Here is a 57,671-nt window from a genome sequence, read left to right on the forward strand (position 1 = left end):
AAGAATATGCTTCTCTCTAAAGCTATCGATGTAATCATAGACCATCTTTTTGAACGTGCGTGTAAAATAACCAATCGGATTTTTCATCAAAGTACCGTTATGCTCAAATTTCTGTGTTTTAGAGAACAGGACAGAAGAAGCATTCGCAAGAAGGTTGTGAAATACATCGGTATCCGCTAGTAAATTAAATTTCTTAGCAGCTTTCTTCGCAATGTTTCTGGCATTTTGGAATGATTCATTAATTATTTTAGGGCCAAAAGCAGTTTGTAATTTCATACGCATAGATTGCGGTACACGGTAATCGATGAAATCTTTATCATTTACATGAGATTGAATATCGTCCTCTTTACGTATATGTATATCTTTTATATTTTGTTTTAAAGAAATAGTATTTGTTTTCTTGGTAGGACACTTTTCAGTCATTTCGGTAGGGGTCTTGTCGGACACTTCTTCTACAATTGGTTGAATGATAATCGCATTGGCAGTTTGACGCATATCTTTTTTACGTTTCATTGCCACTTGATTCACTATTCCTAAATCCACAAGTTTTTTCATGAGACGTTGTACAGTTTTATATGAAACTCCTATCATGTTAGCAATTGAATTTTTGCATAGGAAACTTAACCCTGCATATTTGCAGCTGTGGCGTTTTAAAATATCCAATAATGTAAGTAGCTTAGCTTGTACATCGGCACGTGTAACAGACGTTCGAATAACGTCTCTATATGTTCTAACTACTTTGTTTACTTCTTCCACATCAGTAAATGTGGATAAAATGTGATAGGATTCTTTTTGAGCTATGACATCAATACGTTTCTTCATAATAATAGGCTCCTTTGTCTAAACAAAAAAGCAACAGAATGCCAAATGTAAGCAAACTGTTGCTAGGAGCCCTTACGTACGGTAAAATAGTGCGTGAGGGTACAGCAGGTGTTTGCCTAGTTATGGTAGGCGGACGGTATAAGAAATGTTGGACGCACTTCTTATACACGCTGTGCTTTTTGTTCTTGGAATTTTTTTAATAGTACTAAAAGGTGTGTTAGGAATAGCTATACCAGATGCATTTTCTAGTGGGGGATGGCCCCACAATTTGCCCACATACTTATCGTTTTGTATCGGTTGTTATCGGCAACAGTAAAATATGAAAATAAGATGCCAGTTGATTTATAAAGCTTTGTATAAGTTTTTCGGTGGGTATCTTGATGTGGGGTAGAAAAAGTATTTCTATAAGCAAATGGATTGATTTTGGTGGTGGTTGAAATGAATCGAAATTGGGAAGAATTTTTAGCACCTTACCACCAAGCGGTGGCAGAGCTGAAAGTGAAACTAAAAGGAATGCGTACTCAATTTGCAATGTTAACAGAGCATTCTCCAATTGAGTTTGTAACAGGAAGGGTAAAGTCGGTTGCAAGTATTATTGATAAAGCGGAGAAGAGAAATGTACCGCTAGACCGATTGAGAGAAGATATGCAGGATATTGCTGGGCTTAGAATGATGTGTCAATTTGTTGATGAGATTAAGCCTGTTGTAGAATATCTTCGAAAACGAAATGACTTTGAAATCGTGGAAGAACGTGATTATGTCACGCAAAAGAAAGATAGCGGTTATCGTTCTTATCATGTTGTCATTAGTTATCCTGTTCAAACGATTCAGGGTGAACAAAAAGTATTGGTAGAAATCCAAATACGCACGCTAGCAATGAACTTTTGGGCAACAATTGAGCATTCTTTAAATTATAAATATAGTGGACGTTTTCCTGAAGATATTAAAATACGCTTGCAACGTGCAGCTGAAGCGGCGTTTTTATTAGATGAAGAAATGTCTTCTATTCGTCTTGAAATTCAAGAAGCGCAAAAGGCTTTTTCAAGAAAGCAAGAAACGAAAGATTCCGAATCATAAACTAAAGGGTGTTGGGCGATGAAATTTACAATTATGTCAAAGGGAGATCAATCATCAGATACACTGGCAAGCACGATGAAAGAGTACTTGCTAGATTTTGGATTTATAATGGATGAAAAGGAACCCGATATTGTAATTTCTGTTGGGGGAGATGGAACGCTTTTGTATGCGTTTCATCGTTATTATAATCGATTGGATGAAACAGCATTTGTTGGTGTACATACAGGACATTTAGGTTTCTATGCAGATTGGTTACCGACAGAAGTAGAGAAATTAGTAATTGCGATTGCAAAAACACCATTCCAAGTGGTGGAATATCCGCTTTTAGAAGTTATTATTCGCTATGTGAATGGAAGTAAAGAGTCACAGTATTTAGCGATGAATGAGGCGACTGTAAAAAGTGCAGAAGGTACATTAGTAACAGAAGTAGAAATACGCGGAGAATATTTTGAAACATTCCGCGGGGACGGTCTTTGTATTTCTACTCCTTCAGGAAGTACTGCGTATAATAAAGCGCTTGGCGGAGCAATTATTCACCCATCTATTGAAGCGATTCAAATTGCAGAAATGGCGTCCATTAACAATCGTGTGTTTCGTACTGTAGGATCGCCACTCGTATTGCCGAAGCATCATACATGTGTGTTAAAGCCGGCTGCAGGAATGAACTTACAAATTACAGTGGATCATTTAACAATGGTCCATCAAGATGTGAAATCAATCCAGTATCGCGTCGCAAACGAGAAAGTACGATTTGTTCGTTTCCGCCCGTTCCCGTTCTGGAAACGAGTTCGTGACTCGTTTGTTGCAGATAAATAGAAAGGGTTATATATTTGAACAGATTTACATTGAAATGGGATATAGGGCTGGCTGAAGAGGGAACTTTAGTTAGGGAATTTTTGAAAACGAAAGGTATTTCTAAAGCCGCTTTAACGGATATAAAGTTTCACGGCGGGGCAATTGAAGTAAATAGTCAACATGCGAGTGTTCGTCATCAGTTGCGCGCTGGTGAAGAATTAAGTGTCTTTTTTCCAGTCGAGGAAAGAAGTGAAGGGATGATGGCAGAAGATATCCCTTTATGCATTGTATATGAAGATGATGCGGTTCTTATCATTGATAAAGAGGCGAACATGTCAACGATTCCGTCTAGAGAACATCCGACAGGGAGTGTTGCCAATGCGATTTTATCTCATTATGATAAGCAGCATCTTGCAAGTACAGTGCACATTGTAACACGGTTAGATCGTGATACTTCAGGGCTTATGCTTATTGCAAAAAATCGTTTCGTGCATCATCTTTTATCGAAGCAGCATCAACAAAAAGCTGTGAAACGAACGTATGAAGCAATTGTTCACGGAAAGATTGTAGAACGAGAAGGAATGATTGATGCACCAATTGGTCGAAAATCTGATAGCATTATTGAGCGAACGGTTTGTGAAGATGGACAAAGGGCAGTTACTCATTTTAAAGTAATTGATAGTACATATGATAAGACACATGTAGGGCTTGAGCTTGAGACAGGAAGAACGCATCAAATTCGTGTGCATATGGCTCATATAGGACATCCATTACTTGGTGATAGCTTATATGGAGGGAGAAGGGATGAAATGAAACGGCAAGCACTTCATAGTAAATCTTTGACGTTTTATCATCCTATTTTAGAGAAAGAGATGTCTTTCACTATAAAGCTTCCAAGCGATATGCAAGAAGTGTTGCGGCATACTTAAAAAGGGAACAAAATTCTTATATTATAAAGAATTTTGTTCCCTTTTTTCTTAGCGGAATAATATTAAAATTTGGTTTTCGCCCGTACGCTTTATAACGAAAAATCCACTTTCGGCTTTTGTAGCAATGCCATTGTCATTTGGACGACAATATCCATGTGCTTCGCAAGTGCCGTCATCACGTACTAACATTTGTCCAATTAATCCGACAGGAAGCCACTCGGCGCGATCTTTTCTTGCTACATATTTGCAAGCTGGATCCCATTCTGTATTTAAAAGAGGTTGTATTTCTTCTGTTTCCGTCCATACATATTGGCGTTTTCCAAAGTTATCTGTTTTATAGCGTTTTTGCCAACTTAAAGCCCCGCTATTTCCTATAAGTGCAGGGGTTGCACTAGATATTCCTAAAATGAAAGAATCGTGTGAAGTAGCTATCCGAATTTTTTCTTCGCTACTAAATGCAACGAAATAACCGACATCAATAGGTTTATGACCTTCTGTTTCAAACATTTGTGCAAAATCCGTTCCGCTTGCATTGTAAGACGCGCCCTCAATGTACATTTCTCCATTATGGGCGAGCCATTTAGCCCCGATATTATGGTCGGTGTCGTTTACACCATTTGCAATAAACCAAGAATAAGCTTCTTCTGCAGTGCCGAAGCGCCCCATAATATGGCTACCTGCAAAATGAGCTGTTGATGTATGATGACCTTCCGCATGAGAAGAGGATCCGTTAGCGATAGTTGCGGTTCCTTCTGCGTGTGCTGCTTCGCCTAAAGCAATCGTCTGTTTACCCTCCGCATGAGAATAAGCACCGCTTGCTGTCGTTTCACTTCCCTCACTATGCGAACTATGTCCGGTTGCTTTTGAGTTTGATCCTTCTGCATGAGAGAAAGAACCTTTTGCGTGTGTTAATAAGCCTTCCGCATGTGCTGCCATGCCCTCCGCATGAGAGTGAAGCCCCTCCGCATATGCATATCGGCCGCCCCTTTTAACTTTTGTATTTTCAGGTGTAGGTGTCTCAATTATGAGTGGTTTTTCAGTTTGTATATCATTCGATGAAGCCAATGCCTCTTTTATTTTTTTTACTTTGTTTATAATAGCAGCTGGAATTTCTGGTTCCACTTTTTTATTTATTGCTACAGAAATATTTTCTTCGGCCTTTTCTTCTGTTTGGTTAGAATGTAGTACCTGTTCATCTTGATTTGAGAGCTGTTTATTTTTTTGTTTCATCTTTATTTTTTTACGATCGATTATGCGGCTCATCACAGCATTTTCTAAAGAGACATATGTTGGTTTTACTTTGCTTTTTTTTGATGACTCTTGTTCTTCCAGTTCTTCTATCGCTGCAGCCCGAATACTACACCAGTTGTTAATTCCGTACATGGGCAGATATAAAGGGGGAAATTTTCTTTTTTGTTTAGAAGATTTTTTCTTCATTCTGTCACCTCCTGCGACATTATATGTAGGGTAATTAAAAAAAGATGCACTTTATTGCATCTTTTTTTAATTACTTTACCTAGTTTTATATGAAATCTGCCTAAATAATGCTAAGTAAGGTAGTTATGAAATTGGACGGAATTTCTCAGCGACAAAAGGTAACGAAGAAGGGACAGAGATAGTCTCCATTTCAGGATAACGTAATCCGGTTAATTTGCCACCAAATACAGCACCAGTATCAATATTGACTGTCTGATTGACGAATCGAGGTTCTGCTACTGGTGTATGTCCATATACAATCCAAGCTTGCCCCTTGTACTCTTGCGCCCAATCGCGACGGACAGGTGAGCCATCGGCATGCTTTTCTCCTGTAATATCGCCATATAATACAAAGGTTTGTACTTTTTTATCTCGTCTTCCTATGTAATCTTGCCGAATCCCAGCGTGACATACGATTACTCTTTTTTCATCTAGTATGTGGTAGAGCGGTGATTGTTCATAAAGAGTGATAAACTTTTCTTTTATAATGTTTTGCTTATGAGAAGGAAGTGCCTCATATTCAGCAACAGTTGTTTCAAGTCCGTGAGCGACTGTTACATTACGCCCAAGGAAAAATCGATATAGTTTATTACAGTGATTTCCAGGAGCGTAATAAGCTTCTTTTCTATGTATGACAAGTTCCCATACAATTTCAATCATACGTAATGAATGAGGACCACGGTCTGTAATATCGCCAACGAATGCAAGTTTACGTTGGTCAGGGTGAACCGGTAGACCGCTACTCCAGTTATATCCTAGCTTCTCTGTTAAATTTTGAAACTCTTGGAAGCATCCATGAATATCTCCTATAATGTCATATTTCATATTTAAACCTCCATCGTATTTTTCATTAGTATATCTAAAAAAGGATAGAGATAAAAATATAGCGTTTTTGTGTTGTTCATTTAAACATAAAGATTTTCGTTCTTGAGCGAACATTTAAAATGAATCCAATCGCAATCATGTATGTAAGCAGTGAACTTCCTCCGTAACTCATAAGAGGTAATGTTATCCCTGTAATGGGAAGTAATCCGATTGTCATCCCGATATTTTGGAATACTTGGAAAGTAAACATTCCGATTGTACCAGCGCAAATGTAACTACCGAAGGGGTCATTACTTTCTAAAGCAATATGAATCATTCGAAAAATGAGTAAGAAAAAAAGAGAAATAATGACACTTGCGCCTAGAAATCCAAATTGTTCAGCGACATTAGTGAAAATAAAATCTGTATGTGGTTCTGGAAAATATACTTGTCCATTTTCCCACCCTTTTCCTTGCATTTCTCCGGATCCAGTCGCTAAGAATGCTTGTCTTAATTGATAGCCTTGTGCATCATATTTGTAAGGTGCTAACCATCCGTAGAAGCGATTTAATTGATATTCTTTTAAAATGTGTGCTTTAAAGAAATCTGTGTGAGTAAAAAAAATATATATTAATGTAGATCCAGCAACGAAAGTACCTGAAACTAATCCGAAAATAAAACGCCATCGTATGCCAGAAACTAGTATCATTGCTGCAAGCATCGCTGAAATGACCATTGTGTTTCCTAAATCTGGTTCTTTTGCAATAAGTAGTAGTGGTGGCAAGCTTGTCGCAAATATTTTTCCAAGTAATAAAAAATCATCACGCATTGTTCGGGGAAAATATTTCTCATTATGATTTGCTATAATTCTTCCAATGACGATAATTAAAAACAATTTCATAATTTCAGAAGGCTGAAAATTCCCGATGCCTGGGAGCCTGTACCAAGCGGTAGCACCTTTAATTGTAACGGCACCTGGTACTTGAAGTTCTAGTCCAATAAGTAGTACCATTGCAAAGCTATACAAATACCAAGCAATTTTTTGATAACGATCGAAATCGATAATCATAATAACACCAATGGCTATAAATCCAATGAAATACCATTGGATTTGCTTTAGTACAAAATTGACGTTTTGTAAAAATGGCGGTAAAGAGGCTTGCGCACTTGCAATAGCACAACAACTAACAATCCCAATGGCAAATAAAATAAATAGTAATACGTAGTCTATTTGATATTGAGAATTTGGATCTTTCAATGTAGGTATTCCTTTCTAATGCTCTTTATAGTAATGGATTTTATAGTATGAGAAAGAATGTATGAACTATACGAATGATTCGCATATAGCCCATACACTTTTAATTTTGCAGAGTAATTTAATTGTTTAACTCTTTAATAATTATATCCAAACAATGGGAAAGACGTACATGTGCGTCAGGAAAAATATCTAGTTGATGAAGATAGTATTTTAAGGAACTTTTACACCATTGGTAAGCACTAAGTAGAGCTGCTCTATAGTCCGTAGTATTTTGTAAAAAGCCATATTCTTTTGCTGTTATAACGAGGTGTGTGAAATCTTCACAACCTTGAAGGAGCTTATTGTGTATTTGTTGTCCAGCATGGTAGCGAAATTGACTTAAAGGCTCAGAAATGTATATTGCATTTCCTTTAGAAAGTAAAGAAATCCATGAGGCCATATCAACACTACAAGAATATTGTCGCTCTTTAAGAGTACCAAAAGGATCAGTGAGCAATTCTTTTCGGAACAAAGTAGTTGTAGGCTCACCGATAATATTGTGCCCGCCCTTTAACATCCAATTACCTAAAAATATCCCGTTTAATGGAGTGTCTTCACTATATAACCTTTGTGTTGGATGGGAATCACCTATTAGATTTCCATGATCATCAATACGTACTCGATAAGAAGTAACAAGAGCAAGATTTTTATTGGGATCTTGCTCAAAATAGGTCATCATTTTTTGTATTTTATGCTTATAAAACACGTCATCGTCCATTAAAAAATTTATATACTCACCATTTGATTTTTCTATGAGCATAAGGTCATTGTGAAATTGTCCTAGAGTAGGGATATTTCGAATGTATGTTATATTTTTATAATTTGGTAAGTATTGTTCGCGTATTAAAGTTGCTGTTTCATCATTTGTACTATCATCTCCGATAATGATTTCAATATTTGAATAAGTTTGTGCCAATGCACTTTCTAGAGCAATTTTAAAATAATGAGGCCGATTATAAGTGGGAATAAGGATGGAAACGAGAGGTAGATTTTTTTCATTCATCATACATAACTTCCTTTCAGAAGTTTTTTTTTGTAAGAACAATATCTTGGTAACTTGTATATTCATGTCTGCCGCACCATAAACCGTAATGCGGCTTATTGATTATTTCTAGGCCGTACTTATTCAATAGATTGCAAATATCTGTCTCAGGATAAGCAACTGCAAAATTTGGAATATCTTTATTCACAACGTAGCAATTTTCAATTCGATGATAAAAACCTAATGTACTTTGTCCTGCATTTAAATAATAGGACGATTCAGGATTTATTAGAAAGAATGTAATGAAACATCTCCCGTCTTTTTTTAATACACGTACAATTTCAGATACGTAATGTTCTAATTCTTTTGGGAGAAGATGTGTAAATACAGAAGTTAAAAAGATAAAATCGAATGTCCCATCTTCATAGGGAAAACGATATTGAGAGGCATCTTCTGTTCCTTCTGGATTATAGAATTGATTGTATATGTCAACATGTTCAAAGTGAAAATTATTACGCATAGTTGAAATGTTATTTTGACACCAAATAATTCCATCTTTAAACAAATCAAATCCATAATACGCTCCATCATCATTTAAGTAATTCAATAATGGTACAGCCATTCGGCCGACGCCGCAGCCTACATCTAATACTTTTTCATTTGATTTTAAAGCGCCAATTTGAATAAAATGCTTTAGGAACTCTTTTCCAACTTTTTTGAAGTCGCCACCTACATACTGGACGAGTTCAGGAGGGGGGAGTAAAGTCATTTCTTTGTTAAGTTCGCTCATGAGTATACCCCTTTCTTGTATGAGAAGATGCAGTAAATCTATTAATAAAATTTTCAATTTGTAGTGAGAGAACACAGGAAAACCATTGTTATATGTAAGGAGATTCCGAAAAAGAATACTTAATTGGATTAGAAGTGAGAGAAGGATGAGTAGAAATGGAATCTCCTATAGATTAAATCTTTTTTTATTCTTTTCTCCAATAAACGCCAAATACATCAATTTTAGTAATAGGGGCTTTTAAATTCCGTTGATTTCTAAAGTCTGTCACAGCCTCAGCGCATGGCGGTAGCCCGTAGTCATCGATAATTATATAGCCACCTTTAGAAACTTTATCATATAAGTTCACGAGACCATCCATTGTAGATTCGTACATATCACCATCAAGCCGTGCAATTGCTATTTTTTCAATTGGTGCTGTTGGTAAAGTATCTTTAAACCAGCCTTTTAAAAATTTCACTTGATCATTTAGTAAATCATATTTTTTGAAATTCTCTTGTACTTGTTCTAAAGAGACGCGTAAGTAATCGAATGTGTGTAAATAATCACCGTAATCTTTTGGATATTGTTCTAGATTCGGTGCTGGCAAACCTTCAAATGAATCTGCGACCCACACATTACGATTCGTAATGTTGTTTGCTTGTAAAAAACCATTCATAAAAATGCATGATCCTCCGCGCCATACACCTGTTTCAATAAAATCTCCTTCTATATTTTCACGAACAACGGTTTCCATTGCCTCTTGTAATTGGTTCATACGTTCTCGACCAATCATGCTATGTGCTGCTCTTGGCCAATCCATTCCATCATGACGTTCACTTTTTGAAACATTTGGTTTTACAATTTTTAAGTTATGGTTTTCAGCATATTGCTTAATGAATAAAGGGAGGGGGACTGTAACTGGTTCGAATTCTAGTTCTTTCGAAATATGTAGAGATGCGGGTAAGTATGCCTCATATTCCAACCATATTTCAAATAAAATTGTCTTCTTTAGCAATTCGAGATAAAGCTGAACAGCAGATTTACTTTCCATATTTGTGCCTCCTGCAAAATGTCATACAACAATATGATTATGTAGATAGCGAATGTTTCATGATTGAATTTAAAATTGAAAAAGCAGTAAAACTGATAACAGTTTTACTGCTAAGTAAAAAATTAAGCAACTTTTTCAATAATAATAGATGCATTTGTACCAAGAGCTAATGATAGCCCAAGTCCTGTAACGATTACTTCAACTAATGATGGAGTTGTCGTAATTTGCGTAATTGCTTGAACAACGATAGGTGCTCCAACTGAGATTAAAGTAGCCCCAGTACCTGGTACAGATACCCCATTTACTTGGATTGTAAGCCCCCCTAATACACTTATTGCCGCAGTATATACGATAACAGTGATTTTATAGAATCCAGTTTCAGCAATAACGAAAGTATCAGCATCTAATTGAGAAATTGCTGTACCAAACTGAGATCCAACAGTATTAAATGGTACTGGAGCATTAAGTCCAAGATCTAAAGAAATTCCAGCGGAGTTAAATGCATACAATCCTGCTGGAAGTCCTAGTCCGGATGGGCCAGTAGGTCCAGTCGGTCCAGTAGCCCCAGTAGCCCCAGTAGGCCCCGTAGGTCCAGTAGCTCCAGTGTCACCAGTAGGCCCCGTAGGTCCAGTAGCCCCAGTGTCACCAGTAGGCCCCGTAGGTCCAGTAGTCCCAGTGACACCAGTCGGTCCAGTCGGTCCAGTCGGTCCAGTAGGCCCCGTAGGTCCAGTCGGTCCAGTAGTCCCGGTAGGTACAGTAGGCCCCGTAGGTCCAGTCGGTCCAGTAGGCCCGGTTGGCCCAGTCGGAAGGGTAAACGGTGGTATCGGTGGTAATGTAGGTCCTACAAGATTAGGGTCAAATGCACTAGCAGATAAAGATTCATCGGGATTTAATCCATTTGAATAATTATTATTTGACATAAATTCACCTCCATAAAGCGTTCATTATATAGTAGATGCAAAACCGAAAGAAAATGACACGGACATTTGAATTATTGAAAAGAAATCTTAAACTACTTGAACAATTTAAAAAAATGGAAAGTTTAGTATATGTATAACATATGATTGATTTGGAAGAGGGTGATTATGTTGAACAAGCAAGGAATTACAATTAGTTTATGTATGATTGTTCGAGATGAGGAGGAGACAATAGCCCGTTGTTTAGAAACAGTTGAAAAAATTGTGGATGAAATTATAGTAGTTGATACAGGTTCCGTCGATCGAACGAAAGAAATCGTAGAGAACTACACTTCTAACATATATGATTTCCAGTGGATTGATGATTTTGCAGCAGCAAGAAATTTTTCTTTTTCAAAAGCGACGCAAGAGTATATATTGTGGCTAGATGCAGATGACGTATTATTAGAAGATGCTCAAGAAGCATTGAAACTTTTAAAAAGAGAATTAGATCCTAAAATTGATGCTGTTTCGATGCCTTATCACCTTGCAATGGATTCTAACGGGAAACCTTTATATTGTACAAAAAGAAATCGACTTGTAAAGCGTGAAAAACAATTTCAATGGTTTGGAAAGGTTCATGAGTATTTGGCTATTTCTGGTGAGGTTTTTAGTAGTAATGTTGCTATTACACATAAAAAAGAAAAAAAAGTAACAGATCGTAATTTGAAAATTTTTCAAAATACTGTAGCTGCAGGTGAAGAATTGAGTCCGAGAGATTTATTTTATTACGCAAATGAATCTACGGATAACCAAAAATATGATGATGCAGTTCTTCTATATGAAACATTTCTTAATCAAGACGAAGGATGGTATGAAGAAAAAATTTATGCATGTGGTAAGCTAGGAGATTGCTATGCGAAGCTCGGAATGTGGGAGAAGGCAATCGAATCTTGTGTGAAGTCGTTTCGGTATGACGTCCCTAGAGGAGAGAATTGTACAAGAATAGGATATATATATATGGAACAAGAAAAATATAATGAAGCGATATTTTGGTTTAAACTTGCTACGGAAGTACCAATGGCAACGGAAAGCCCTTTCCATAGTCCAGCTAGCTACACATGGCTACCCTATTTACAAATGTGTATTTGTTATAGCAGGTTAGGGGAGCAGGATAAAGCGTATTATTACAATGAATTAGCAGCTTCTTATGTTCCGAATAATGCTGCAATTGAATATAACCGTAAATATTTTCGGGGAGTTTTTGATAAACCATATAAAGTGTAATAGGTTTCGTTTCTTAGAAATGATTTATCGCTATTCTAACTCTAATAGATTGGTTATATATTAGAGTATCAGTAACGTAACCAATATAAATAAAAGATTTTATACTGCTATTTGCGGGCTAATAATCATTGGGGGATGAAAAAAATCTGCACTTTATAGAATTCATATGAGATTTATATTTCTAATTCAATTTGCATAAGGAGTGTGTGAAATGAATCGCGAAAAAAGTTCTTTATATGAAGAAAAATCCGAGCATTATTATAATGCAGCGAATCCGAATTTATTAAAGCATATAAAAAAGGAATGGAAAGAAGTTCTTGATATTGGTTGCTCGAGCGGTGCATTGGGAGCGGCTATTAAAGAAAATGGTACACGTGTATCAGGAATTGAGGCATTTCCAGAGGCGGCAGAAAAAGCGAAAGAAAGACTAGATCATGTTATTTTAGGGGATATAGAAAAAATAGATCTTCCTTATGAGGAGGGGCAATTTGATTGCGTCATATTTGGGGATGTATTAGAGCATTTATTTGATCCGTGGGCTGTAATAGAAAAAGTAAAGCCATATATAAAGCAAAATGGTGTGATTTTAGCAAGTATACCAAACGTTGCTCATATTTCAGTATTAGCTCCCTTACTTGCTGGAAATTGGACGTATACAGAATATGGTTTATTAGATAAAACACATATTCGTTTCTTTACATTCAATGAAATGCTAAGAATGTTTTTAAAAGCAGGATATTCAATTAGTAAAGTAGATCGTGTATATGTTGATCATAAAATGTATGAACCACTTATTGAGGAGTTATATGGAATTTGTAAAAAATATCGTCTTGGAAGTGGCTTCATGGCTGAGACAGTTGTATTTCAGTATATTATTGAAGCTGAAAAATCACAATTATGAGTGCTGCAGACAAAACAATATTATTTGTTACATGTATAAATGATCGGAAATTGTATGCAAACTGCGTGCGACATATATTGCAATTGTTAGTACCGCCAGGATATATTGTCCAATTTATGCCGATTCGAAATGCGAAAAGTATGACGAGTGGATACAATCAAGCCATTTCGCATCCTGCGAAGTATAAAGTTTATTTACATCAAGATGTTTTTATTATAAATAGGGCTTTTTTATACGGATTACTTCAATTATTTGAGGAACATGAAAACCTTGGGATGATTGGGATGGTTGGAGCGCAATATGTTCCTCCGACTGGTGTATGGAACGAAGGGCGTGGAATTGTAGGGAAGGTCATTGGTTATATGAATGATTTGTTTTATATGGCAAGTTTAGAACAACCGTATCATGAATCAAAAACATTTATTCCTGTAGAATGTATTGATGGTTTATTAATGGCGACACAATATGATGTTCCGTGGCGAGAAGACTTATTTGACGGATTTGATTTTTATGATGTATCTCAATCGTTTGAATTTAAAAAAGCAGGATATACAGTTGGTGTACCTGTACAGCGCGATGCTTGGTGTATCCATTATCATTTTGATGTGAATATGACGAACTATGAAAAGTATCGAAAAATATTTGTGGAACACTATATGTCAGATATAAATAAGGAAGAATAAAAGGGGGGACAAAAATGAAAGATCATACAATATTAGTCGTTGTTTGTGTAAATAATGAGGAGCTTTTCAAACAATGTGAGAGCCAAATAAGAAATATTTTTGTTCCCCCTGGTTATGTCGTGCAAATTTTTCCGATACGAGATGCGCAAAGTATGGCAAGTGCATACAACCGAGCCCTTTCATATCCAGCGAAATACAAAGTGTATATACATCAAGATACATATCTTATTAATCGAGACATGTTTTCTACACTTATATCTCTTTTTAAAGAAAATGAAAAGCTTGGTTTAATAGGAGTCGCTGGGGCTCAGTTTTTACCGAATAACGGGATATGGTGGGAAGGAAAAAATTTAGTAGGGAAAGTGATTGAGTATAGAAGACAGAATTATCAATTATTAAATTTAGATCAGGTTTTTTATGGTAATCAACCATTTTTGTCAGTTCAGGCAATTGATGGTTTATTCATGGCAACGCAGTATGATATTCCGTGGCGAGAAGATTTGTTTCAAGGGTTTCACTTTTATGATATATCACAGTCTTTAGAGTTTCAAAGGGCTGGTTATTTAATCGGTATCCCAAATCAAGCAAATTTATGGTGTATTCATTACAACGGGGATGAGTTTGATGCGGATACATATGAGAAGTACCGGAAAGTGTTTGTAGAACATTACAAAGATATATTATCTCCATCATAAAGGAGAGATGCAAAGTGAAAGGAATTATTTTAGCAGGTGGTACTGGATCGAGATTATATCCAATAACGAAAGTAACGAATAAACATTTACTTCCTGTTGGTCGGTATCCGATGATTTATCATGCGGTATATAAGCTAAAACAATGTGATATTACAGATATTATGATTATTACAGGTAAAGAGCATATGGGGGATGTTGTTAGCTTTTTAGGAAGTGGTCATGAATTTGGAGTGTCCTTTACGTATCGTGTGCAAGATAAAGCAGGCGGTATTGCACAGGCGTTAGGGCTTTGTGAAGATTTCGTCGGGAATGATCGTATGGTAGTTATATTAGGGGATAATATTTTTTCAGATGATATTCTTCCGTATGTTGAAGAGTTTGCAAATCAAAAAGAAGGTGCGAAAGTGCTATTGCAATCTGTAGAAGATCCCGAAAGATTTGGCGTAGCACATATTCAAAACCGAAAAATAGTTGAAATTGAAGAAAAGCCGAAAGAGCCGAAAAGTTCTTATGCGGTTACGGGAATTTATTTGTATGATTCGAAAGTCTTTCCTTATATTAAAGAATTAAAACCTTCTGCACGGGGAGAACTTGAAATTACAGATATAAATAATTGGTATTTAAAACGAGGGGTACTTACTTATAATGAAATGAGCGGCTGGTGGACTGATGCGGGAACTCATGCTTCGCTTCAAAAGGCGAATACGTTAGCACGGGGTATTAATTTTGGGAAACAGTTTAACGGAGAATAGGTGAGAATATGAAAGTTGTAGAAACAAATTTTACCGATGCAAAATTGTTAGAACCGAGGTTATTTGGAGACGAGCGTGGTTTTTTTTCAGAGAGTTATAATAAGCAGGTGCTAGAAACATTAGGGATTACGTATTCATTTGTACAGGATAACGTATCTTATTCGGCTAAGGCTGGAACGATTCGAGGACTACACTTTCAAAAAAAACCGAAAGCACAAACGAAACTCATTCAAGTTATGCAAGGGGCAATTTATGATGTTATCGTTGATTTACGAAAAAAATCACCAACATTTAAACAATGGAAAGGGTATATTTTAAGTGCAGATAACCATCGGCAATTACTAGTGCCAAGAGGGTTTGCACATGGATTTTGCACGCTTGTCCCGCATACTATCGTTATGTATAAAGTAGATGAATATTATAGCGCAGAGCATGACTCTGGATTACTTTGGGAAGATAAAGATCTAGCAATTCCTTGGCCAGTAACCGATCCTATATTGTCCGATAAGGATCAGATATTACCATTATTAGAGGAATATGAAGATAGTTTTTAAGTAGGAGCGTTGTTTATGAATATATTAGTAACAGGTGGGGCTGGATTTATTGGAAGTAATTTCGTTCATTACATGCTACAAAGTTATGAATCATATAAAATTATTAATTACGATGCATTAACATATAGCGGGAATTTAAATAATGTAAAATCTCTTCAGAATCACCCGAATTACTTTTTTGTAAAGGGAGAAATTCAAAATGGAGAGCTATTAGAACACGTTATAAAAGAGCGGGACGTACAAGTGATTGTAAATTTTGCAGCTGAATCACATGTGGACCGTAGTATTGAAAATCCGATTCCTTTTTATGATACAAATGTAATTGGGACGGTCACTTTATTAGAACTAGTTAAAAAATATTCGCATATAAAATTTGTGCAAGTATCAACGGATGAAGTGTATGGCTCTTTAGGAAAAACAGGGAAGTTCACAGAGAAAACGCCGTTAGCTCCAAATAGTCCATATTCTTCAAGTAAGGCGAGCGCGGACATGATAGCTCTATCTTACTATAAAACATATCAATTACCGGTTATAGTAACGCGTTGTTCTAACAATTATGGACCGTACCAGTATCCTGAAAAATTAATTCCATTAATGGTTACGAATGCACTAGAAGGAAAAAAACTACCGTTATATGGTGATGGTTTAAATGTAAGAGATTGGTTACATGTAACGGATCATTGCAGTGCGATTGACGTTGTTTTGCATAAGGGACGTGTAGGAGAAGTATATAATATAGGTGGAAATAATGAAAAAACAAATGTAGAAGTTGTGGAACAAATTATTACTCTTTTAGGAAAAACAAAAAAAGACATTGAATATGTTACAGATCGTTTAGGGCACGATCGTCGTTATGCGATTGATGCAGAGAAAATGAAGAATGAATTTGATTGGGAACCGAAATATACGTTTGAACAAGGATTACAAGAGACGGTGAAATGGTATGAAAAGAATAAGGAATGGTGGAAACCACTAAAAGACCAGTAAGGGGCATGTTACATGAAAGAGAGGGTTATCATAACAGGAGCAAACGGTCAATTAGGAAAGCAACTATTTGAAGAGTTAAACTCTGAAGAATATGATATATATCCATTTGATAAAAAGTTATTAGATGTGACAAATATATCCCGAATACAACAAGTGGTACAAGAAATAAAACCACATATAATTATTCATTGTGCTGCCTATACGAAAGTAGATCATGCGGAGAAAGAACAGGATCTTGCATATAGAATAAATGCAATCGGGGCTAGAAATGTAGCGGTTGCTTCACAATTAGTAGGGGCGAAGCTAGTTTATATTAGTACTGATTATGTATTTCAAGGCGCTAGACCAGATGGATACGACGAATTTCATAGTCCAGCGCCGATAAATATATATGGAGCCTCTAAGTATGCGGGGGAGCAGTTCGTCAAAGAGTTACATAATAAATATTTTATCGTTCGCACATCGTGGCTATATGGTAAATATGGAAAAAATTTCGTGAAAACGATGATGCGATTAGGAAAAGAAAGAGATGAAATATCTGTTGTAGCGGATCAAGTTGGCTCGCCTACGTATGTGGCGGATTTAAATATGGTTATTAATAAGCTCATTCATACTTCTTTATACGGTACATACCACGTATCAAACAGAGGCTCATGCTCTTGGTTTGAATTTGCACAAAAGATATTTTCGTATGCAAATATGAAAGTGCATGTATTACCTGTTTCAACGGAAGAATTCGGGGCTGCAGCTGCGAGGCCCAAATATTCTATTTTTCAACACAACATGCTACGATTAAATGGTTTTTCACAAATGCCTTCTTGGGAAGAAGGATTAGAGCGGTTTTTTATAGAAACCAAAAGTCATTAACAAATTTCTGTTAATGACTTTTTTGTTTGCCTTTAAGCGGTTTTATGGTACTATAATTATAGTATCAGGTACTAATAACAAGTATAAGTATTTCTGGGAGGATATATCATGGAACTATTACAAGGGAAAACATTTGTTGTTATGGGCGTTGCGAACCAAAGAAGTATTGCATGGGGAATTGCTCGCTCTTTGCATAATGCAGGTGCAAAATTAATATTCACATATGCAGGAGAACGTTTAGAAAGAAACGTTCGTGAATTAGCGGACACATTAGAAGGACAAGAATCACTTGTATTACCTTGTGATGTAACGAATGATGAGGAACTTACAGCTTGCTTTGAAACAATTAAACAAGAAGTAGGTACTATTCACGGTGTAGCACATTGTATTGCTTTTGCAAATCGCGATGACTTAAAAGGTGAATTTGTAGATACTTCTCGCGATGGATTTTTACTTGCACAAAATATTAGTGCATTCTCTTTAACAGCTGTAGCAAGAGAAGCGAAGAAAGTAATGACAGAAGGCGGAAATATTTTAACGTTAACATACCTTGGCGGCGAGCGCGTTGTGAAAAATTATAACGTTATGGGTGTTGCGAAAGCTTCATTAGAAGCGAGCGTGAAATATTTAGCGAACGATTTAGGTCAACATGGTATTCGTGTCAACGCTATTTCTGCAGGACCAATTCGTACGTTGTCTGCAAAAGGTGTAGGCGATTTCAACTCAATCTTAAGAGAAATTGAGGAGCGCGCACCACTTCGTCGTACAACAACTCCAGAAGAAGTTGGCGATACAGCAGTATTCCTATTCAGTGATTTAGCACGTGGAGTAACAGGAGAAAACATTCACGTTGATTCAGGGTATCATATCCTAGGATAAATAGAATATTAATTTTTAAAGGACAATCTCTAAATGCTGAGATTGTCCTTTTTATTTGTTCTGAGAAAGAACGATTTTTAACGAAAGTTCTTGCCACGTGATGAATATAACTATAATAGTACACGATTTATTCAGCTACGTATGGAAGTGGGAGGGACGAGTGTGAAGAATAAAAATAAAAGTTCAACAGTTGGAAAACCGTTGTTATATATTGCGCAAGTAAGTTTAGAACTTGCTGCACCGAAAATAAAAAGGATTATCCTGACAAACTTTGAAAATGAAGATCAAAAAGAGCAAAGTAATAGACATGAAAATATTGTAAGCGGTGCTGTGGAAGAGGTAACAGAACAAGAACAACAAGAAGAGCAGCAAGGGGAAGAAAAAATAGAAGAAGAAAAAGAAGAACACGCAGAACAAGAAGAGCAAGAAGAGCAAGAAGAGCAAGAAGAGCAAGAAGAGCAAGAAGAGCAAGAAGAGCAAGAACAACAAGAACAACAAGAACCAGTAAGAACTGTCCCGTATAATAAATCATTTAAGGATATGAATAATGATGAAAAAATTCATTTTTTATTAAACCGCCCTCATTATATTCCGAAAGTAAGGTGCAGAATAAAAACAACTACAGTTTCTTATGTTGGATCGATCATATCGTATCGTAATGGCATTGTATCTATTATGCCGCAAAATAGTATGAGAGATATTAGGTTGTCTATAGATGATATCCAATCGATTAGTATGGCTGGCTTTTAAATATGTAAAGGTGGTAGAAAGCTTCTACCACCCCAATAGTTTTTTAGTTTACTTAACGATAGAAACGTCGCGTAAGCATTGAATCGCACAGAAACAGCTTAAATCAACAGTAATACAAGTAGTTGTAGATATTAATCTTGCATTTGGTACAGCTAAAAACGTACAAATTGGATCGTCACCAGGTGGTACCGGAGAACTGTCACCTAAAACTACAGTTAATACACGTAGTACAGCACAGCTATCGTCATCTACACTTTCCACACGGAAAATTGGAGATCGGCAGCTAGTAAGGCTTGCAGATGGTGCGAATGCTTCAAAAGGTTCTCCAGTTTTTGTGTATAAAATAAAAGGGCGTGTATTAGCTACTGATGCAGTATTGTGTGCACCTAAGAATGGGATTTCACAACCAGATCCACATGTTGTTGTAGAACAATCTTGTAATTCATTGATGAATTTTACAACGTCAACTACACAATGAGAAGAGCCATGGTGTTTATTTTCGTTACAACTCATTAATGTCACTCCTTATCTTCTTGTTTGTATTTACATTAATAAGATATTGGAGTCGAGGAGATTTGGTCACAATCTCAAGACCTTTTTTTTTAAATAGGCGAAAGAGGATAAGGGAAGGTGGAATTATGCTGTTTACAAGCTGGCTTTTATTTTTTATTTTTGCGTTAGCTGCTTTTAGGCTCACTCGTTTAATTGTATATGATAAAATAACAGCCTTTTTGCGAAGACCATTTATTGATGAATTAGAGATTACGGAGCCGGATGGAAGTGTATCAACATTTACAAAAGTAAAAGGTAAAGGATTAAGAAAGTGGATTGGTGAATTGTTAAGCTGTTATTGGTGTACAGGTGTATGGGTTAGTGCTTTTTTATTAGTTTTATATAATTGGATTCCTATCATTGCGGAGCCGTTACTTGCATTATTAGCCATTGCAGGTGCAGCAGCAATCATTGAAACGGTTACAGGATATTTTATGGGAGAATAATATTTTTTCATAATAAGAGAAAAAGCGGAGTTTAAAAGAATCAGGGAACGGAAATAAAGAGTTGTTCATATAGTAAATAGACAGAATTGACAGTAGAGGAGATGTTTGCTGTGAGCAATAATCCAAGGCAAAATTCATATGACCTGCAGCAGTGGTATCATATACAGCAACAACACCAAGCACAACAACAGGCATATCAAGAACAATTACAACAACAAGGATTTGTGAAGAAAAAGGGATGCAATTGTGGGAAAAAGAAGAACGCAATAAAACAATATGAAGAATGAAACACTCATGCTACTGTGAGTGTTTTTTATTATATAAAAAGCGGTATTTCTGTATTAGAAATACCGCTTTTTACTAACTAATTTGTGCAACTGTTAATGCTGCTGCGCGGATGTCTACAGTTCCAATTAACTGAACTGGCACAATTTGAATTAAGTCACCAGGATTTAAGTTAATAAGAATAACACCACTGGATACATCTACTTCACCAGTACCAATAACGTTAGAACGAACTGCTGTACCTGATCCAGGAATAATGTTAGCTGGCGTATTTAATGATAAGAAGAAACGACCAGCTTCTGGTGCAACAGGTGAGTTATCAAGACTAATTGTTAATGTATAACTGATTTGATAAATACCAGCTCGTAGAATTCGAATGCCATCTCCGACACTTACTGTATCGTTGATTACAGGAACAGTAATATTTGGATTTGGACTTACGCTAGGTAATAATAGTGGTGTAAATAGTGAAGCAAACTGAGGTGCAGAAGCATTGAAAGCAAAACCAAAGGCAGGTAGTGTACTAGCTGGCTTCGCCTCACAATCGATTTTAGTAAATTCGCAATCAGAAGAGAACATGTTTTTCACTCCTTTATCTGTTTCTACTTTCAGTTAATGAAAAGGACAGGTTCTATGTTCTAGACAAGTTCCCAATTTTAAGAAATTTACATAAGAATACTCTTTAAGCATGGATTGGGTGGCAGAATTATCTGCCACCCAATCCATGCTTAACTCATTATTTAGTTTTAAATAGAAACATCGCGTAAGCATTGAATAGCGCAGAAGCAACTTAAATCAACAGTAATGCAAGTGGAGGTTGATATTAGTCTTGCATTTGGTACAGCTAAAAACGTACAGATTGGGTCGTCACCAGGTGGTACAGCGGTACCATCACCTAAAACTACAGTTAATACACGCAATACAGCACAGTCATCATCATCTATACTTTCTACGCGGAAAATAGGAGATCGGCAACTAGTAAGGCTTGAAGATGGTGCGAATGCTTCAAAAGGTTCTCCAGTTTTTGTGTATAAAATAAAAGGACGTGTATTAGCTACTGATGCATTGTTATGTGCACCTAAAAATGGAACTTCGCAACCAGATCCACATGTTGTCGTTGCACATTCTTGTAGTTCATGTATAAAACGAACAACATTCGATACACAGTTGAAATCACACTCATGTTGATGATCTTCATTACAATTGCAGCTCATTATGTTCACTCCTTCTCGTGAGTTCTGACATACACTATTACAATATGAGTGGGATATGGTTGATATTACGTTAATTCTTATGATAAAAACAAGGAATTTATATAGGAGGGATGTACATAACGCATTATAAAAAAAGACATCCTTATTTAGTGGATGTCTTTTCAGGTAAATCTTTTCGCACAGTATATAAAAAACGAGATATATCTAATTTCTTTCCTCTGAAAAATTGCGGAGAAGAAATGTAAAGTTCTTCTTTCGCACGTGTAATGGCGACATAAAGTAATCGGCGTTCTTCTTCTAATGCTTCAGAAGTTTCCGTAACACGATCATTTGCATCTTTTAAAGAAGAAGTATGCGGCAGGATCCCATCACTCGCTCCAAGTAAAAAGACACATGGAAATTCAAGGCCTTTTGCGTTATGAATTGACATAAGTGAAACGGCATCTTTTTGCGGCATTGTTTTTAATGCTTCCATTTCTTTTTGACCTTGAATTGCTTCGTCAATAAATTGTAAATAAGCTGGAATATCGGTGAAACGAGTTGCAGACTCCATTAATTCTTCCAACATTTCTTCTTGTATGTCTTTATGCATCGTAAAGGAAGAACGATCGTTACTTTGTAAGTACTCTAAATATTTTCCTTTACCATGAATGATTTCTTTTAATGCTTTTTTCGGTTCTAATTCTTTAATAAATTTAATAAAATCAATACGCTCATTTACTTTTTTCACTTGAAAAGGTTTTAAGCTCGGATTTAATAATAAGAAATGAAGAAGAGAAGGAAAACGGCCTTCACCATATTTCCATTGTTCACGCTCAATAAATGAAATACAATCATCACGTCCGATATACATCGTCGGCAATATGTTTGAAAGTGATTCTAGTCGAAACGGCTCAATCACGAGTCTTAAATGATCTAATACAGGCTTAATTAAAGAATGTTCATAAAATGATTGGCTCGCCCCGTGTTTAATAAACGGGATTTTATGAATGGTAAGCTGATCAAGTAACGAACGGCTTACAGAATGTGTGCGATACAGTAAACAAAAATCTTTATAGTTTCGTTCACCGCTATCCACTTTTTCTTGAATGAGCTGTAAAATTTGATTTGCTTCATCAAGAGTCGTAGCAGGTCTTGAATAAAAAGGTTGTACACCTTCCTCACGAACGGAGTATAGCTCTTTATCAAAACGTTCTTGATTTAATTTTATAACTTCATTTCCAAGCCCGACGATAAAGGGATTGGATCGATAATTCGTATTTAGTGCAATGATTGTTGTGTTATCAAATTCTTTTGGAAAAGATAAAATAATTTGGTGACTTGCCCCTCGCCAGCCATAGATAGCTTGATCATCATCACCTGCGATGAACAAATTATTTCTTGGTGTGGCTAACAATTTTACAATTTCATATTGTGCATACGATGTATCTTGAAACTCATCTACTTCAATGTAGTGAAAACGTTGTTGTAATTGAGTTAGTAAAGGAGCATTATTTTCTAACATATAATATGTTTCCAATAAGATGTCATCGAAATCAATATAATTGTATCGTTGTTTTACTTCTTCAAAACGTTCATATACTTCTTTAAATTCTTGTTCCACTGGTGTTTTCGCTTTTACATCTTTCGGACGATTTAATTTGTTTTTCTCAAGTGAAATCATCGCGAGTATCGTTTCCGCATCATAATCGTCTTTTAAACGCAATTCTTTTAAGATTTTCTTTATCATAATTTGTTTATGTTTTTCATTTGCTAAAATTTGCTGATTATACCCTTGACTACGAAGCAATTTTAAGAAAACAGAGTGGAATGTACCAGCAACAACATAGCTACTTGCTGCATGATTCATACCCGGTAACTTCGCAACACGACTTCGTATTTCTTCAGCTGCTTTTTGTGTAAATGTAAGTAATAAAATATTTCGTGGATGAACTTGTTTTACATTTACTAAATAGCCAACGCGAGTTGTTAAAACAGATGTTTTCCCGCTTCCAGCACCAGCTAGTGTGAGAACAGGACCTTCTGTTGTGCGCACGGCTTCTAATTGTTTTTCGTTTAAAAAAACATTTTGTTGTTCGAGAGCGCGGAAATAAGCCGCATCTACATCTTCTTCCATAATTAAATGGGTAGATGTTTTCGGAATATGATATGTCGCACGCGGAATATCGGCGTGTGTTAACGATTTTTGTGAAAATTTTTCTTGTGTCATATGTTCACCTTCAAAACTATAGCATCAACATTTAACTTTAGCGGAAGAAAAAGAAAATAGCAATGTAAAAAACAGGAGGGGTCACCTCCTGCTTTCAAATTACAATTCTTTTATCATTACGACGTGCGGGATATTTGCTTCCATAAATACATCAGAACTCGTTACATAGCCAAGTTTTTTATAGAAATCTTCAGCATGTGTTTGAGCATGAAGTTTCAATTTTGGTAGCGAATTTTCTTTTGCATACGCTTCAAGCGCATCCATAACAATTTTTCCGATACCTTTTTTACGATGGGAACCTAGCACGCAAATGCGTTCCATTTTCCCTATACCATCAAGGGTGCGAAAACGTCCAGCACCAACTGGAACATCATTGTCATATATAACAACGTGTGTTGAAGTTTCTTCAAACTCATCGTACTCTTCTTTAGCAGAGACACGTTGTTCATTTACAAACACTTGTTTACGTACAGAGAATGCATCTCTTAGTTGTTCGTCCGTTTGTACAATCTGTGCGTGCAAATTAGTTGTTCCCCTTTCCAAGGTGGAATGTTTCGTGTACAGTCCATGTTCCATTTTCTAATTGATATAGAAGATGGAAACGATCAATTGGTTGTTCATAATAGAAATCTTTCATACGTAATCGACCCAATACATCAGCATGCTCTGCATCTGATAAGCCTTGTCCGATTGTTAAGTGAGGTACGAAAGCATATTCGCGTTCTTGTGTGAATAACCCGCCATGCATTTCTTCATTTAAGAAAGTAAGTTCAGGTGTTTTTTCTACTTTAAAATAAAGGACGTTATTAACAGGTGCGAATGAACCAACTTTCCCAACATGAAGGGTGAAAGGATTCGTTTTACCTGCGATTGTATGTAGCTCGTTTACAATCGATTCTAATTGTTCATCTTGCGTCTCAAAGGGTGTTTTCAATGTAATATGTGGCGGAACTAATGCGTAGTGCGGGTCATAACGCTTACGCAATCCGTTCGCTTTATCTTGAATCATTTTAGATGGAAAAATTACAATGCCTAATTTCATGTTCCAATTCCTCCCTTTGTAAGTCTAGTTAGATTTTGAGATAAATAAATCTCTTTATCTATTATATCAAATTATTCTGAATACTGCTCTCTATTATTTCATTGATAGAATATGAGAGAAGGCTTTCGGTAAATCAGTTTGCCAATATTTCCAAGTATGATTACCTTCAAACTCCTCGTAATGCGTAATGAAATTTCTATCTGTGAGAAGTGTATTTAACTCACGGTTTGGTTCTACGAAATCAGATACTTGTCCATCAGTACGCTTTACAGCCGTTTCTTCTGTACCAATGACGTGATACAGTTCTAATGCTTGTGGATCTTTGAAGTCTTTTGCTAAGTTCATCACTGTCTCATCCACAAATGGTGATTGCATAACGACTTTACCGAATGTATGCGGATACATAAGTGCAGTCATAAAGGAAACTGTTCCGCCAAGAGAATCACCAATTAAAACACGACCTTTTCCCATTTGGTACGTTGGATAATTTTCATCAATATATGGTGCAAGTTCATGAGCAAGGAAACGAATATATGCAGCATTTTTCACTTCACTTGGGAAATATTTTTCTTTACGATCCTGTACATTTTTATATGGAATACCGACAATAATTGTACGGTCAATTTCTTCAGTTTCACGAAGGCGCTCAATTACACGGTGCGCTTTACCAAGCTGAAAATAATCTCTACCATCTTGTGCAATTACAACTGTATGTTTGTGCAGTGGTGTGTAATTTACTGGCAAATAAACGAGAAGCGTAACGTCTTCTTGAAGTGATGCGCTATAAAATGAAATTTCTTCAATTCTCCCTATTGTTTGACTCATGTAGATCCCCCTAAATAAAAATTTACTGTAACGATTGTAAGAGCGACGCTTGTAGTGAAAAAGGAAATAAATATTCACTAATTGGTGCCTTAATTTCTATTTTACCATAATGGTACGAAGAATCTAAAAAATTAGTATTTAAGTTACGAAAGAAAACGGATATAATGAAGTGGGATTTTTGACAGGTGAGAGGGGAGACAGGATTTGAAACAAGAAAAATCAATCGCACTACCATTGGCTATTTCTATAATTGCTATTTCCTTTGCAGCAGTTTTTGTAAAGATGTCCTCAGCACCATCTTCAATATTAAGTATGTACCGCTTATGGATTATCGTACTTATTATGCTGCCTATCGTATGGAAAAAAAGAGAGGAATTTAATAGGATTCAAATGAAAGATTGGGGCTTTTTAATTGGATCTGGTTTCTTTTTAGCACTTCATTTTCTTTTATGGTTTGAATCTTTAAAGCATACAACAGTTGCTAGTTCAACAATTATTTTGGCACTTCAACCGATCGTATCTTTAGTTGGAGGTTTTTTTCTGTTCAAAGAAAGAACAACATATTCAGCCATTGCAACGATGGGAATCGCTATTCTAGGCGTAATGTGCATTGGTTGGGGAGATTTAGGTTTAAGTAAGCAAGCAATTTATGGAGACATATTATCCTTTCTAAGTGTAATAGCAGTTGTCGGTTATTTATTTATCGGGCAAACGACAGTAAAGAAAGTATCACACTGGATTTATAGCTTTACAGTCTTTGCATTCGCAGGTCTTTTTATGGGGATTTATAATGTCATATTGCAAGTCCCCTTTACAGGTTATACGAAGTGGGATTGGACCGTTTTTCTTTTACTTGCGGTTGTGCCGACAGTGTCACATGTAATTAATAACTGGCTATTAAATTATGTAAATGCAACGACAATTTCAATGAGTATTTTAGGAGAACCTGTTGGAGCATCTATACTTGCGTTCTTCTTACTTGGAGAAAAATTAAATGCAATGCAAATTATCGGTAGCATGCTCGTATTGTTTGGTGTATCTGTTTTCTTACTGCAGCAACAAAAGCGAACATCAAAAAATGTCGTAAACGAGCCGGTGTACACACAGGAATTATAGTGTTAGGGGAGAAAAGAGAAGTTATGATACTTCTCTTTTTGTTTTATAGAAATGCGGGCGTAGAAGGGGGAGGAAAATGGAAGAGATATTAAAGAAGTATATGAATAGATTTACAACACTAAGTGAAGAAGAGCAGCAAATGATCCTCAGGGAATTACAAATTGAAGAATATAAAAAAGGAACAGTGCTCCTAAGACAAGGAAATGTTCCGTTAAAATGTTATTTTGTATTAAAAGGATGCGTTAGGCAACATAGTATAGATGAAGCAGGGAAAGAAGTTACATCAAATTTTTATACAGAAGAACAGGCAATTTCGAATTTCAACCATCATAAACAAGATAAATCTTCATCATATACGTTAACGTGTTTAGAAGATTGTACTGTAGTTGTTGGTGATCTACATAGTGAAAAGGACATGTATAATAAGTATTCACAATTAGAAGAAATGACGCGTAAAATGATCGAGTACAATTTCGGTGAAGTACAAGATGAACTTGCTGTATTTATCTCATCGACACCAGAAGAGCGATATAAAACATTGTTACGAAAACGCCCGTATTTAATTCATCGCGTTCCACAATATCAGCTAGCAAGCTATCTTGGCATGACACCAGAATCATTAAGTAGAATTAAGAAACGGCTTAATTAGAGTGTTTACCACCTTTCAATAGTAGCCATATCGCAAGTCCTAATTCACCTGCAATCATAGGTAATTGGAATAGTGATTGTATGAGTGAAATCATTGTATCGTATTGTGTAAACATTGTATTCATGACGTGAATTAGCATATAACCGGTAGCAGCAATGAACAGCAGTATACTAATAAACTTTGGTATCTGTTTAGAGAGAAAAGCTACATAGCCTAAAACGAAAAGATGCAATCCAAAAATGATCAATCCTACAGACCAAATGTATTCGAATGCACTGAGAAACAACATTGTATATGTTTCTGGATTTGCAATTGTATTTTTTGAAAGCAATAATGCCAATATTAGATTGAATATAGCAATCCCAAGTATAGCTGTATACATAAGACGAAGCAAAGCGGCTAGTAATGAGAGGCTAGTATGAATTGGTTTTAGAAAGAAATAAAGAGCCCATGCAGCGACAATATCAGTGATAAAAATGATAATCCACCCAAAAACTTCCGCTTTGAAAAGTGAATTTGAAGTTTGGATATTATGGAATGTTGTACTCGCATCTCCTTGTATAACGAGGTTTCCATGAACAAAACCGTAAGAGAAAAATGCAATGAATGCCATAACAAGAAGAGATGTGCTGGCAAATAAGGCGTACTTTCGTTCAGTCATAATATGTCCTCCTTTTCTAATATTGTTTTCATTATAATAGGGAAGAGAAGAAGATTCATTGACTTAAATCAAGACGGTGAAAGTTTAGTAGAATTTCCATCAAAAAAAATGTATGGTTATATACAATTTTTTATTAACCTTGTAAAAAGTAAAAACTAAAACATTGAAATCAAGTAAAAGAGTGGCTACAAAGCCACTCTTTTACTTTGGATTTGTCATATAAGGTTGTACATGAATGACACATAGGTCACGGAATTTGCCTTCAGCAGTTGTGACAATTACGACTGCTCTACCTGCGCTTTTTCCAGTAATTGTCACGGTGTCGCCTTTTGGATATATGGTGATGATATCAGAATTCATATTTGACCAAATAAGCTCTTTATGCGTTGCTTGTATTGGCAAAATGGAAGCTGATAACACAATGTTTTGTCCCGTTTTTATTTTTAATTTATGTTTTTCCATATGAACACCGATGACTGAAATAACAGAAGGAGCAATTGAAATTTTAGGCGGGTTAGGTTGCATGTTTAAACAAGACGCAGAAGTATTTGTGATAGGTGAAAATTTTCGTGTTTGTTGTTGCTGGAAAGCTGCTAACATGTTGGAGTCCCCTTTCTGTATAAGTGCTGATACTCATACTATAAAGGAGTAGTGTTATGTTAAATTTAACGAAACATAAAGAATTTGTTAAATTTGATAAGAAGATTGTCGAACTGTAAAAAATCTCTGCTGTTACGATAACAGCAGAGATTTTTTTTATAAATTATGACGATGTTGTTTTTCGAAATCCTCAAATTGCTCTTCAACTTCTTTTGAAGGTTGTGTTAGTAAACTAACAATTACGATGGCTAGTAAACTAATAGCGAAACCTGGAATCATTTCATATAAGAAATCTTTTAAGAATTTGAATTGAGTCCATATAATAACAGTAGCGGCACCAGAAATCATACCAGCAAGCGCGCCCCATTTCGTCATACGTTTCCAATATAAGCTTAATAAAATAGCAGGTCCAAATGAAGAACCAAAACCAGCCCAAGCGTACCCAACAAGAGCTAAAATCGTATCATTTTGTTTAAACGCTAAAGCGCACCCAACTAAGGCAATAACAAGCACAGCCATACGACCGACAAATACAAGTTCTTTATCAGATGCAGAACGTTTGAAGAATGTACGATATAAGTCTTCCGTTACGGCACTAGAAGTAACGAGTAACTGAGATGAGATTGTACTCATGATCGCTGCTAAAATAGCGGCTAATAAAAATCCAGTAATAAGTGGGTGGAATAAAATTTTTCCAAGTTCAAGGAAAATTGTTTCTGGGTTAGATAATGTTAACTCTTGTTGTGAATAGTAAGCAATACCAATAAGACCAGTAAACATAGCTCCAACAACAGAGAAAATCATCCAGCTCATACCAATTCTTCGTGCACTTTTAAGTTCTTTTACAGAAGAAATTGCCATAAAGCGTACGATAATATGAGGTTGTCCGACATAACCAAGGCCCCATGCGAATAGAGAAATCATTCCTAAAGTAGAGGCACCTTTAAAAATATCTAGACGTGTTGGATCTACAGATCGAATTGTATCAAATGCAGGTCCAAGTCCGTTCGAATTCATAATTGTTACGATAGGAACAAGAATAAGAGCGACTACCATAATGATTCCTTGTACGAAGTCTGTCCAACTTACTGCTAAGAAACCACCAAATAATGTGTAAGCGACAACAACGCCTGCAACAATGAATAATCCAACATGATAGTTCATGCCAAATGAATTTTCAAATAATACAGCGCCTGAAACTAATCCTGAAGCTACATAAAAAGTAAAGAAAATCATAATAACAAGTCCGGATACTAAGCGTAGCATATGAGATTTGTCGTGGAAACGGTGTTCCAAAAATTCTGGAATAGTAATAGAGTTGCTTGCAATTTCTGAGTAGGTACGTAAGCGAGGAGCGACATAAAGCCAGTTTGCATATGCGCCTAGTGTTAGGCCGATCGCAATCCAACTACTACTTAATCCAACGCTAAACATTGCACCGGGTAATCCCATTAAAAGCCAACCACTCATATCGGATGCTCCAGCACTTAATGCTGTTACTGCGGGGCCTAGTGTACGCCCGCCAAGCATATAATCTGTTAAGTTGGACGTTCGTTTGTAGGCGAAATAGCCGATTACTAACATCCCGAGCATGTAAATAGAGATAGAAGTTAAAGTTAACATCTGCGTACTCATGTAGTTCCCCTTTCTTTTGTCAGGTCTTTTGATGGGTTATGCATATTTTTATCCCGCATTAACGGGCAGCAAAACTCCCACCTTAAAATTGGCTGGGCAAGGAAGTTAGGTGGGAGATCAACTGTCCGTTAATGCCCGATTGGTTCAACTAATAATCAGTGGGGATGAACACCCTCTACTGATTAAAGTTTCACTTTATAATCTATCATGATTATTCTGAAAAATCCATATAGAAATACGAATTTTCAGAAATGTAAGCGTTTTTTGATGTTATTTTACTTTTTTAATATATAATATTCATACAAAAAACCTTATTTTTAATAGAGTATTTATTATATTTACATAAAAAGAGGTTGTTTTGTCAATATAATATTGAAAGGAAAGAAAAATAAAATTTTTAAAAAAGTATTGACTTGTGAAAAAAGTCAGGTCTATAATGAGTGCAACTTAAAAAAATGCAAGCGTTGATGAAGAAGAGTACACATGATGAACATGTCAGAGAGCTGATGGTTGGTGCGAATCAGTATGGAATTGATGTGGAATGGGCTTCGGAGCTTCCAAACCGAAACGAAAGAAGTAGGCTTTGGCGACATGATCTCATCGATACAAGAGACACGTATTGTTTTTGATACGGTAAAGTGCGTTACATTTGTAACGAATTAAGGTGGCACCACGGGAGTACCCGTCCTTTCTATAGGATGAGTACTCCCTTTTTGTGTATAAAAAATTAAATAAATGAAATCGTTTAAGTAAGAAGAGTACGTATATTGGAGACGTTACAGAGAGCCGGGAATAGGTGGGAGCCCGGTACGGTGCCATATACGGAATGGGCTTACGAGAGGTATGCTGAACAATTATTTTTAGTAGGCAACCCGGGTTCCGCCGTTACAAGGATAAGGTATAAAATTTGTACCTGAACAAAGCGGGATGCTTTTGCATCCAACACGAGGTGGTACCGCGGTATATTTATCGTCCTCTACATATTTTCGATATGTAGGGGACTTTTTTATTTTTCAGAGTGAGGTGAAGGACATGATGACGAAAGAAGAATTTATAAAACAAAAAAGAGAGAGAAAGACATTTTTAGTAATTACTGAAGAAGAAGGAGATAGCATTACGCCAATTTCTTTATATAGACGTATGAAAGGAAAGAAGAAATTTTTATTAGAAAGTTCACAGCTTCATCAAGATAAAGGGCGTTATTCTTACTTAGGATATAATCCTTATGGAGAAGTAAAAAGCGTTGGTACGGAAGTAGAACGAACGATTTTCGGCCGGGCAGAAAAGTTACAAGGTAACGTACTACAAGTGTTAGAAGAAATAATCGCACCATCACAAGTAGACAGCCCATTTCCATTTTGCGGAGGAGCAGTTGGTTATATTGGATATGATGTCATTCGGCAGTATGAAAACATTGGAGCGGATTTACACGACCCATTAAATATTCCGGAAGTACACCTCTTACTATATCGTGAGTTTATCGTTTACGATCATTTACGCCAAAGGTTGTCGTTTGTATATGTATGCAGGGAAGATGATTCAGCAGATTATGAGGAAGTATACGAAAGGCTACGAGTATACAAAGAGGAAGTGCTACAAGGAGAAGAAACTGAAGTAAATGCAATACAATCCACATTATCATTCACTTCTTCTATAACGGAAAAAGAGTTTTGTGAGATGGTAGAAATGGCGAAAGAACATATAAGAGCCGGAGACATATTCCAAGTCGTACTGTCACAGCGTTTACAAAGTGAATGTATTGGTGATCCATTCGCGTTATACCGAAAACTTCGAATTGCAAATCCATCACCATATATGTTCTATATCGATTTTCAAGATTATGTTGTACTCGGTTCTTCACCGGAAAGTTTGCTATCAGTAAGGGAGGATAAAGTAATGACGAATCCAATTGCTGGTACAAGACCGAGAGGGAAAACGAAGAGGGAAGATGAGGAAATCGCAAAAGAACTGTTAGACAATGAGAAAGAGCGAGCAGAGCATATGATGCTTGTAGATCTTGGGCGAAACGATATTGGTAGAGTGAGCGAAATCGGCTCGGTTACGATAGATAAATATATGAAAGTAGAAAAATACTCTCACGTTATGCACATTGTATCTGAAGTTTACGGAACATTGCGAAAACAAATGAGTGGATTTGATGCATTAGCGTATTGTCTACCAGCAGGAACAGTGTCGGGAGCTCCGAAAATTAGAGCGATGGAAATTATAAATGAGCTAGAGAATGAAAAAAGAAATGTATACGCGGGTGCAGTTGGATACGTTAGTTTTTCAGGGAATCTTGATATGGCGCTCGCTATTCGAACGATGGTCGTAAAGGGTGAAAAAGCATACGTTCAGGCAGGAGCGGGAATTGTTTATGATTCAGACCCAGTAGCTGAATATGAAGAAACGTTAAATAAAGCGAGAGCACTATTGGAGGTAATGAAATGATTGTACTAATTGATAATTATGATTCATTTACTTATAACTTGTATCAACTGTTAGGTGAATACGAAGAAGATATTGTAGTCGTAAGAAATGATCAAATAACGATAGAACAGCTAGAAGAGATGAATCCAAGAGGAATTGTACTTTCACCAGGACCAGGAAAACCAGAGGATGCTGGCATTTGTATCGATGTCATCCGCCATTTTTATAAGAACGTTCCCATATTAGGGATTTGTCTAGGCCACCAAGCGATCATAGCTGCATTTGGAGGAGACATTGTTAGAGCAGAACGTATTAAACACGGAAAAACATCGCGTGTGAAACATAACGGAACGTCAATCTTTTCATACGCTACACAGCCGCTAACGGCGATGCGCTATCATTCCCTTGTTGCAGAGCACACGAGCTTGCCAAAGTGTTTTGACATACTAGCGACAGCGATGGACGATGGAGAAATTATGGCAGTTCGTCACAATTATTATCCGCTCTTCGGATTACAGTTTCATCCGGAATCAATCGCAACAGAAGAAGGCGGAAAGTTAATACTTGCCTTTTTAACAGAAGTAAAAGAGGAGGAAAGAGTATGAATAACTATCTTCGTAAATTAGTGGAGGGTCAACATTTAACAGAAGAGGAAATGTATAAAGCAGGACTACTTTTATTAAGTGAAAACATATTAGAAAGTGAAATTGCAGCTTTCTTAGTCTTACTGAAAGCGAAAGGTGAAACTGCAGAAGAAATATACGGCCTTGTTCGAGCTCTTCGCGAAAAGGCATTGCCGTTTTCGAACCATATACAAGGAGCAATGGACAATTGCGGGACGGGTGGTGACGGTGCTCAAACGTTTAATATTAGCACAACTTCAGCATTCGTACTGGCAGGAGCAGGTGTAAAGGTTGCAAAACATGGTAATCGTGCTGTTTCTAGTAAAACAGGAAGTGCGGACTTATTAGAAGAATTAGGTGTAAATATTAGCAGTACGCCAAGCGAAATTGATTATTTACTAGAGCATGTGGGCATTGCATTTTTATTTGCACCAGCGATGCATCCAGCACTAAGGCGCATTATGAAAATAAGAAAAGAGTTAAACGTGCCGACGATCTTTAATTTAATTGGCCCTTTAACAAATCCAGTGAATTTAGAAACACAATTTGTCGGTATTTATAAACGAGATATGTTATTACCAGTTGCGCAAGTATTACAAAAGTTAGGCCGGAAACAAGCACTTGTCGTAAATGGAAGTGGTTTTTTAGATGAAGCATCATTACAAGGGGAAAATCACGTAGTCCTTTTAAAAGATAATGAAATAGTGGAAATGAGTATTGATCCAGAAAAGTATGGTTTTTCAAGAGTGAAAAATGAAGAAATTAGAGGGGGGAATTCAAAAGAAAATGCAAAGATTACAGTCGGCGTATTGAGCGGAGAAAAGAGTGTTTATCGCGATACCGTTTTATTAAATGCAGGTCTAGCTCTTTTCGCAAATGGAAAAACGGAAACGATTGAAGAAGGAATTAAACTCGCGGCACATAGCATTGACTCTGGAAAAGCATTAGCCAAATTAAACTTATTAATTGTAGCAAGCAACGAAAAATTAGAAAGGGTGAACTAAAGTGGGGACGATTTTAGATGAAATTTTAGAACAGAAGAAAAAGGAAGTTGCGGAGTTATATGAAATATATACACCAGTAAAAACAAAAAGAAAGACACATTCACTTGTAGAAGCGTTACAGCAGTTTACTGTCATTGCAGAAGTAAAGCGAGCATCACCATCAAAAGGAGATATCAATTTACACGTTGACGTACGAAAACAAGTGGGAACATATGAGAAATGTGGTGCAGGAGCAGTATCTGTTTTAACAGATGGTCAATTTTTTAAAGGATCGTTTCACGATTTACAAACAGCAAGAGAAGAAAGTAACATTCCGCTTTTATGTAAAGATTTCATAATCGATAAGATTCAAATCGATAGAGCGTATGAAGCGGGAGCAGATATTATTTTACTAATCGTAGCAGTGTTAACGAAAGAGAAGTTAAAAGAGCTGTATAGCTACGTGTTAGAAAAAGGATTAGAAGCGATTGTTGAAGTTCATGATGAACAGGAATTAGAAACTGCGATTGTATTAAATCCGCACGTTATTGGCATTAATAATCGTAATTTAAAAACGTTCGAAGTAGATTTAAGCCAAACTGAAAAGCTTGGAAAAAGATTGAATGAGGAGAAACTACTTTGGATTAGTGAAAGTGGCATTCATTCAAAAGAAGATATTATTCGTGTTAAAAGAGCTGGAGCCGAAGGTGTATTAGTTGGAGAGGCGCTTATGACATCATCTTCTATTAGTAGTTTTTTTGAAGATTGTAAGGTGAATATATGAAAGTGAAAATTTGCGGCATCACTGATGTGGAAACAGCGAAAAGTGCATGCGAATATGGCGCAGATGCACTCGGATTTGTTTTTGCAGAAAGTAAGCGGGAAATCACTCCAAAGAGAGCGGAAGAAATCATTCAGGAGCTTCCAGCCAACGTGTTAAAAATCGGTGTTTTCGTAAATGAATCAGTAGAAGTGATCCAGAAAATTGCAGATGAGTGCGGGTTAACACATGTACAACTACATGGGGATGAAGACAATTATCAAATTAGAAGATTGAATATTCCGTCTATAAAGTCACTAGGAGTAACTTCAGAGAGTGATATGAAAAACGCCCAAGGGTATGAAGCGGATTATATATTATTTGATAGCCCGAAAGAAAAGTTTCATGGAGGAAATGGAAAGACATTTTCATGGGAACTACTTAGAGATATGCCAAAAGAATTGCGAAAGAAAATGATATTAGCTGGTGGATTAAACGCTCTTAATATAGAAGAAGCAATTCGAACTGTTCGGCCATATATGGTCGATGTGAGCAGCGGAGTAGAGACAGAAGGAAAGAAAGATGTAGAGAAAATAAAACAATTTATTATAAAAGCGAAGGAGTGTTCCAAATGAACTACGCATATCCAGATGAAAAAGGACATTACGGTATATACGGAGGACGATACGTTCCAGAAACGTTAATGCAATCTGTACTAGAACTAGAAGAAGCATATAAAGAAGCGATGCAAGATGAAGCATTTCAAAAGGAATTAAATCATTATTTAAAAACGTACGTCGGAAGAGAAACACCGCTATATTATGCTGAAAATATGACGAAGTATTGCGGTGGTGCAAAGATTTATTTAAAACGTGAAGATTTGAATCATACAGGAGCTCATAAAATTAACAATACAATCGGTCAGGCACTACTTGCAGTGCGAATGGGCAAGAAAAAAGTTGTCGCTGAAACAGGAGCTGGACAACACGGAGTTGCAACAGCTACTGTATGTGCTCTTCTCGGATTAGAATGCGTCATTTTTATGGGAGAAGAAGATGTAAGACGTCAAAAATTAAATGTGTTCCGAATGGAATTACTCGGAGCGAAAGTAGAAAGTGTAGCGGCAGGTAGCGGTACATTAAAAGATGCGGTAAACGAGGCGCTTCGTTACTGGGTTTCACATGTGCATGATACGCACTACATTATGGGATCTGTTCTCGGACCACATCCATTCCCGCAAATTGTCCGTGATTTCCAAAGTGTAATTGGAAATGAAACGAAAAAACAATATGAGGCGTTAGAAGGAAAGTTACCAGAAGCAGTCGTTGCTTGTATTGGCGGTGGTAGTAATGCGATGGGGATGTTTTATCCGTTCGTACACGATGAAGAAGTTGCTCTTTACGGCGTAGAAGCAGCTGGAAAAGGCGTTCATACAGAAAAGCATGCAGCAACTTTAACGAAAGGAAGCGTTGGCGTTCTCCACGGATCAATGATGTATCTTCTGCAAAACGAAGAAGGACAAATTCAAGAAGCACACTCTATTTCAGCAGGACTTGATTATCCAGGTGTTGGTCCAGAACATAGCTTGCTAAAAGATATTGGCCGCGTTTCTTATCATTCGATAACAGACGAAGAAGCATTAGAAGCATTTCAATTATTAACGAAAAAAGAAGGCATTATCCCGGCGTTAGAAAGCTCGCATGCTGTCGCATACGCATTAAAATTAGCTCCGAAAATGAAGGAAGATGAAGGACTTGTTATTTGTTTATCTGGCCGTGGTGATAAAGATGTAGAGAGTATAAAACGTTATATGGAAGAGGTGTAAAAAATGGGAGTAGAAAAAATTAAAGCAGCGTTTGAAAATGGTAAGAAAGCATTTATTCCGTACGTAATGGGCGGAGATGGTGGCTTTGAAAAATTAAAAGAAAGAATTCGTTTTTTAGATGAAGCAGGAGCGAGCATCGTTGAAATCGGCATTCCGTTTTCGGATCCAGTCGCAGACGGTCCAACGATTCAAAGAGCAGGGAAACGAGCGCTAGATAGCGGTGTAACAGTAAAAGGTATTTTTCAAGCATTAATAGAGGTAAGGAAAGAAGTGCAAATTCCGTTTGTACTCATGACATATTTAAATCCAGTACTCGCATTCGGAAAAGAACGATTTGTAGAGAAGTGCTTAGAGGCCGGTGTGGATGGTATTATCGTTCCAGACTTACCGTATGAAGAACAAAATATTATTGCGCCGTTACTTCGAGAGGCAAACATTGCGCTTATTCCACTCGTTACCGTAACGAGCCCTATTGAAAGAATTGGAAAAATCACGAGTGAATCAGAAGGGTTCGTTTATGCTGTTACAGTAGCGGGCGTAACGGGAGTACGTCAAAACTTTAAAGAGGAGATTCATAGTTACTTAGAAAAAGTAAAATTACACGTCAACTTACCAGTAGTCGCTGGATTTGGCATTTCAACAAAAGAACATGTAGAAGAAATGGTTACAATATGTGACGGTGTTGTCGTTGGAAGTAAAGTGATTGAGTTATTAGAAAATGAAAAACGAGAAGAAATATGTGAATTAATACAGGCAACAAAACAAAAAGAAGAGGCGTAGTCTCTTCTTTTTGTTTTGCGTAATAAATGTTAAAATATACAGAAAATACATATAATCTAGAGGGTGAGAAGGCATGCTAAGACGTAAACTACTATATCTTCTTTTAACTGTACCGCTATACGCTTGGCTCATTAGCATGACGAAAATAGAGTTGATGGCTCTATTTTTAGGATATGTATTTATCTTTTCCAACTTAAATCGCATTCAAGAACAGTCTATTTTAGAAATATGTCTATTTTCGATTAGTATAGAATTATTTAGTATCGTTTCGATTGTATTATTAAACGAATTATTTCTACGGATTCATTTATTTACATTAATGAAATTTTGGAATATTGCATTGCAAGCAATATGTACTTACATTGTGTTTGTTGTGTTGAAAAAAATAATCGGACAGCAGACAGTTTTTCAGGATAATAGAAAATGGGAGTGAATGAAAAGGGGCCGTTTGGCTCCTTTTTTAAATCTGTCTTAAAAACAATTGAAAATTACAACATCTGTTATATAATAGTTAAAAATTGTATTTTAAACGAAATGAGATGATAACATGGCCATATTGTTGGCACTTATCCCAATTATGATGATTTTCATTTGTTTATTTTTATTTAAACAAACGTCATTAAGGTCTTCGTTAATTTCTTATGCTGTGTCTGTTGGAATCGTTTTACTCTCGCCAATGTTTCAATTAGGGATAAGTGAAACTGTGCACGCAACGATTAAAGGATGGTTAATTTGTTTTATTGTCGGGTACGTTTTATTTTTCGGTATTTTTTTATTTCACCTCATGAACAAAATGGGGTACATCGACCAAGTAGCGCGTTTTTTAGAAGAAGTGACGCAAGATCGTTTATTACAAATGCTTCTTATGTGCTTTGGTATTTGCCCACTAATTGAATCGGTAAGTGGATTCGGAATTGGCTTCATGGTTGCAGCACCTATTTTTCTTTCACTAGGATATAAACCATTTCAAGCTGTACTGCTCTCATTTATCGGCTTACTAGCTAGTTCATGGGGCGCAATGGCAACTGGTACGATTATCGGTTCGCAGCTAATAAATATGCCTCTTACAACACTTGGTACAAATACAGCGCTATTAAGTATTCCGATGTTTGCTTACTTTGTTATTCTTTCTTTACACGTTGTTGGCGGCTGGCAAGCGGTTATAGAAAAGTGGAAAGAAGGAGTAGGATTCTTTCTATTATTTTCTCTCGGAATCTATCTTTCTAATGCGTACGTAAGTGTTGAACTAGCCGGGATATTAAGTTCTATCGTAACGATTACATTTGGCTTTCTTATCATTAAATTAAAAGGAAAAAGTGGGCAAAATCTTATAACAGAACATGCGGCTGCAACGGAGAGAGAAGTATCCATTATAAAAATTATTAGCCCTTATATATTTCTAACAGTTTGTATTTTACTTTCTCGCCTCGTTCCAGCATTACATGATTTGTTCAGATCATATGGGGTTCTTGATTTGAAATCATACTCTTACAAACTAGAGTTACTATATTCACCAGGATTTTGGCTCGGTATGACTTGCTTATTTACTATTATTTTCTTCCGCATCCCGTCTAATATTATTAAAAAATCACTCTCGCAAACAATCAAACAATGGATTCCTTTTGCTATTACTACGACAATGTTTATCGCCATTTCAGAACTAATGGGTGCATCAGGCATGCATTCATTACTCGCAAAGACAGCTGGTGATACATTTGGAACCTTTTTCGTTTTCGTTGCGCCGTTTATTGGCGCTATTGGTGGATTTTTAACAGGTAGTAACGCAGGATCAAATGCAATGTTTATAAAACTACAAATGCAAACCGCACAAAACGTAGCACTCCCGTGGCAATATGTCACAACACTTCAAAACACCGCATCATCAGTAGCGACAATCGCTTGTCCATCACGGATTACACTAGGTGCTTACTTATGTAATATCCCTTACCGTGAAAATGAACTATTAAAGAAGACGACGTTAATGATCTTTGGTGCGGTTTTGCTTGTATTGGTAGAGGTTATTGTTTGGTATATGTTGAGAAATTAAAAATCCTCCTAACATAGGAGGATTTTTTTTATGAATGGATAATGATTTAAATATGAATAGCTTCTACTAGATGAATAGGAGATGAAATGTATGCCCCTAAAAAACTACGGTGTGTTAAAAGGTACAGTTATACAATCAAAGATTGGAAAAGGGAAGACACCTCATTATCAAGTTCATTTACAGGGCGAGACTGGAGTAGATTATCGTATTGCTATTAACGTAAAGTCGCAAAGTTATCCGTCAGAAGTTTTATATTTTGCGAATAACAATATTAGGTCAGAGGCGATTCATATTTTACCGACATTACCATTTGGTTTTACGGAAGTAAAAAATAATGAACCGAAAGTAGCTTTAGATTATGTAAGAGGAAATCTATTTGACTCAAAACAAATGATTCCTTTGCCTCCCGAAAAAGCAGGAGCAGATAATGATTTAAACGAAAAAATAGAACGTTATATAAAGCGAGCGATGGAAGAAAAAGCAATTATTTACGCGTTTGGCGAAAGATGGGGACCAGAAGAAAACACACCAGATTCTTATTTTCATTTCAAACCAGGAAACGGTATACATGATATTCACATGAATCAAGGGAATGTAGAAAAATGGCAAGGTGATGATGGCATCTGGCAAGATGGAGGAATACTTATTCACTTTGAAAAGGAAGAAGAATGGATTGGTATCTTTCTTGCATTCCAATCACAGTCATGGTGTACCGATGAAGAGGGGCATGCTCGTGTGCCTGTTGAGCATTGTGATTATAAGGGGAATAATTAATAAGAAGAGGGCGTTCAAAAAGAACGCCCTCTTCTTATTTTATAAAACGAAAAACTAACGAGTGTAGAAAGACAAGAGAACAGCAGTGCCACACTAGAAAACGCAATGAGATACATATTATATTTCATAACCTGTCCAATTAGCTGATTACTGTCGTATTGAAACAGTCCTGCTATTATGTTGAATAAAAATAACACGATAAACATGACGACAACACCGTCTATTGATCCTTTAATGTCTGGTTTACTTAAAGCGATATGTGCGGAAATGCAAATGGCGATAAATAAAAATAACCAAAAGGAAGGATTCAATAAATTGCCGATTGTAAATAAGCTTTTCAATAATACAAACGTCGACAAGAGCATGTTTTGAATCATTTCTACATTAATAGAAGTAGAAGCAATCGTTTTTTCGAGAGTTGTATTAAATAAAAAATATGATTCTGGTACGAAATAGCGCATTAAAAGGATTAATGCAGTAATACCAGAAATAATAGGCCCAATGCCGATAAAGAAATTCCCAATTCGTTGATACACACTTTTTTGATTGTATTGATGTTGTATATAACCTAAAGCCCCTTGACTTGTATCTGTTGGGAAGAACTGAGTCGCCACAATTTTATGACGGAACAGTACGCACATAATGGCATGTCCAAGTTCGTGAATCGGAACACCGACCCAAGCCGTTAATAGGAATCCTTTTCTTCCAAAAGCTCTCGACCAATACATGCGTGTGAGAGATTCTAAATAGCCTAATAGAAATCCAATTACAATGATAACGCCAATTAAAGATAATAATTGGATTACGCTTGTAAGGAGTATTTGAAAAATTGAGTTTACCAATTCCATTTTCTTTCATCCAATCTGTTAAAAATATTATTTATTCTGTTTCATAATAGCATTTTTTTTCAAGATTGCTAGCACATATATTTTCTTTCGGAAGAAGGATTTCAGAATCTTTTTCTTGTAGTCATGTTTTATGTACAAATTCATATATTGAACTTGTAACACCCTATAAGGTATATGCTTAAGGAGGGATAAGAGAATGAAATGTCCGTCATGTCATACAGAACATGCAGTAGAGGCAAAGTTTTGCGGGAATTGTGGACATTCGTTAACGGAAGAAGTAGTGGCAAGTAGTGGCAAAGAAGAAGGGCCGGAACAAGCGCGCGCGGCACAAGAAAAGGAAACGCGTCCAAATGAAACGGTAGAACAAGCGAAGCGGTTTGCGAGCGGCTATTTTCAATTTTTTAAACATGCATTACAAGCACCGACAGCGATTATGAAAAGCGGCACTATTGAAGTGCGAAATGGAATTTTAAGTCTTGTTCTTATTTGTTTTTTAGGAGCATGTATTTTTTATAGAATGATGAGTGCAGCATCAGCAGTTACGAGAACATTTGCACCAGATATATCTACTCCCACGTTTTTTGGAGAATCTATAACGGTCTTTTTCTTTTTATTAATTTTAACTTTATTTGTTGGATTTATTATTTTTGTAAGTGGTAAGATGATGAAATCATCTTTTTCGTTTCTTGAAGTATTTGGTATATGGGGAACGATAGCGACGCCGGCTATTGTCATATTAGTTCTTTCTTTTCTTTTTAGTTTTTTATTAATCTTTTTCTTACCGATATTATTATCGGTAGTTGCAACTTATATAGGGATTAGTATAACTGTAGCCGTATTAAAACTAGACAATGGTGGATTAGATCTCGTTTACACACTTATTATTGCAAATGTTTTAATTGGAATTGCAACGTTCATTGTACTTTGGTCTTACATTAGCACGATAATTCAAGCCTTAACACAGGGGATAACTGGCTTCTAATGAAAAGGTGGTTGACTGAATGAATGTATGTACAAAGTGCGGAGTTCAGTTTGAAGATGGTGTACAATTTTGTCAAAACTGCGGGATGAAGAGGGGAAGTCCTGTAGTAAAGAAGAACATGAGCAGTGGTACAAAAGTTGGCATTACACTGTTAGCACTATTTGTTATAGCGATTATTGGATTGTATTTGTACGGATCATCGTATTATACACAGGTGGCACAAGTAGACCGGATGATTACGATTTTACAAGAGCGGGACGGAGAGAAATTAGCTGAGATCGTTACGGCAGATGATCCGTCGGTTATGATAACGAGAGAGAGTTTAACGCCTCTATTTTCATATATAAAAGAAAATCCATCTTACGTAAATGAATTAAAAGGATATTTGAGACAAGGTGAAAAACAACGGGACGGAATAGAAAGAGCTGATTTTTCATTAACGAAAGACGGAAAGTATTTCTTTATATTTGATCGGTATAAATTGAAAGCGAAGACGTACTATACAACTTTGCTTACAAATGAAAAAGGCGTATCGTTAAAAATGAACGGAAAAGAAATTGATAAGACAGATGACAAAAAGTTTGAGAAGCAATATGGGCCATTTCTTCCGGGAAATCAAGTGTTTCAATCAGAATATAAAAATGACTATGTAAAACTATCACGTGAGGAAAAGGTTGTACTTATGAAACAAAGCCAAAATAACGTAACGATAGATTTAACGTTGCAAGGTCAATATATTACAGTTCAAACGAACGCGCCTGGTGCAACATTGTACGTAAATCAAAAACCAGTTACAGCGCTCGCAGGAGAAGAAATTACATGGGGGCCTGTAGCGACTGATGGAAGCGCGAAAATTTATTTAGAACGAAATGGAGAAAATGGACGGGAAACGACAAAAGTAGAGACGGTAACGGCACTTTCGTCTTATAATCTTCCATTCCAAACGAAAAGTGCAGAAAAAACAGTTGTTTATAATGTTACTCCAACGCCCGCGACTGGGTATGTATATAATGGTTTCATCTTTCCTGATAGTGATATTCGAAAATTAACGAGCACAGATTTAACCTATTTATCGAAAGAACAGTTGAAAATTGCTAGAAATGAAATATATGCAAGGCATGGACATATTTTTCAAACGAAAGATATGCAAGCGTATTTTGCAACACAGTCTTGGTATAGAGAAAATCCTTATTTTAAAGGAAAGTTAACAGATATCGAAACTTATAATATTGAACTAATCAAATCAAGAGAATAGAGCGCGTGAAAAAGGTACAGTGCATAACTGTACCTTTTTTATGGTTTTTTATCTGAACCAGGATCCCTTGAGAAAAAGATATGAAAGAGGAATGTGACTTTACTTGCTCCTCCTGATGTACTTGCTTGCACGTCAGATAATGCGTTAGATGTTAAAACACCTTCAGAATGAGGGGGTACGACTATTTTGAGAGTATCATCTGATTCTGATGATGCAGTAACTGTTATTGTATCATCAGATAAGTTTAAAATTTTTACAGTACCGATTGGTAAGATGGACTTGCCAGCGTGTGATGCGGAAGCAAAGCGAGAGCCTTTCCAAATCGTTTGTGGAAAAGTTTCATCATTAGATAACCAAGCACGAGCACTATAAATGGTTGCGTTAATAGAAAATTCTTGATCAAGCGACAAGGCGGGTTTTGGTTCTTTCGGTTCCTCTGGAAACTGAGCGAGAAGACCAGCGCACATGTATATTTCACCTACTTTCAATTGGTTACTGTTATAGCATATTAAACATGTTGTTTATAAGACACGACAGTTACCTATTTATACATAAGTTTGTGCACCAAATTTGAAGATGAAATTCTCTTTCTTTACAATGGAAGTAGGTGTTATTTCTATAAAATATGGAAAACGTAAAGAGTATGTAAAAAAGAAGGAGTGGTAAAGTGAACTATGTCATTATTGGCGGAGATGCAGCTGGTATGAGTGCGGCTATGCAAATTGTTAGAAACGATGAAAATGCAAATGTTGTAACTTTAGAAAAAGGTGAAATTTATTCATACGCTCAGTGTGGATTACCGTATGTCATTAGTGGTGCTATCGCTTCAACTGAAAAGTTAATCGCGCGCAACGTAAAGACGTTTCGTGAGAAATATGGAATTGATGCGAAAGTGCGTCATGAAGTAACGAAAGTAGATACGGAAAAGAAAATGGTGTACGCAGAGCATACGAAGACGAAGGATGTCTTTGAATTTCCATATGATCGATTATTAATTGCGACTGGAGTGCGTCCTGTTATGCCAGAATGGGAAGGACGGGAATTACAAGGCGTTCATCTTTTAAAAACAATTCCTGATGCTGAGCGCATATTAAAAACGCTAGAAACGAATAAAGTTGAAGATGTAACGATTATTGGCGGTGGTGCTATTGGACTTGAGATGGCAGAAACATTCGTCGAACTTGGTAAGAAAGTAAGAATGATTGAGCGAAATGATCATATCGGTACGATTTATGATGCAGATATGGCAGAGTACATACATAAAGAAGCAGATAAGCATCATATTGAAATTTTAACGAATGAAAATGTAAAAGCATTTAAAGGAAATGAACGAGTAGAAGCAATCGAAACGGATAAAGGTACGTATAAAGCAGATCTTGTTTTAGTGTCGGTTGGAGTGAAGCCAAATACTGATTTTCTTGAAGGGACAAATATACGTAAGAATCATAAAGGAGCAATCGAAGTAAATGCATATATGCAAACAAATGTGCAAGACGTATATGCAGCCGGTGATTGCGCAACACATTACCACGTTATAAAGGAAATTCATGATCATATCCCGCTCGGAACGACTGCCAATAAGCAAGGGCGACTTGCTGGACTGAATATGCTTGATAAACGAAGAGCTTTTAAAGGTACGTTAGGCACAGGCATTATTAAATTTATGGATTTGACACTCGCAAGAACAGGGTTAAATGAAAAAGAAGCAAAAGGGCTACACATTCCGTATAAAACGGTCAAAGTAGATTCTACAAATATGGCGGGCTATTATCCAAATGCAAAACCACTTTACTTGAAATTACTATATAGCTCCGATACGAAACAATTATTGGGCGGGCAAGTAATTGGAGAAGAAGGCGTAGATAAACGTATTGATGTGATCGCGATGGCACTTTTCAATAAAATGAGCATTCATGATTTAGAAGATGTCGATTTAAGTTATGCACCACCATATAACAGCGTGTGGGACCCAATTCAGCAAGCGGCAAGGAGAGCAGAATAGCACTTTTTAAAGTGCTATTTTTTTGTTAAAGGGGAATTATCATTTTTGTCGAATGAAGAGGATCGGGAAATAGTTACATATGAGGAAGGGGAGTTTTTTTATGATTGTAGCACTTCAAAAGGTTCAAGAATCAGAAAAAGAAATATTACGTAATTTGTACGCTTTATATCTTCATGACCTTTCTAAGTTCACTATGAATATAACTATCGGAGCGAACGGATTTTTTGAATACGAAGATTTGCATATGTTTTGGAAAAATGACGGAATCACGCCGTATTTTATAAAAGTTGATCATAGTATTGTAGGATTCTTATTACTACTGGAACGTCCGTTTTTGAAGAAGGAAAATGATTTTGGTATTAATGATATTTTCATATTGAATCAATATAAAGGAAAAGGAATCGGTAAACAAGCTGTTGAGAATTTACTAGAAGAGAAAAGAGGACAATATTTCGTTATCGAACTTCTAAAAAATGTACCAGCAGTGTCGTTTTGGAAGAAAGTATATAAAAAACTGAACATTGAATTTGATGAGAGAGAGCAGTTAATTGATGATGAAGAATGTCTCGTTCAAACGTTTAAAATTTAATGAAATTGGTTTTCCTTTTATATTACTTTGAAATTTAACTTTATCCCGCTATTTGCGGACAGTAAGACCCCCACCTCAAAATCCAGCGAAAGCAAAGAAGTTAGGTGGGGGATCAACTGCCCGTAAAAGCCCGATTGGTTCAACTAATAATCAGTGGGGATGAAGACCCCTATTGATTAAAGTTTCGCTTTATTTTGAATATACCGTTCCCCCTTGAAAACATATTACTAATCGCTTATATTTTCATATAGTATTTATTTTTTTAACGAAGCAATGAACGAACCAGGGGGCGCAGTATGGCAATTAATATGAAAACAATCGAAGAATGGATTGTTGAATCAAATACAAGACATGAAGAAGACTTTGGACACGTTGTGGAAGAAATGAAAGAAGTATGTGTCGGACTTGATAACGCGACATTAATTTATACGAAAAATGTATTTTGTTTCGGTAAAAAAGTAGAAGTATTTTTCTTCTTCCAAGACCATGTCGTGATTGGAAAAGAAAAAGACGAATATATTGAAATTGAAAAATTAAAGTATGATGACATTACAAATAATAATTTAAAAACAAATGACAAAAATACAACGTTAGAATTAAAGTTTGCTAACGGACAATCTATTAATTTAGATAGTTTAAATGATAACTACGGTACGAAAAATTGGTTATTTGCTAGACAAATTAAGAGTATTTTTAAGTTAATCTAGTAAAAAGCAGACCTCAAAGGGTCTGCTTTTTACTTAATTCCTATTACACAAAGGCAACCTCTTTCTTCATAGCATTTCACACTTGTAAATCCTGTTTTATAAAATAGGTTTATTAATTCTTCATTCGTTTTCCATTTCTCCATATGATATTGAATTTTGAAAGTTTCAGCTACTAATAAAAAAGATCCATTCGGTTGTAAGACGCGAAATATTTCTTTTATATCTTGTTCCACATCGGGCCAAAAGTAGTGTGTTTGAAAAGCGGTTATGAGATCGAAGAAGTTTGTATTGTAAGGAATAGAGGAGACACTTGCCTGATGAATGATTACTTTTCCTTTTTTTACGTCCTGTATATTGGCTTTCTTTGAGTTTTCAACAGCTTGATCTGAATAATCAATTCCATATATTTTCCCAAATGGAATTCGTTTTGAAAGAGTATGTATTGTTTTGCCGCCGCCACAACCAATATCTAAAGTAATTGCATCTTTACGTATATGTATTTTTTGTAATCCCCAATTTGTTAGTCTCATATGTGCAGCGTTCATAATACAAAGCATGGAAGAACCAATTGTCCCGCGAGGGTTTTTTGCTTGCTGAATTAATCGTTGTAAAATGTTCAAGTTACATTCTCCTTTTATGTAAGAATATATACTCATTTCGCTTTTTATAAATTAAGTCCTTTAAAAAAAGCACGCCGTCTACCGGCGTGCTTCTAATTATGCAAAGCCCCTTTTAACCAATTCCGCGCCCGATATGCCCCAACTGGAACTTGAATAAGAGACGTTTCATTCCCAGCATCAATTCCGTACAATTGATCACATGAATTTGTATCAAAACTTAGTAAAGGATGCCCGCCCATCCCCATAGCAGTTGCAGCAAAAACGAGTTTATGAACGAGGATACCAGCTTCCATTTGGTGAATACGGTATCCTCTATAGCCTAATGCATTTGTATAGTAATCTTTCTTTCCGACTACATGTAAGCAAAGTGGTACTTGAAAAAGGTTTACGTTATCCATCGTCATACTAGATTGAAGGAGATAACGAAGGTCCCCATACCGAATTGGTTGTATGGAATGTGTTTTCCTGTTATAAGTGTAAGCACCGTTTTCTATATCTTTTACGTTATAGAAACATCCATATAATGAGACGCGTGCATTTTCATTTACATACTTACCATCAAGGTCGCTGTAATAGGGGAAGGAGAGGCTCGCTTCTTGTAGTAAAGTAGCGAGCTCAGCTGCATCCCATTTCGTTAAAATAAAGTCCGCATCAGGAGAATATCGTTTTTTACAAAGTTGTAGGAAATCATACGATAACCGTTCTACTTTCGGTAGCTGTACAGCGTACGTATTATGTTGATAGTGCTCTTCATGATGTAGTGTTTGGAAGTGTTCTGTCGATTCAATCATAGAAGCTTCATTTATTTTTGTTATCATCGGATGTTCATTTACATGTTTTGAGCGAACGAAATGTTCATGTGCGAGTGGCGGAATGTGTTGCAACAACTCATGAGAAGTAACTGTTTTATTTTCACGGTAATCATTGTGAAACCAATTAGTTTCTGGCTCTGTACTTAAAGGAATAACGGCATACACACTTTCTTCACCTTCTGACAATCCGAGTAAATGGTTCAGTGCACGGTCTAGAAATTGAAAGTATACGCCGTTCGTATAACCGAACTGTTTTGCACATTCTAGTAATTGTCCAATGAGAACCCCGCTATCTAATCCTTGAAGGCGATATGAAAAGTTATTGTATTTAAAGAAGTTTTTCCAAAACATAGTGGATACGAATGCGGCACCGAAACAATCATGTATATTACAGCGATTACCGAGTGCGTCTGCTAAATAAGAATCGAAATTTCCTTCGCGAAGTAAAATAAGTCGGTGATGCGCGGCGTCATAATGGTAAATGCCGTCTGGATAATCGTCAATCTTTAAATAGATATACAATTCATTCGGATATAAAGCACCGCCTGAAGGAATGGATCTGCGTAATACATTTCTCTCGCTATTTAGCTGACATAATTGTGTTACACCAAATGAATACCAAAGGTAGTGACCAATCTCATTTAGAGTAGGTGTAGTAGAAGAGTTCGATAAAGATAACGGGATTTCTAAGGAGAGCGGGATGGTAGGTACATTTCGATATAATTTATAAGGAAGCGGTGCGTCTTTCCAGTCCACCTCATGATTCGGCATAATTTCATCAATAGAGAAATGGAGATGATGTAAAAAAGTATCTAGCTGCATGAAATCCCTCCTTTACTATGGAAACGGGTGCGGATTTGGATTTAATTGTTCATTTGTTAACGGTTCAGTGCTATATCCAAGTGTCATCGGTACGGTATAGACTCTATCTAATCCTGTAACACGAGTAAGGTGATGGCCGAATGTCATCGGTAACATGCCTGGAATAATGACTTTTACACAGTGTAGTCCGTTCTTTTCTATAAGGGGAACGGTTTGATCTACAACGATTATTTCAAGATTAGATTGATGCAAACGATTTAAAAGTTGGTGGAGATCGGATGTTAAATCCATATCAAATGACTGTGATACATTCATTTCTTGGAACGTTTGCACCGGTGCATCTTCTCGTAAAAGGAAGTGAAGACGTTCTTCCGTTTCTTTCAATCCATACAGCATACTATGGTCTTCCATTTTATTAACGAAATAAGGATCTTGTAAGCATTTTTCATAGTATTCTCTTTTGTGCTCGAGCTCATCGTCTGTTATAAGTAACATGCCTGCTATTTCTTGAATGGCACTTTTTAAAGCTCGAATAGGATCTAAATGAGCGCCTCCCGCACAAACAACGTTCATTCCATTTTCACGTGTATTTTTTGCAATTACCCATAAGCTCGGGATGCCGTGTTCCATCGTCGCATTAAAAGCGTGTAATTCATATCCAGTAATCGTACGTAACCGCTGAATCATTAATTGTAATTCTGTATCATTTGCTGAACTCAGATCAAGGCGGGGAAGAGGTAATTCGGCATACCAAGTGAGTAAGAAGGCATCACGCTCTACAATTTCTAAAATGCCGTGAAAAATCGCTTCTTCTAAACTACCGCCAATTGCACATCCATTTGATGTTTCATACACGAAAGCATCTCGATGACCGAGGCTATAATAAGCAATTGATTCAGGAACTAAAAGCGGTCTGTTTTGTGATAAAGAATATCCCCATACCCAGTTTTGCTCATAATCAGGATCAAACGGCTTAAATGGAAAATTATCACGATTGTAATGTTCATTTGTATGTACACCGAGTGTGAGGGGATTTAGTGCATGTTCCTCTAAATCATGAAAACTACCATGCACATTTGTCTTTTTCCCGCGAGGCGACATACCGCAATATCGTTCTAAACCTTCTAAAATAGCAGTTGCTTCACTCACTGCAAATGAATGAGTTCGGCCTGCAACACCTTCATTTCCAAACATTAATGGCATGTTTATAATGACGTCAGCAAATGGCAATAAAGAATGCTGCATTTTGCCGTTCAACATACCGATCCGATAATCTAAATAGTCTTTCGTTAAAAATGTGTTTAATTCATGAATGGAACGGCAGCGATACGTTTCGGTGCTTACTTTTAAACTCGGTTGTAAAGAAACTTCCGCCGCATCCGCAGTATCATCAGGTAAATTGCTACATACAGGACAGAGAGGATCTGGAAGAAAAGAATGCCGCGTACATTGTAATGTTTGTAAGTTTAGTAAAATAAGTTCATTTTCTAAAGAAGAATGGTTATGAGTTAATATTTTTTCTGTTTCTGCGCAAATAAGATGGCACATTTGTAACATTCCATTTTGGGTGGCACGTACATCACGCCTCGTTCCATTTTCGGCTTTAAAGGCATATTTCCGCTGTAGTTCCCACATTTCTTTTTGATCAAAGCCAGCGATAAAACGGCGTCCATCAGAACAATGGGAACATCCGGGCGTAAGAGGATGAATGTAAGGACCGATAATACCTTCGCCAAATGAAGTGAAACCACGAAGCCACGGAATATGATTTGAGCGAAAAATAAGTTCGGCATCATGATGAATAGTAGAAGGAGATCCGTCATGTAATACGAGAGCGAGATGAATATTTTCAGGGAGTTCTTCTGTAAGGGTATGTTGACGAATGATGGAATATTGTTCGCATAATTGATCATGTACATAGTCTGCAAGTAGGCCATCTCCTATAAGCAATATATTTTGAATCATAAACCGTCCTCCTTTGCAATTAATACTCCGTACACACCGTCTAAGTTTTCTTTCAAAAATGGTTCAATCGCTAAATCAAATACGAATGGATAAAAATTATGTTCTTCTAAATGTTGTAAGGCGAGTTGCAAAGATTGTACGCTTGGAATTTCTTCTTCCGCTTGTATTTCCACCCTAAAAGAATCAGTGTCATATAAAATAATAGATGAGTCATACAAAATATTAGCTCTGTAAGGAATTTCTTCATTTTGAACGTGAAAGAGTGATAGTTGTAGTGCGTTTCGTAACGCTAACGTCATATTAATATTAGATGCACCGTACCATCTATCATTTATACCAACCCAAACGGCTGGAAAACTGAGAATCTCTTCACTCATTGCGATTTTAGGTGTTTCATGAATTGTAGAGAGAGCTTCGTAATAAAATCTACAATGTTTATCGTGAATATCAGTTAAATCAATCGTTGTAAGTTCTTCTAGCATATGTGACTGCCGCTCATACAATTTATTGTTTAAATGTTGCTGTAGTGCCCGGTAAAATCCTTCTGTCATCGTTTCTCCAGCACCGATACCGATATCGTTATGTTCAGGAATAAGGCGGTGAATGATTTCTGCTACATATGTTTCAATTCCTGTTAAACCGGCTTCTCGGCGTGCTTCATTATGAGTCAATCCACTGCAAGTCATAAGAGGCAGAAGGTGAGCTGGGCCATCTGATAGTGGAGTGGCTACTTGAATATAGCACTGTGATAACGGTAATTGATATGAATCTTGTTCATCCCATACATGGAATATACCGGCTTCTTTAGAAGTTAATGAGTCAAAAAATCGGAATACATCAGTTGAAGTATGTTGGTTCGACCGATGCTCAAGTTTTTCAGAAAGATTTTCTATCGTATCAATTGTAAAACTTTCATCAGTTGCAAGAGGATGTTTTATAAAAGAATGCCACGTTCCTTCAAGTGTTTCATAGTTTAATAAAAAGAATTGTGCTTCTTTTTCCCGATGTGAATCATCTGCGACATGCTTAAATAATTCAAAAACGATTACATTTGTTAACATTGCAGATGTAATTGGTGAGAAGGAATCAGATGAATTTTCATTTTGTAAATTCGTTTCATGTAGTCGATGCCATGCGGATTCCCAGCATTCATCACGATTTTCCGTTACGACAGGCCCAGCTATACCGAGTATAGATAAACAAATAGCTGGTATGAAATTCTTTTTCGTTTCTCTACAAATAGTGTGAACTGTTTGTAAACCATCAATGTCTCCATTTTGGGAAACATATAAAATCCAATCAAAAGGTTCGAACACTTCATGCAAGGGACGGTCAATTGTAGTATCGATTTCTTGAAGGAGTACACTGTTATCAACTTCATATGCACGTTCTATTAGCTCATGTATTCTGTCATAGTTTGTTTCATCCCGATCTGTAACGAGGTAATGAAATGTAGGTAAACCAGATTCTAATAAAGAAGAAACTAAAGAAGTAAGCATATCCCCAGAACCAAGTACAAGTACATTTGCCCCGCGGTACGTTTCGAATTTTAAAGCACCTGAATGAGAATCAGCTTCTAAAAATTCAATTTGTGAAGCATATCTGTCGAGTAATGTACTGTTTAATTCATGAGGTGCATCTTGATTTGCATCACGAACGAAACCATTTTCATATAAAACCTCTCCAATTTCAAATACACGATTTTGATAGGGGAGAGGGAGTCCATCAGTTATTTCTGCTAAAGAATAATTACCGTTAAACATGGGCATTAATTTTTCAATCCAGTCATAAATTCCATCACCGTCCATGCGAAATGAACTGGCGTTATTTCGAAAATAGACACCCCCGTTTGAATCGGGGAGGAAGAAAGTGTCCTTATTTACTTTAAGTTTTGCATGAATTGGAAGGTTATTCATTTTAATCCTCCTTACGTTTAGGCATACATTAATACTTTATGTCATGAAATTTGTCCCGTATGAACACAATAAAAAAAGGCTGTAGAATGATTCATTCTACAGCCTTTAATAGATTTTAATCTATCAACCTTCTAATAATAATGACTTTGGATCTTCAAGCATATCTTTAACAGCAACAAGGAAGCTAACTGCTTCTTTACCATCAACAATACGGTGATCGTAAGATAAAGCAATGTACATCATTGGGCGGTTTTCCATACGCTCGTTATCAATTGCAACTGGGCGTACTTGGATTTTATGCATTCCTAAAATACCAACTTGAGGGCTATTTAGGATTGGTGTTGACATTAGAGAACCGAATACACCACCGTTTGTAATTGTAAATGTACCACCTTGTAGTTCTTTTAATGAAAGTTTGTTATCGCGTGCTTTCATACCTAAATTACGAATTTCACTTTCGATTTCAGCGAAGTTTAATTGGTTAGCATCGCGTACAACTGGAACAACTAATCCATCTGGAGCTGCTACTGCAATACCGATATCATAGAATTTTTTGATGATAAGCTCGTCACCTTGAATTTCAGCATTTAATAATGGGAATTGTTTTAATGCTGCAACAACTGCTTTTGTGAAGAATGACATGAAGCCAAGACGTACATCATGTTTTTTCTCGAAAGCATCTTTGCGTTCTTTACGTAATTCCATGATCGCGCTCATATCAACTTCGTTAAATGTTGTTAACATTGCAGATGTTTGTTGAACTTCTACAAGACGTTTTGCAATTGTTTGACGGCGGCGGGACATTTTCACGCGCTCAACTGGTTTTTCGAATTCAGTTTTTGCAACTGGAGCAGGAGCTGGGCTCTTTGGAGCAGCTGGTGCTTCTTTTGGTGCTGCAGCATGAGCTTGTACATCATGTGGTCTCACGCGTCCAAGTGGATCTGTGCTACGTACGTCGTTTAAGTCGATTCCTAATTCACGAGCCATTTTTCTAGCAGCTGGTGATGCGATAGGACGGTTCGTATTTGGTAAGCCTTGTAGACCCGTAGTTTGTTCAGCATTTGGAGCCGCAGCTTTCGGTGCTTCAGCTGTTTCTTGTTTTGGTTGCTCAGCAGCTGGAGCAGGTGTACTTACTGCAACTGGTGCTCCATTAGCATCTAAAATTGCGATAGTTGCGCCAACTTCAACTGTATCCCCAGGTTCGCCTAGTAACTTCGATACAATACCTGAATCTTCTGCAATGATTTCTACATTGACTTTATCAGTTTCAAGCTCAACAACGCTGCCACCTTTCTCAACTTTGTCGCCTACGTTGATAAGCCATTGTGAAATAGTTCCTTCGGTAATAGATTCTGCAAGCTCAGGTACTTTAATTTCGATCATTTTAAATGTCCTCCCCTTATTTGCCTAACGGTGTGTTTTTTCTTCTTTTGTCTTCGGTAATCTCCATTTGTTAGCCTGGCCTTGGGCAGATATTCTGCCCAAGGAACAAGCTAGAAACCTTCATTGTTACTTTTTAGTTGCTGTAAACTTCAATTTCTTGTTTATCTTGACGGAAGTTATACTTCACATCTAAAGCATGTGCAACAATTAGTTCTTGCTCAGCTTTGTGAGCGAATGGATCGCCTCCAGATGGACTAGAGCGATCAGGACGTCCAATGTAACCTGTTTTCACTTTATCTCCAGCAAGTTCGAACAGAATTGGAGCCATGTAATGCCATGCGCCCATATTACGAGGTTCTTCTTGAACCCAAATGATTTCTTCTAAGTTTTTAAAGCGTTTAATAATAGATTGAACTTTCTCAGCAGGGAATGGGTACAATTGCTCAATACGAACGACATGAACTTCGTCTAAGTTGTACTCATGTTTACCAGACTCGATTTCTGCTGCTAAGTCAATCGCCATTTTACCTGTACTTAAAACAAGACGTTTTACTTTATTTGGTTTCATACCAAGGTTTTCTTGTTCTAAAGCAGGTTGGAATCGTCCTTCGCTTAACTGACTAGCAGTTGAAAGCGTAAGTGGGTGACGTAATAAACTCTTCGGCGTCATCAGTACTAATGGTCGAACAGCTTCTGTTCCTAAGATAGATGCTTGACGACGCAGGATATGGAAGTATTGTGCCGCGCTCGTTAAGTTTGCAACTGTCCAGTTATTCTCAGCAGCTAACTGTAAGAAACGCTCTGGACGTGCACTAGAGTGCTCTGGTCCTTGACCTTCATAACCGTGTGGTAATAGAAGAACTAAACCAGATTTTTGACCCCATTTTGCTCTTCCAGCTGAAACATATTGATCAAATAATGCTTGCGCAGTATTTGAGAAGTCACCATATTGCGCTTCCCACATAACAAGAGTTTCTGGAGCGAATACGTTATAACCATATTCGTAACCAACAACAGCAGCCTCTGATAACGGACTGTTATGAACAGAGAACGAAGCATTAATGTTTGGTAAACGGTGTAATGGTGAATATGTTTCGTTTGTATCAGTATCGTGTAATACGATATGACGGTGTGCGAATGTACCACGCTGTGAATCTTGACCAGTTAAACGAATTGGCGTACCTTCTTGTAAAATAGAAGCGAATGCTAACGACTCAGCAAGTGCCCATTCAATTTTACCGTTCTCTTCAAGAGCATCTTTACGGCGCTCAAGAATTTTCTTCACTTTTGGATATACGTTAAATCCTTCTGGCCAAGATAGTAGACCTTCATTAATTGCACGAAGTGAGTCAATCTCAACACCAGTATCGATTGGTTGAATACCTTTTGCAACAACATCTGGCACTTTAACGTGAATTGTTGCATCACCCGTATCAGCTGGTGGTACTTGTGCATAGTCGGATTTTAATTGCTCTTGTATAAACTGCGTAATTGTTTCAACTTCATCTGCATTTAGAACATCAGCAGCTTGTAATTGATCTGCATAAATTGCTCTTACAGTTGGGTGATTTTTAATTTTTTTGTACACTTGTGGTTGCGTAACTGCTGGGTCATCCATTTCGTTATGACCGTAGCGGCGGTAACCGATTAAATCGATTAAGAAGTCTTTTTTGAACAACATGCGATATTGAATCGCAAGGTTAGCAGCAGCAAGACAAGCTTCCGGATCATCAGCGTTCACGTGAACAATAGGAATATCGAAACCTTTTGCAAGGTCACTTGAATATTTCGTAGAACGAGAATCATAACTATCAGTCGTAAAACCAACTGCATTGTTTGCGATAACATGAATCGTTCCGCCTGTTTGATACGCGTTCAATCTGCTTAAGTTGAGTGTCTCAGATACAATACCTTGACCAGGGAATGCAGCATCACCATGAACTAAAATTACGAATGATTTTGAAGTATCTTGATCTGGAAGACCAGATTTTTTACGATTCTCTTGAGCAGCACGTGCGAAACCTTCTACTACAGGATTCACGAACTCAAGATGACTCGGGTTATTTGCTAATGTCACGCGAGTGCTAACTTCTTCGTTACTAACGACTTGTTCTCTACCTAGGTGGTATTTTACGTCGCCAGTCCAGCCAGAATTGGCTACTGCGCCTTCTATTTTTGCATGTTTGAACTCAGCAAACATGTGACTATATGGTTTTTCTAATACGTGAGCAAGTACGCTTAGACGACCGCGGTGAGCCATACCAATCATGACATCCTCTACGCCGTTCTTAGCACCTTCTAGAACAATTTCATCTAAAACAGGTACAAGCATATCAACGCCCTCGATAGAGAAACGTTTTTGCCCAACGAATGTTTTATGCAAGAATTGCTCGAAACCTTCAACAGCTGTTAAACGTTTTAAAAGAGCAGTTCGTTTTTTATTTGATAGTGGTTGACGCAATGAATTTGATTCCACCATTTGATGCAACCACGCGCGTTCTTCACTATCTTGTATATGAGAAAATTCATAAGCTAAAGATTTTGTATAAACGTCTTTTAATCTATGAATCACATCAAGTGCAGTGTGAATACCTTCTGGTGCATCTTGCCATACTGTTTTCGCTGGAATCGCTTTCAAGTCAGCATCGCTCAGTTCACTCATTGCTTTCTCAAGAAGTGATTGTCCATTTGCAGCATCTTCCATCGGGTTAATGTGAGCCAACGTGTGCCCGAAAGAACGAATTTGCTCAACAAGTTGAACGACTTTAAGAATTTTTTCAATGTTACCTGTGTTTTGAGGAGAAAAATGTGTTGCTGTGTTGTCCCCTGTTACGACATCATCTTGAAACGAAGGAGCTCCAAAAATTTCAAAAAGCTCTTGTAATTCCGGATCAACAGAACCTGCTCCAGTTACGTAAAGATCATACTGCTCAATAACATAACCAAGGTTCGGACCGTGGAACTTGGCCCAAGGGTTTGTCGTTGTATTCTTCCTCGTCATTTGTTTAAACCTCCCAATGCATATAATCCTTTTCCATACAAAGGTGCATTTTGCTCTTTT

58 protein-coding genes and 2 other annotated features are annotated in these 57,671 nt (G+C 36.7%); of the genes, 32 read left to right on the forward strand and 26 right to left on the reverse strand.

Annotated features, from left to right (window positions below; translation table 11 throughout):
• Positions 1 to 822, reverse strand: an 822-nt coding sequence (locus ATL10_RS00005; RefSeq protein WP_110496183.1) for a Fic family protein, incomplete at its 3' end; no start/stop codon positions are given.
• 438 nt (positions 823 to 1,260) lie between these two features.
• Here ATL10_RS00005 and yjbM point away from each other — a divergent pair.
• The 3 genes from yjbM to ATL10_RS00020 are packed head-to-tail and all read left to right on the forward strand — an operon-like array spanning position 1,261 to position 3,623.
• Entirely contained in the window at positions 1,261 to 1,899 is a 639-nt protein-coding gene (gene yjbM, locus ATL10_RS00010; protein ID WP_001081482.1) for a GTP diphosphokinase, read from the forward strand.
• An 18-nt stretch (positions 1,900 to 1,917) separates the two neighbouring features.
• On the forward strand, positions 1,918 to 2,715 hold the full coding sequence (locus ATL10_RS00015) for an NAD kinase (protein WP_000673190.1): 798 nt from the start codon (positions 1,918 to 1,920) through the stop codon (positions 2,713 to 2,715).
• 14 nt (positions 2,716 to 2,729) lie between these two features.
• On the forward strand, positions 2,730 to 3,623 hold the full coding sequence (locus ATL10_RS00020; protein ID WP_065228464.1) for an RluA family pseudouridine synthase: 894 nt from the start codon (positions 2,730 to 2,732) through the stop codon (positions 3,621 to 3,623).
• A gap of 48 nt (positions 3,624 to 3,671) precedes the next feature.
• Here the strand turns inward: ATL10_RS00020 and ATL10_RS00025 are convergent, their stop codons facing one another.
• The 7 genes from ATL10_RS00025 to ATL10_RS00055 all read right to left on the reverse strand — a co-directional run bounded on the left by ATL10_RS00025 (position 3,672) and on the right by ATL10_RS00055 (position 10,922).
• Positions 3,672 to 5,060 (reverse strand): peptidase G2 autoproteolytic cleavage domain-containing protein, encoded by a 1,389-nt coding sequence (locus tag ATL10_RS00025; RefSeq protein WP_090975815.1) that lies wholly within the window; start codon positions 5,058 to 5,060, stop codon positions 3,672 to 3,674.
• A 123-nt stretch (positions 5,061 to 5,183) separates the two neighbouring features.
• On the reverse strand, positions 5,184 to 5,924 hold the full coding sequence (gene prpE / locus ATL10_RS00030) for a bis(5'-nucleosyl)-tetraphosphatase PrpE (RefSeq protein ID WP_000872702.1): 741 nt from the start codon (positions 5,922 to 5,924) through the stop codon (positions 5,184 to 5,186).
• Between the two features lie 76 nt (positions 5,925 to 6,000).
• On the reverse strand, positions 6,001 to 7,161 hold the full coding sequence (locus ATL10_RS00035) for an FtsW/RodA/SpoVE family cell cycle protein (protein ID WP_000654698.1): 1,161 nt from the start codon (positions 7,159 to 7,161) through the stop codon (positions 6,001 to 6,003).
• A gap of 118 nt (positions 7,162 to 7,279) precedes the next feature.
• Positions 7,280 to 8,206, reverse strand: a complete 927-nt coding sequence (locus ATL10_RS00040) for a glycosyltransferase family 2 protein (protein ID WP_065228475.1) — start codon at positions 8,204 to 8,206, stop codon at positions 7,280 to 7,282.
• Positions 8,207 to 8,219: 13 nt separating this feature from the next.
• On the reverse strand, positions 8,220 to 8,972 hold the full coding sequence (locus ATL10_RS00045) for a class I SAM-dependent methyltransferase (RefSeq protein WP_065228468.1): 753 nt from the start codon (positions 8,970 to 8,972) through the stop codon (positions 8,220 to 8,222).
• A 184-nt stretch (positions 8,973 to 9,156) separates the two neighbouring features.
• Positions 9,157 to 10,002 carry a TylF/MycF family methyltransferase gene (locus tag ATL10_RS00050; RefSeq protein ID WP_000444386.1) on the reverse strand — a complete coding sequence of 282 codons (846 nt, stop codon included), beginning with the start codon at positions 10,000 to 10,002 and terminating at the stop codon, positions 9,157 to 9,159.
• Between the two features lie 122 nt (positions 10,003 to 10,124).
• Entirely contained in the window at positions 10,125 to 10,922 is a 798-nt protein-coding gene (locus ATL10_RS00055; protein WP_110496186.1) for a BclA C-terminal domain-containing protein, read from the reverse strand.
• A gap of 165 nt (positions 10,923 to 11,087) precedes the next feature.
• On the opposite strand from ATL10_RS00055, the gene ATL10_RS00060 reads away from it, so the two are divergent.
• From ATL10_RS00060 to ATL10_RS00105, 10 genes are all read left to right on the forward strand, one after another.
• Positions 11,088 to 12,185 carry a glycosyltransferase gene (locus tag ATL10_RS00060; RefSeq protein WP_098235196.1) on the forward strand — a complete coding sequence of 366 codons (1,098 nt, stop codon included), beginning with the start codon at positions 11,088 to 11,090 and terminating at the stop codon, positions 12,183 to 12,185.
• 211 nt (positions 12,186 to 12,396) lie between these two features.
• Positions 12,397 to 13,086, forward strand: a complete 690-nt coding sequence (locus ATL10_RS00065; protein WP_001078430.1) for a class I SAM-dependent methyltransferase — start codon at positions 12,397 to 12,399, stop codon at positions 13,084 to 13,086.
• Positions 13,083 to 13,769 (forward strand): glycosyltransferase family protein, encoded by a 687-nt coding sequence (locus ATL10_RS00070; protein WP_098284184.1) that lies wholly within the window; start codon positions 13,083 to 13,085, stop codon positions 13,767 to 13,769. The genes ATL10_RS00065 and ATL10_RS00070 overlap by 4 nt, the downstream gene beginning before the upstream one ends.
• 14 nt (positions 13,770 to 13,783) lie before the next feature.
• On the forward strand, positions 13,784 to 14,464 hold the full coding sequence (locus ATL10_RS00075; RefSeq protein ID WP_000651522.1) for a glycosyltransferase family protein: 681 nt from the start codon (positions 13,784 to 13,786) through the stop codon (positions 14,462 to 14,464).
• Positions 14,465 to 14,478: 14 nt separating this feature from the next.
• On the forward strand, positions 14,479 to 15,216 hold the full coding sequence (locus tag ATL10_RS00080; protein ID WP_110496188.1) for a sugar phosphate nucleotidyltransferase: 738 nt from the start codon (positions 14,479 to 14,481) through the stop codon (positions 15,214 to 15,216).
• 8 nt (positions 15,217 to 15,224) lie between these two features.
• On the forward strand, positions 15,225 to 15,770 hold the full coding sequence (rfbC, locus tag ATL10_RS00085) for a dTDP-4-dehydrorhamnose 3,5-epimerase (RefSeq protein WP_090975822.1): 546 nt from the start codon (positions 15,225 to 15,227) through the stop codon (positions 15,768 to 15,770).
• Positions 15,771 to 15,785: 15 nt separating this feature from the next.
• Positions 15,786 to 16,757: a dTDP-glucose 4,6-dehydratase gene (gene rfbB, locus ATL10_RS00090; protein WP_090975824.1), complete on the forward strand. Its 972-nt coding sequence runs from the start codon at positions 15,786 to 15,788 to the stop codon at positions 16,755 to 16,757.
• A 12-nt stretch (positions 16,758 to 16,769) separates the two neighbouring features.
• Positions 16,770 to 17,624: a dTDP-4-dehydrorhamnose reductase gene (rfbD, locus tag ATL10_RS00095; protein ID WP_110496190.1), complete on the forward strand. Its 855-nt coding sequence runs from the start codon at positions 16,770 to 16,772 to the stop codon at positions 17,622 to 17,624.
• 108 nt (positions 17,625 to 17,732) lie between these two features.
• Positions 17,733 to 18,503, forward strand: coding sequence for an enoyl-ACP reductase FabI (gene fabI / locus ATL10_RS00100; RefSeq protein ID WP_000421885.1), 771 nt, complete (start codon positions 17,733 to 17,735; stop codon positions 18,501 to 18,503).
• Positions 18,504 to 18,644: 141 nt separating this feature from the next.
• Entirely contained in the window at positions 18,645 to 19,253 is a 609-nt protein-coding gene (locus ATL10_RS00105; RefSeq protein WP_110496472.1) for a spore coat CotO family protein, read from the forward strand.
• Positions 19,254 to 19,301: 48 nt separating this feature from the next.
• Here the strand turns inward: ATL10_RS00105 and exsY are convergent, their stop codons facing one another.
• A complete protein-coding gene (gene exsY / locus ATL10_RS00110) occupies positions 19,302 to 19,766 on the reverse strand; it encodes an exosporium assembly protein ExsY (protein WP_001277740.1) in 465 nt (154 codons plus the stop codon).
• A gap of 125 nt (positions 19,767 to 19,891) precedes the next feature.
• Here exsY and ATL10_RS00115 point away from each other — a divergent pair, with 125 nt between their 5' ends.
• Positions 19,892 to 20,251 (forward strand): DUF1360 domain-containing protein, encoded by a 360-nt coding sequence (locus ATL10_RS00115; protein WP_000899660.1) that lies wholly within the window; start codon positions 19,892 to 19,894, stop codon positions 20,249 to 20,251.
• A 101-nt stretch (positions 20,252 to 20,352) separates the two neighbouring features.
• The gene (locus ATL10_RS00120) at positions 20,353 to 20,538 is read left to right on the forward strand and encodes a hypothetical protein (protein ID WP_023521433.1); all 186 of its coding nucleotides are present in this window, start codon (positions 20,353 to 20,355) and stop codon (positions 20,536 to 20,538) included.
• Between the two features lie 73 nt (positions 20,539 to 20,611).
• Here ATL10_RS00120 and exsF read toward each other — a convergent pair whose 3' ends face one another.
• From exsF to ATL10_RS00150, 6 genes are all read right to left on the reverse strand, one after another.
• A complete protein-coding gene (gene exsF / locus ATL10_RS00125; RefSeq protein ID WP_000492939.1) occupies positions 20,612 to 21,115 on the reverse strand; it encodes an exosporium protein ExsF in 504 nt (167 codons plus the stop codon).
• A 167-nt stretch (positions 21,116 to 21,282) separates the two neighbouring features.
• On the reverse strand, positions 21,283 to 21,750 hold the full coding sequence (gene cotY, locus ATL10_RS00130; protein ID WP_001277719.1) for a spore coat protein CotY: 468 nt from the start codon (positions 21,748 to 21,750) through the stop codon (positions 21,283 to 21,285).
• 142 nt (positions 21,751 to 21,892) lie between these two features.
• The gene (locus ATL10_RS00135) at positions 21,893 to 23,959 is read right to left on the reverse strand and encodes an ATP-dependent helicase (protein WP_072939702.1); all 2,067 of its coding nucleotides are present in this window, start codon (positions 23,957 to 23,959) and stop codon (positions 21,893 to 21,895) included.
• 99 nt (positions 23,960 to 24,058) lie between these two features.
• Positions 24,059 to 24,481 (reverse strand): GNAT family N-acetyltransferase, encoded by a 423-nt coding sequence (locus ATL10_RS00140; RefSeq protein ID WP_110496192.1) that lies wholly within the window; start codon positions 24,479 to 24,481, stop codon positions 24,059 to 24,061.
• Between the two features lies 1 nt (position 24,482).
• Complete coding sequence (locus ATL10_RS00145; protein ID WP_000765871.1) at positions 24,483 to 25,001, reverse strand: YjcG family protein; 519 nt, start codon at positions 24,999 to 25,001, stop codon at positions 24,483 to 24,485.
• Between the two features lie 93 nt (positions 25,002 to 25,094).
• Complete coding sequence (locus ATL10_RS00150) at positions 25,095 to 25,826, reverse strand: alpha/beta hydrolase (protein WP_000084015.1); 732 nt, start codon at positions 25,824 to 25,826, stop codon at positions 25,095 to 25,097.
• A gap of 204 nt (positions 25,827 to 26,030) precedes the next feature.
• On the opposite strand from ATL10_RS00150, the gene ATL10_RS00155 reads away from it, so the two are divergent.
• Together ATL10_RS00155 and ATL10_RS00160 are read left to right on the forward strand one after the other, a co-directional pair.
• Entirely contained in the window at positions 26,031 to 26,942 is a 912-nt protein-coding gene (locus ATL10_RS00155; RefSeq protein ID WP_016082441.1) for a DMT family transporter, read from the forward strand.
• A gap of 76 nt (positions 26,943 to 27,018) precedes the next feature.
• Positions 27,019 to 27,591, forward strand: coding sequence for a Crp/Fnr family transcriptional regulator (locus tag ATL10_RS00160; protein ID WP_070757200.1), 573 nt, complete (start codon positions 27,019 to 27,021; stop codon positions 27,589 to 27,591).
• Here the strand turns inward: ATL10_RS00160 and ATL10_RS00165 are convergent.
• The 3 genes from ATL10_RS00165 to putP all read right to left on the reverse strand — a co-directional run bounded on the left by ATL10_RS00165 (position 27,584) and on the right by putP (position 30,487).
• On the reverse strand, positions 27,584 to 28,252 hold the full coding sequence (locus ATL10_RS00165; protein ID WP_000140099.1) for a DUF4386 domain-containing protein: 669 nt from the start codon (positions 28,250 to 28,252) through the stop codon (positions 27,584 to 27,586). The genes ATL10_RS00160 and ATL10_RS00165 overlap by 8 nt on opposite strands.
• 201 nt (positions 28,253 to 28,453) lie before the next feature.
• Entirely contained in the window at positions 28,454 to 28,852 is a 399-nt protein-coding gene (locus ATL10_RS00170; RefSeq protein ID WP_075718265.1) for an Ig-like domain-containing protein, read from the reverse strand.
• A gap of 156 nt (positions 28,853 to 29,008) precedes the next feature.
• Positions 29,009 to 30,487 (reverse strand): sodium/proline symporter PutP, encoded by a 1,479-nt coding sequence (gene putP / locus ATL10_RS00175; RefSeq protein ID WP_053564997.1) that lies wholly within the window; start codon positions 30,485 to 30,487, stop codon positions 29,009 to 29,011.
• 455 nt (positions 30,488 to 30,942) lie between these two features.
• Positions 30,943 to 31,180, forward strand: a binding site (T-box leader).
• 42 nt (positions 31,181 to 31,222) lie between these two features.
• Positions 31,223 to 31,467 (forward strand) — a binding site (T-box leader).
• Positions 31,468 to 31,519: 52 nt separating this feature from the next.
• Here putP and trpE point away from each other — a divergent pair.
• The 10 genes from trpE to ATL10_RS00230 all read left to right on the forward strand — a co-directional run bounded on the left by trpE (position 31,520) and on the right by ATL10_RS00230 (position 40,709).
• Complete coding sequence (trpE, locus tag ATL10_RS00185; protein WP_141541743.1) at positions 31,520 to 32,938, forward strand: anthranilate synthase component I; 1,419 nt, start codon at positions 31,520 to 31,522, stop codon at positions 32,936 to 32,938.
• Complete coding sequence (locus ATL10_RS00190; RefSeq protein ID WP_098235203.1) at positions 32,935 to 33,522, forward strand: aminodeoxychorismate/anthranilate synthase component II; 588 nt, start codon at positions 32,935 to 32,937, stop codon at positions 33,520 to 33,522. Before trpE ends, ATL10_RS00190 begins: the two co-directional genes overlap by 4 nt.
• Positions 33,519 to 34,544, forward strand: coding sequence for an anthranilate phosphoribosyltransferase (gene trpD, locus ATL10_RS00195; protein ID WP_001067370.1), 1,026 nt, complete (start codon positions 33,519 to 33,521; stop codon positions 34,542 to 34,544). Before ATL10_RS00190 ends, trpD begins: the two co-directional genes overlap by 4 nt.
• Before the next feature lies 1 nt (position 34,545).
• The gene (gene trpC, locus ATL10_RS00200; protein WP_110496194.1) at positions 34,546 to 35,307 is read left to right on the forward strand and encodes an indole-3-glycerol phosphate synthase TrpC; all 762 of its coding nucleotides are present in this window, start codon (positions 34,546 to 34,548) and stop codon (positions 35,305 to 35,307) included.
• Positions 35,304 to 35,918, forward strand: a complete 615-nt coding sequence (locus ATL10_RS00205; protein ID WP_000865141.1) for a phosphoribosylanthranilate isomerase — start codon at positions 35,304 to 35,306, stop codon at positions 35,916 to 35,918. Before trpC ends, ATL10_RS00205 begins: the two co-directional genes overlap by 4 nt.
• Positions 35,915 to 37,108 (forward strand): tryptophan synthase subunit beta, encoded by a 1,194-nt coding sequence (gene trpB, locus ATL10_RS00210; RefSeq protein ID WP_001105035.1) that lies wholly within the window; start codon positions 35,915 to 35,917, stop codon positions 37,106 to 37,108. Before ATL10_RS00205 ends, trpB begins: the two co-directional genes overlap by 4 nt.
• Positions 37,109 to 37,111: 3 nt before the next feature.
• Positions 37,112 to 37,888, forward strand: coding sequence for a tryptophan synthase subunit alpha (gene trpA, locus ATL10_RS00215; protein ID WP_098235207.1), 777 nt, complete (start codon positions 37,112 to 37,114; stop codon positions 37,886 to 37,888).
• A gap of 73 nt (positions 37,889 to 37,961) precedes the next feature.
• On the forward strand, positions 37,962 to 38,321 hold the full coding sequence (locus tag ATL10_RS00220) for a DUF4029 domain-containing protein (protein WP_110496196.1): 360 nt from the start codon (positions 37,962 to 37,964) through the stop codon (positions 38,319 to 38,321).
• 114 nt (positions 38,322 to 38,435) lie between these two features.
• Positions 38,436 to 39,935, forward strand: a complete 1,500-nt coding sequence (locus ATL10_RS00225) for an L-lactate permease (RefSeq protein WP_110496198.1) — start codon at positions 38,436 to 38,438, stop codon at positions 39,933 to 39,935.
• Between the two features lie 90 nt (positions 39,936 to 40,025).
• Positions 40,026 to 40,709: a DUF2278 family protein gene (locus ATL10_RS00230; protein ID WP_098236658.1), complete on the forward strand. Its 684-nt coding sequence runs from the start codon at positions 40,026 to 40,028 to the stop codon at positions 40,707 to 40,709.
• A 14-nt stretch (positions 40,710 to 40,723) separates the two neighbouring features.
• Here ATL10_RS00230 and ATL10_RS00235 read toward each other — a convergent pair whose 3' ends face one another.
• Positions 40,724 to 41,557, reverse strand: coding sequence for a hypothetical protein (locus tag ATL10_RS00235; protein ID WP_098256694.1), 834 nt, complete (start codon positions 41,555 to 41,557; stop codon positions 40,724 to 40,726).
• Between the two features lie 196 nt (positions 41,558 to 41,753).
• On the opposite strand from ATL10_RS00235, the gene ATL10_RS00240 reads away from it, so the two are divergent.
• Together ATL10_RS00240 and ATL10_RS00245 are read left to right on the forward strand one after the other, a co-directional pair.
• Positions 41,754 to 42,539, forward strand: coding sequence for a zinc ribbon domain-containing protein (locus ATL10_RS00240; RefSeq protein WP_098256695.1), 786 nt, complete (start codon positions 41,754 to 41,756; stop codon positions 42,537 to 42,539).
• Between the two features lie 19 nt (positions 42,540 to 42,558).
• Entirely contained in the window at positions 42,559 to 43,794 is a 1,236-nt protein-coding gene (locus ATL10_RS00245; protein ID WP_098566888.1) for a TcaA 3rd/4th domain-containing protein, read from the forward strand.
• A gap of 38 nt (positions 43,795 to 43,832) precedes the next feature.
• Here the strand turns inward: ATL10_RS00245 and ATL10_RS00250 are convergent, their stop codons facing one another.
• A complete protein-coding gene (locus ATL10_RS00250) occupies positions 43,833 to 44,261 on the reverse strand; it encodes a hypothetical protein (RefSeq protein WP_065482744.1) in 429 nt (142 codons plus the stop codon).
• A 200-nt stretch (positions 44,262 to 44,461) separates the two neighbouring features.
• Here ATL10_RS00250 and ATL10_RS00260 point away from each other — a divergent pair, with 200 nt between their 5' ends.
• The 3 genes from ATL10_RS00260 to ATL10_RS00270 all read left to right on the forward strand — a co-directional run bounded on the left by ATL10_RS00260 (position 44,462) and on the right by ATL10_RS00270 (position 47,092).
• Positions 44,462 to 45,796, forward strand: coding sequence for a CoA-disulfide reductase (locus ATL10_RS00260; protein WP_098566887.1), 1,335 nt, complete (start codon positions 44,462 to 44,464; stop codon positions 45,794 to 45,796).
• A 100-nt stretch (positions 45,797 to 45,896) separates the two neighbouring features.
• A complete protein-coding gene (locus tag ATL10_RS00265) occupies positions 45,897 to 46,385 on the forward strand; it encodes a GNAT family N-acetyltransferase (protein WP_000634324.1) in 489 nt (162 codons plus the stop codon).
• A 296-nt stretch (positions 46,386 to 46,681) separates the two neighbouring features.
• Positions 46,682 to 47,092, forward strand: coding sequence for a DUF3908 family protein (locus ATL10_RS00270; RefSeq protein ID WP_072939689.1), 411 nt, complete (start codon positions 46,682 to 46,684; stop codon positions 47,090 to 47,092).
• 29 nt (positions 47,093 to 47,121) lie between these two features.
• Here the strand turns inward: ATL10_RS00270 and ATL10_RS00275 are convergent, their stop codons facing one another.
• The 6 genes from ATL10_RS00275 to odhA form a co-directional block, all read right to left on the reverse strand.
• Positions 47,122 to 47,712, reverse strand: coding sequence for a class I SAM-dependent methyltransferase (locus ATL10_RS00275; protein WP_063546875.1), 591 nt, complete (start codon positions 47,710 to 47,712; stop codon positions 47,122 to 47,124).
• A 92-nt stretch (positions 47,713 to 47,804) separates the two neighbouring features.
• Positions 47,805 to 49,346 (reverse strand): SagB family peptide dehydrogenase, encoded by a 1,542-nt coding sequence (locus ATL10_RS00280; protein ID WP_098566885.1) that lies wholly within the window; start codon positions 49,344 to 49,346, stop codon positions 47,805 to 47,807.
• Positions 49,347 to 49,361: 15 nt separating this feature from the next.
• Entirely contained in the window at positions 49,362 to 51,311 is a 1,950-nt protein-coding gene (locus ATL10_RS00285; protein ID WP_090975845.1) for a TOMM precursor leader peptide-binding protein, read from the reverse strand.
• Positions 51,308 to 53,227 carry a putative thiazole-containing bacteriocin maturation protein gene (locus ATL10_RS00290; protein WP_110496200.1) on the reverse strand — a complete coding sequence of 640 codons (1,920 nt, stop codon included), beginning with the start codon at positions 53,225 to 53,227 and terminating at the stop codon, positions 51,308 to 51,310. Before ATL10_RS00290 ends, ATL10_RS00285 begins: the two co-directional genes overlap by 4 nt.
• 123 nt (positions 53,228 to 53,350) lie before the next feature.
• Entirely contained in the window at positions 53,351 to 54,610 is a 1,260-nt protein-coding gene (odhB, locus tag ATL10_RS00295) for a 2-oxoglutarate dehydrogenase complex dihydrolipoyllysine-residue succinyltransferase (protein ID WP_000569893.1), read from the reverse strand.
• 133 nt (positions 54,611 to 54,743) lie between these two features.
• Entirely contained in the window at positions 54,744 to 57,611 is a 2,868-nt protein-coding gene (gene odhA / locus ATL10_RS00300; RefSeq protein ID WP_090975847.1) for a 2-oxoglutarate dehydrogenase E1 component, read from the reverse strand.
• Positions 57,612 to 57,671 lie beyond the last annotated feature (60 nt).

Source organism: Bacillus sp. 196mf, assembly GCF_003217275.1.
Lineage (GTDB): Bacteria > Bacillota > Bacilli > Bacillales > Bacillaceae_G > Bacillus_A > Bacillus_A thuringiensis_S.

Excerpts from the sequence above, each read along its gene's own strand:
- ATL10_RS00145 (WP_000765871.1), bottom strand. The coding sequence starts at position 25,001 with ATGAAATTAGGCATTGTAATTTTTCCATCTAAAATGATTCAAGATAAA.
- ATL10_RS00115 (WP_000899660.1), top strand. The coding sequence starts at position 19,892 with ATGCTGTTTACAAGCTGGCTTTTATTTTTTATTTTTGCGTTAGCTGCT.
- ATL10_RS00170 (WP_075718265.1), bottom strand. The coding sequence starts at position 28,852 with ATGTTAGCAGCTTTCCAGCAACAACAAACACGAAAATTTTCACCTATC.
- ATL10_RS00065 (WP_001078430.1), top strand. The coding sequence starts at position 12,397 with ATGAATCGCGAAAAAAGTTCTTTATATGAAGAAAAATCCGAGCATTAT.
- ATL10_RS00270 (WP_072939689.1), top strand. The coding sequence starts at position 46,682 with ATGGCAATTAATATGAAAACAATCGAAGAATGGATTGTTGAATCAAAT.
- ATL10_RS00135 (WP_072939702.1), bottom strand. The coding sequence starts at position 23,959 with ATGACACAAGAAAAATTTTCACAAAAATCGTTAACACACGCCGATATT.
- ATL10_RS00040 (WP_065228475.1), bottom strand. The coding sequence starts at position 8,206 with ATGATGAATGAAAAAAATCTACCTCTCGTTTCCATCCTTATTCCCACT.
- ATL10_RS00105 (WP_110496472.1), top strand. The coding sequence starts at position 18,645 with ATGGAAGTGGGAGGGACGAGTGTGAAGAATAAAAATAAAAGTTCAACA.
- ATL10_RS00150 (WP_000084015.1), bottom strand. The coding sequence starts at position 25,826 with ATGAGTCAAACAATAGGGAGAATTGAAGAAATTTCATTTTATAGCGCA.
- odhA (WP_090975847.1), bottom strand. The coding sequence starts at position 57,611 with ATGACGAGGAAGAATACAACGACAAACCCTTGGGCCAAGTTCCACGGT.
- rfbB (WP_090975824.1), top strand. The coding sequence starts at position 15,786 with ATGAATATATTAGTAACAGGTGGGGCTGGATTTATTGGAAGTAATTTC.
- ATL10_RS00120 (WP_023521433.1), top strand. The coding sequence starts at position 20,353 with ATGTTTGCTGTGAGCAATAATCCAAGGCAAAATTCATATGACCTGCAG.
- rfbD (WP_110496190.1), top strand. The coding sequence starts at position 16,770 with ATGAAAGAGAGGGTTATCATAACAGGAGCAAACGGTCAATTAGGAAAG.
- ATL10_RS00190 (WP_098235203.1), top strand. The coding sequence starts at position 32,935 with ATGATTGTACTAATTGATAATTATGATTCATTTACTTATAACTTGTAT.
- ATL10_RS00060 (WP_098235196.1), top strand. The coding sequence starts at position 11,088 with ATGTTGAACAAGCAAGGAATTACAATTAGTTTATGTATGATTGTTCGA.
- ATL10_RS00245 (WP_098566888.1), top strand. The coding sequence starts at position 42,559 with ATGAATGTATGTACAAAGTGCGGAGTTCAGTTTGAAGATGGTGTACAA.
- ATL10_RS00235 (WP_098256694.1), bottom strand. The coding sequence starts at position 41,557 with ATGGAATTGGTAAACTCAATTTTTCAAATACTCCTTACAAGCGTAATC.
- ATL10_RS00045 (WP_065228468.1), bottom strand. The coding sequence starts at position 8,972 with ATGAGCGAACTTAACAAAGAAATGACTTTACTCCCCCCTCCTGAACTC.
- exsF (WP_000492939.1), bottom strand. The coding sequence starts at position 21,115 with ATGTTCTCTTCTGATTGCGAATTTACTAAAATCGATTGTGAGGCGAAG.
- exsY (WP_001277740.1), bottom strand. The coding sequence starts at position 19,766 with ATGAGTTGTAACGAAAATAAACACCATGGCTCTTCTCATTGTGTAGTT.
- rfbC (WP_090975822.1), top strand. The coding sequence starts at position 15,225 with ATGAAAGTTGTAGAAACAAATTTTACCGATGCAAAATTGTTAGAACCG.
- ATL10_RS00250 (WP_065482744.1), bottom strand. The coding sequence starts at position 44,261 with ATGTGCGCTGGTCTTCTCGCTCAGTTTCCAGAGGAACCGAAAGAACCA.
- ATL10_RS00230 (WP_098236658.1), top strand. The coding sequence starts at position 40,026 with ATGCCCCTAAAAAACTACGGTGTGTTAAAAGGTACAGTTATACAATCA.
- ATL10_RS00165 (WP_000140099.1), bottom strand. The coding sequence starts at position 28,252 with ATGACTGAACGAAAGTACGCCTTATTTGCCAGCACATCTCTTCTTGTT.
- ATL10_RS00265 (WP_000634324.1), top strand. The coding sequence starts at position 45,897 with ATGATTGTAGCACTTCAAAAGGTTCAAGAATCAGAAAAAGAAATATTA.
- yjbM (WP_001081482.1), top strand. The coding sequence starts at position 1,261 with ATGAATCGAAATTGGGAAGAATTTTTAGCACCTTACCACCAAGCGGTG.
- ATL10_RS00055 (WP_110496186.1), bottom strand. The coding sequence starts at position 10,922 with ATGTCAAATAATAATTATTCAAATGGATTAAATCCCGATGAATCTTTA.
- ATL10_RS00280 (WP_098566885.1), bottom strand. The coding sequence starts at position 49,346 with ATGCAGCTAGATACTTTTTTACATCATCTCCATTTCTCTATTGATGAA.
- ATL10_RS00050 (WP_000444386.1), bottom strand. The coding sequence starts at position 10,002 with ATGGAAAGTAAATCTGCTGTTCAGCTTTATCTCGAATTGCTAAAGAAG.
- ATL10_RS00025 (WP_090975815.1), bottom strand. The coding sequence starts at position 5,060 with ATGAAGAAAAAATCTTCTAAACAAAAAAGAAAATTTCCCCCTTTATAT.
- ATL10_RS00220 (WP_110496196.1), top strand. The coding sequence starts at position 37,962 with ATGCTAAGACGTAAACTACTATATCTTCTTTTAACTGTACCGCTATAC.
- ATL10_RS00290 (WP_110496200.1), bottom strand. The coding sequence starts at position 53,227 with ATGAATAACCTTCCAATTCATGCAAAACTTAAAGTAAATAAGGACACT.
- ATL10_RS00285 (WP_090975845.1), bottom strand. The coding sequence starts at position 51,311 with ATGATTCAAAATATATTGCTTATAGGAGATGGCCTACTTGCAGACTAT.
- cotY (WP_001277719.1), bottom strand. The coding sequence starts at position 21,750 with ATGAGCTGCAATTGTAATGAAGATCATCAACATGAGTGTGATTTCAAC.
- trpA (WP_098235207.1), top strand. The coding sequence starts at position 37,112 with ATGGGAGTAGAAAAAATTAAAGCAGCGTTTGAAAATGGTAAGAAAGCA.
- ATL10_RS00075 (WP_000651522.1), top strand. The coding sequence starts at position 13,784 with ATGAAAGATCATACAATATTAGTCGTTGTTTGTGTAAATAATGAGGAG.
- ATL10_RS00225 (WP_110496198.1), top strand. The coding sequence starts at position 38,436 with ATGGCCATATTGTTGGCACTTATCCCAATTATGATGATTTTCATTTGT.
- odhB (WP_000569893.1), bottom strand. The coding sequence starts at position 54,610 with ATGATCGAAATTAAAGTACCTGAGCTTGCAGAATCTATTACCGAAGGA.
- ATL10_RS00205 (WP_000865141.1), top strand. The coding sequence starts at position 35,304 with ATGAAAGTGAAAATTTGCGGCATCACTGATGTGGAAACAGCGAAAAGT.
- ATL10_RS00070 (WP_098284184.1), top strand. The coding sequence starts at position 13,083 with ATGAGTGCTGCAGACAAAACAATATTATTTGTTACATGTATAAATGAT.
- fabI (WP_000421885.1), top strand. The coding sequence starts at position 17,733 with ATGGAACTATTACAAGGGAAAACATTTGTTGTTATGGGCGTTGCGAAC.
- prpE (WP_000872702.1), bottom strand. The coding sequence starts at position 5,924 with ATGAAATATGACATTATAGGAGATATTCATGGATGCTTCCAAGAGTTT.
- ATL10_RS00240 (WP_098256695.1), top strand. The coding sequence starts at position 41,754 with ATGAAATGTCCGTCATGTCATACAGAACATGCAGTAGAGGCAAAGTTT.
- trpD (WP_001067370.1), top strand. The coding sequence starts at position 33,519 with ATGAATAACTATCTTCGTAAATTAGTGGAGGGTCAACATTTAACAGAA.
- trpE (WP_141541743.1), top strand. The coding sequence starts at position 31,520 with ATGATGACGAAAGAAGAATTTATAAAACAAAAAAGAGAGAGAAAGACA.
- putP (WP_053564997.1), bottom strand. The coding sequence starts at position 30,487 with ATGAGTACGCAGATGTTAACTTTAACTTCTATCTCTATTTACATGCTC.
- trpB (WP_001105035.1), top strand. The coding sequence starts at position 35,915 with ATGAACTACGCATATCCAGATGAAAAAGGACATTACGGTATATACGGA.
- ATL10_RS00015 (WP_000673190.1), top strand. The coding sequence starts at position 1,918 with ATGAAATTTACAATTATGTCAAAGGGAGATCAATCATCAGATACACTG.
- ATL10_RS00160 (WP_070757200.1), top strand. The coding sequence starts at position 27,019 with ATGGAAGAGATATTAAAGAAGTATATGAATAGATTTACAACACTAAGT.